Here is a 49,364-nt window from a genome sequence, read left to right as displayed (position 1 = left end):
TTGAGAAGCTTGCTGGAGGTATCAGAAGTGCGAATGCTGACATGAGTAACGACAATGGGTGTGAAAAACACCCACGCCGAAAGACCAAGGTTTCCTGCGCAACGTTAATCGACGCAGGGTTAGTCGGTCCCTAAGGCGAGGCTGAAAAGCGTAGTCGATGGAAAACAGGTTAATATTCCTGTACTTCTGGTTATTGCGATGGAGGGACGGAGAAGGCTAGGCCAGCTTGGCGTTGGTTGTCCAAGTTTAAGGTGGTAGGCTGAGATCTTAGGTAAATCCGGGATCTTAAGGCCGAGAGCTGATGACGAGTGTTCTTTTAGAACACGAAGTGGTTGATGCCATGCTTCCAAGAAAAGCTTCTAAGCTTCAGGTAACCAGGAACCGTACCCCAAACCGACACAGGTGGTTGGGTAGAGAATACCAAGGCGCTTGAGAGAACTCGGGTGAAGGAACTAGGCAAAATGGCACCGTAACTTCGGGAGAAGGTGCGCCGGTGAGGGTGAAGGACTTGCTCCGTAAGCTCATGCCGGTCGAAGATACCAGGCCGCTGCGACTGTTTATTAAAAACACAGCACTCTGCAAACACGAAAGTGGACGTATAGGGTGTGACGCCTGCCCGGTGCCGGAAGGTTAATTGATGGGGTTAGCTAACGCGAAGCTCTTGATCGAAGCCCCGGTAAACGGCGGCCGTAACTATAACGGTCCTAAGGTAGCGAAATTCCTTGTCGGGTAAGTTCCGACCTGCACGAATGGCGTAACGATGGCGGCGCTGTCTCCACCCGAGACTCAGTGAAATTGAAATCGCTGTGAAGATGCAGTGTATCCGCGGCTAGACGGAAAGACCCCGTGAACCTTTACTATAGCTTTGCACTGGACTTTGAATTTGCTTGTGTAGGATAGGTGGGAGGCTTTGAAGCGTGGACGCCAGTTCGCGTGGAGCCATCCTTGAAATACCACCCTGGCAACTTTGAGGTTCTAACTCAGGTCCGTTATCCGGATCGAGGACAGTGTATGGTGGGTAGTTTGACTGGGGCGGTCTCCTCCTAAAGAGTAACGGAGGAGTACGAAGGTGCGCTCAGACCGGTCGGAAATCGGTCGTAGAGTATAAAGGCAAAAGCGCGCTTGACTGCGAGACAGACACGTCGAGCAGGTACGAAAGTAGGTCTTAGTGATCCGGTGGTTCTGTATGGAAGGGCCATCGCTCAACGGATAAAAGGTACTCCGGGGATAACAGGCTGATACCGCCCAAGAGTTCATATCGACGGCGGTGTTTGGCACCTCGATGTCGGCTCATCACATCCTGGGGCTGAAGCCGGTCCCAAGGGTATGGCTGTTCGCCATTTAAAGTGGTACGCGAGCTGGGTTTAGAACGTCGTGAGACAGTTCGGTCCCTATCTGCCGTGGACGTTTGAGATTTGAGAGGGGCTGCTCCTAGTACGAGAGGACCGGAGTGGACGAACCTCTGGTGTTCCGGTTGTCACGCCAGTGGCATTGCCGGGTAGCTATGTTCGGGAAAGATAACCGCTGAAAGCATCTAAGCGGGAAACTTGCCTCAAGATGAGATCTCACTGGAACCTTGAGTTCCCTGAAGGGCCGTCGAAGACTACGACGTTGATAGGTTGGGTGTGTAAGCGCTGTGAGGCGTTGAGCTAACCAATACTAATTGCCCGTGAGGCTTGACCATATAACACCCAAGCAATTTGCGTCGAAAGACCAGATTGCGGTGTGTGAAGACGAAACGAACCGAAAGTTCGATGTTCACAAACACCGAAAGCTATCACATACCCAATTTGCTGAAGCGAGGCCATTTGGCCACGACTCAGTACCCGAATTTCTTGACGACCATAGAGCGTTGGAACCACCTGATCCCATCCCGAACTCAGCAGTGAAACGATGCATCGCCGATGGTAGTGTGGGGTTTCCCCATGTGAGAGTAGGTCATCGTCAAGATTAAATTCCGAAACCCCAATTGCGAAAGCAGTTGGGGTTTTGTTTTGCCCGCGGGAAAAGCATCTGCTTGATTTCTATGCAACAGCCCGGCTCATGGATATTATTCGGGCCTCATTGTGAGGGCGAGACCTGCATGTTGACGTTGTTGAACCTCCTGAAAGATGGCCGATTCCATTCTGGTCAGGATCTTGGCGCCGCCTTGGGAATAAGTCGAAGTGCGGTATGGAAACAGCTTCAGCATCTTGAGGCCGAGCTTGGCTTGTCCATTCATAAAGTGCGAGGACGAGGCTATCAATTGGCTGTTCCATTGACGCTGCTCGACTCTCGGGCAATATCGGCAATGGCGCCAGATTGGCCGGTGATGGTCTTGGATTCGGTCGACTCGACAAACGCTGAGGCCTTGCGGGCGATTGGCCAAGGTAGTTTGGCGCCCTTTTTGGTGCTCGCGGAACGCCAGGTCTCTGGTCGTGGGCGAAGAGGTCGCAAGTGGGTAAGTCCCTTTGCAGAGAATCTTTATTACAGCCTTGTCCTGCGTATTGATGGCGGAATGCGCCAGCTCGAGGGCTTGAGTCTTGTTGTTGGGTTGGCTGTCTTGCAGGCTCTGAGAAATTTTGGAGTGTCAGGTGCGGGATTGAAGTGGCCCAACGATGTCTTGGTGGGTAACAAGAAGATTGCCGGCATTCTCCTTGAGCTCGTTGGTGATCCGGCAGACGTTTGCCATGTGGTGCTGGGTATTGGTGTAAATGTGAACATGCAAGTGGCTGATGAAGTTGGCCAGCAATGGACTTCGATTCGGCTTGAGTCAGGTAGAAGTACTGACCGTAACTCCCTGGTGGCTGAGCTTAGTAAGCAGTTAAATGTTTATATCCGGCGCCATCAGGTGGATGGTTTTTCGGCTCTCCAGACGGAATGGGAGGCGAACCATTTGTGGCAGGATCGCTCTGTGTCATTGATTGCGGGTTCCAGTCAGATAGATGGTGTTGTGCTCGGAATCGATAGTCAGGGTGCGCTGCGCCTGAAGGTGGATGGTGTGGAAAAAGTCTTTAGTGGTGGTGAGCTCAGCCTGAGGTTGCGTGATGATTCTTGAGCTCGACTGTGGGAACAGCTTTATTAAGTGGCGAGTACTGAAGGCTGCGCTTGGCTCTCTCTTTTCTGAAGGGGTTGTCGACTCTGATCTCGCATTGCTAGACAGTTTGAAAGCTCTCAATGGGCTTGAGCTTCGTAAGTGCCGCGTGGTCAGTGTCAGGACTGCGGAGGAGACTGATGCCTTGATCGCTATTATCGAGCGTGAGTTTGGTATTTCGGTGGTGTGCGCGAAGCCCGCACGTGAAATGTCCGGTGTCAAAAATGGTTATGAAGAGTACGAGCGCCTAGGGCTGGATCGATGGCTGGCCATGCTTGGCGGGTTTCATCTCGCATCAGGCGGCGCTTGCCTGGTGCTTGATTTCGGTACGGCGGTGACTGCAGATTTTATTGCTGCGGGTGGTGAGCATCTTGGTGGTTTTATTTGCCCCGGAATGCCTTTGATGCGAAATCAGTTACGTACGCATACCCGTAAGATTCGCTATGGAGATCTGGCGGCTGAGCGCGCGCTGTCAAGCAATGCGCCTGGGCGGACCACTGTTGAGGCGGTGGAGCGCGGGTGTTCATTGATGTTGCGAGGTTTCGTATTGACACAGTTGGAACTGGCGCGCTCTTACTGGAGGGAAGACTTCGCAGTCTTTATAACTGGGGGGGATGCTGAATTGGTTGCAGCTGTCGCCCCTGAGGCTCGAGTCGTTCCTGACCTGGTGTTTGTGGGGTTGGCTATGGCGTGTCCTTTTTCCTGAGGTTTGTATGCGTTGGTTGTTCCTCCTGCTTCTTGTTCTTAATGTTTTCTATTATGTCTGGCATCAGCAGGAGGCGCCCTTGCGGGCGAAGGATGTAACGCCTCTCAGTTTGTATCGAGGTTCCCAGCAAGACATTCGTTTGCTCAGCGAAACGACGGGCAATGCTCGGGAGGGGCAGGGGGGGCGTCGGCAAGAGTGTCTGTTCCTTGGTGGTTTCTCTCGACAGGAGTCGATTACAGCGCTCCAGCAGCGTTTGGCTGAAATGGGAGTCGATGTAAAATCTTCGTCGAGGGATGCTTCTGGGGTTGGTTATTGGTTGTCTGTTTCGCCTCAGGGCCAGCGTTTGCTGGGGGACGCCCAGCTCCAAAACCTTTCCAACGAATTCAATGAGTTAAAACATAAAATAATGCTGTGTGAGGGGGTTGCACCTGCTGAATAGTTTGCATAGAATGGCGCCCGCTCCACAGCGAAGACCTAAGTAGGGATTCAAAGTGAAGTGATGTCAACGCAGCTAACCTCAGGTTTTTAAATGAGAAAATGCTTGACAGGGGTTTGGCATAGTATAGAATGCCGGCCTGATTAGGAGGGGTTCCCGAGCGGCCAAAGGGATCAGACTGTAAATCTGACGTCTACGACTTCGAAGGTTCGAATCCTTCTCCCTCCACCAGATTTAAGCGTGAGCTGCAGGCTCCGCGGGTATAGTTTAGTGGTAGAACCTCAGCCTTCCAAGCTGATGATGCGGGTTCGATTCCCGCTACCCGCTCCAAGTTTGCAGGTTGTGCAAAGTGTTTTGCTCTTGTAGCTCAGTTGGTAGAGCACACCCTTGGTAAGGGTGAGGTCAGCGGTTCAAATCCGCTCAAGAGCTCCATATAACAAGGCAGATATGAAAATATCTGCCTTTGTTTTAATGGTTGATATTGTTTGTCTAATTTCTTCTGTTGAGGGTGATATCGATGGCTAAGGAAAAATTTGATCGTTCCCTGCCCCACGTCAACGTTGGGACCATTGGTCACGTTGACCACGGTAAAACCACTCTGACTGCTGCTCTGACTCGCGTTTGCTCCGAAGTTTTCGGTTCCGCAATCGTTGACTTCGACAAGATCGACAGCGCACCAGAAGAAAAAGCTCGCGGTATCACCATCAACACCGCACACGTTGAGTACAACTCGAAGATCCGTCACTACGCTCACGTCGACTGCCCAGGTCACGCTGACTATGTGAAGAACATGATCACCGGTGCTGCTCAAATGGACGGCGCTATTCTGGTTTGCTCGGCCGCTGATGGTCCGATGCCACAAACCCGTGAGCACATCCTGCTGTCCCGTCAGGTAGGCGTTCCGTACATCGTGGTTTTCCTGAACAAGGCTGACCTGGTAGACGACGCTGAGCTGCTGGAACTGGTTGAGATGGAAGTTCGCGACCTGCTGTCCACCTACGACTTCCCGGGCGATGACACTCCAATCATCATCGGTTCGGCTCGTATGGCTCTGGAAGGCAAAGACGACAACGAGATGGGCACCACTGCCGTCAAGAAACTGGTTGAGACTCTGGATGCTTACATCCCAGAACCAGTTCGTATGATCGACAAGCCATTCCTGATGCCAATCGAAGACGTATTCTCGATCTCGGGTCGCGGTACTGTTGTGACTGGTCGTATCGAGCGCGGTATCGTTCGCGTTCAGGATCCGCTGGAAATCGTTGGTCTGCGTGACACCACCGTTACTACTTGCACCGGTGTTGAAATGTTCCGCAAGCTGCTCGACGAAGGTCGTGCTGGCGAGAACTGCGGCGTTCTGCTGCGTGGTACCAAGCGTGACGACGTTGAGCGTGGTCAGGTTCTGGTTAAGCCGGGTTCGGTTAAGCCGCACACCAAGTTCACTGCAGAAGTTTACGTTCTGAGCAAGGAAGAAGGCGGTCGTCACACTCCGTTCTTCAAAGGCTACCGTCCACAGTTCTACTTCCGTACTACTGACGTGACTGGTAACTGCGAGCTGCCAGAAGGCGTTGAAATGGTAATGCCAGGTGACAACATTCAGATGACTGTTACCCTGATCAAAACCATCGCGATGGAAGATGGTCTGCGTTTCGCTATCCGCGAAGGCGGTCGTACCGTCGGCGCTGGCGTCGTAGCTAAAATCATCGAGTAAGTGGTTGTAATGTATTTTTCGGGCCGGCATAATGGTCGGCCTGATTTTGTTTTAGGTCAGTAGCTCAATTGGCAGAGCGACGGTCTCCAAAACCGTAGGTTGGGGGTTCGATTCCCTCCTGACCTGCCAGATTCACTCGGTGTGTCTGGCTTTCTTTTCACAGGATCTTCATAGATGACTCCTAAAGCTGAAGCTCAAGGCTCTCGCTTCGATCTGCTCAAGTGGCTTGTAGTTGTCGCTTTGGTGGTTGTTGGCGTTGTTGGCAATCAGTATTACTCTGCTTCGCCGATCCTGTACCGTGTGCTCGCTTTACTTGCAATTGCTGCTGTAGCTGCCTTTGTAGGCCTGCAGACTGCTAAGGGCAAGTCTTTCTTTGTACTGGTTAAGGAAGCTCGCACCGAGATTCGTAAAGTCGTGTGGCCAACTCGCCAAGAAACCACGCAGACCACCCTTATTGTGGTGGCTGTTGTTCTGGTTATGGCGTTGCTGTTGTGGGGGCTTGATTCCCTGCTCGGCTGGCTTGTTTCCTTGATTGTCGGCTAAGGGTGTCCCGTGGCTAAGCGTTGGTATGTTGTGCATGCTTACTCGGGTTACGAGAAGCATGTGATGCGCTCGCTGATCGAGCGCGTAAAGCTGGCTGGCATGGAAGATGGCTTCGGCGAGATTCTGGTTCCCACTGAAGAAGTGGTTGAAATGCGTAATGGCCAGAAGCGCAAAAGCGAGCGCAAATTCTTTCCAGGCTATGTGCTGGTTCAGATGGATATGAACGAGGGTACTTGGCACTTGGTCAAGGATACTCCTCGGGTGATGGGTTTCATTGGCGGTACCGCTGATAAGCCTGCGCCGATCACCGATAAAGAGGCGGAAGCAATTCTGCGTCGCGTTGCTGATGGTAGCGACAAGCCTAAGCCGAAGACTCTCTTCGAGCCAGGTGAGACGGTGCGAGTCAACGACGGTCCATTCGCTGATTTCAATGGCGTTGTTGAAGAAGTTAACTACGAAAAGAGCCGGATCCAAGTGGCAGTGCTCATTTTCGGTCGCTCTACTCCGGTAGAGTTGGAGTTCAGTCAGGTCGAAAAGGTCTAACTGGACAAGCATCCCAACCCCGCAGCCCTAGGCTGTGGGGTTTTGTCGTCACTGGGATAAACGCGCAAGTAACCGGGGAGCCTTCCGAGGCGTTCGAACCCGTAATTGGAGTGCCTCATGGCCAAGAAAATTACCGCTTACATCAAGCTGCAAGTGAAGGCCGCTCAGGCTAACCCAAGCCCACCTGTTGGTCCTGCTCTGGGTCAGCACGGCGTGAACATCATGGAATTCTGCAAGGCTTTCAACGCCCGTACTCAGGGTCTTGAAGCAGGTCTGCCGACTCCAGTGATCATCACTGTCTACAGCGACCGTAGTTTCACTTTCGAAACCAAATCCACCCCTGCTTCGGTTCTGCTGAAGAAGGCGGCCGGTCTGACCAGCGGTTCCGCTCGTCCGAACACCGTTAAGGTTGGCACTGTTACCCGTGCTCAGCTGGAAGAAATCGCGAAAACCAAAAACGCGGATCTGACTGCAGCTGATATGGATGCAGCCGTGCGTACTATCGCCGGTTCTGCTCGTAGCATGGGCCTTAACGTGGAGGGTGTGTAATGGCTAAGCTGACCAAGCGTCAAAAGGCTATCGCCGGCAAAATCGAAGCAGGCAAGGCCTACAACATTGTAGACGCTGCTGCTCTGCTGGCTGAGCTGTCGACTGTCAAGTTCAGCGAGTCGTTCGACGTTGCTGTAAACCTGGGTGTTGACCCGCGTAAATCCGACCAGGTTGTCCGTAGCGCTACTGTGCTGCCACACGGCACTGGCAAGACCGTTCGCGTTGCTGTGTTCACCCAAGGTCCAGCTGCTGAAGCCGCTCTGGCTGCCGGCGCTGACCGTGTAGGTATGGACGACCTGGCTGCCGAAATGAAAGGCGGCGACCTGAACTATGACGTAGTGATTGCATCCCCGGATGCCATGCGCGTTGTAGGTCAACTGGGTCAGATCCTCGGTCCACGTGGTCTGATGCCTAACCCTAAGGTTGGTACTGTAACTCCAGACGTAGCTACCGCGGTTAAAAACGCTAAAGCTGGTCAGGTTCGTTATCGCACCGACAAAAACGGCATCATTCACACTTCCGTTGGCAAGATGGGCTTCGACGCCGTCAAGCTGAAGGAAAACGTTGAAGCCCTGATCGCTGATCTGAAGCGTATCAAGCCAGCTTCTTCGAAAGGTATCTACGTCAAGCGCGTTACCCTGAGCACCACTATGGGCCCAGGTCTGGTCATCGACCAGAGCTCGCTCGACGCGTAAGACAAAGGTTGGCGCGATGGTTCGTGCCAATTGAAAGATTGGGGTCCCTGCCTGGCGGGGGCTATCCAAGACCGTAGGCGACGCAAGTCTTAAACCATAAGCCTACGCAGATGGTGCTCCCGGTTCCTTACCGAATCAGACACCAAAACGACATTCGGTTCCGATCGAATGAAACGGTAACAAGCAGGAGTTAAACCCGTGGCAATTAATCTCGAAGACAAGAAGGCCATCGTCGCTGAAGTCAACGAGGCTGCCAAAGTCGCTCTGTCCGCTGTCGTGGTTGATGCACGTGGCGTAACAGTAGGCGCAATGACCGGACTCCGTAAAGAGGCTCGTGAAGCTGGCGTTTACGTACGTGTTGTACGTAACACCCTGCTCAAGCGCGCTGTTGCTGACACTCAATACAGTGTCCTCAACGACGTGTTCACCGGCCCGACCCTGATTGCATTCTCGAACGAACATCCGGGTGCTGCTGCCCGTATCTTCAAAGAGTTTGCCAAGGGTCAGGACAAGTTCGAGATCAAGGCAGCTGCGTTCGAGGGCAAGTTCCTCGCAGCTAATCAGATCGACGTACTGGCAACTCTGCCGACCCGTGACGAAGCAATTTCTCAGCTGATGAGCGTGATTCAAGGCGCTACCAGCAAATTGGCTCGTACTCTGGCGGCAATTCGCGACCAGAAAGAAGCTGCCGCAGCCTAAGGCTCGTCAACTTCTCGCGTTTTTTGTTTATTTCGATGGTCGCGTAGGCCGTCCCCCAATTCAGGAATTGAGTCATGTCTCTGACTAACGAACAAATCATCGAAGCAATCGGCCAGAAATCCGTAGTGGAAATCGTTGAGCTGATCAAAGCGATGGAAGAAACCTTCGGTGTTACCGCTGCTGCTGCTTCGGCTGGTCCAGTTGCTGCTGCCGCTGTTGTTGAAGAGCAAACCGAGTTCAACGTTGTTCTGCTGGAAGCTGGCGAGAAGAAGGTTAACGTGATCAAGGCAGTTCGTGAACTGACCGGTCTGGGCCTGAAAGAAGCCAAAGAGAAAGTAGACGGCGCTCCTCAGGTTGTAGCTGAAGGCGTTTCGAAAGAAGCTGCTGAAGACGCCAAGAAGAAGCTGGAAGAAGCAGGCGCTAAAGTCGAACTGAAATAAGTATCGACTTTGCTCCTCCAGCCCGAGCGTCAAGCGACAGGCTGATGGCTGGTGGCTCTTGCCACCGGCCTTTTTCCGTTATTGGCAGCCGACTGGGTCGGTGCTGATAAGGGCGCTGTAACCACCCGATGCGGTGGAGCAAACCATGGGGTTTGCACGATTTTCTGGCTGCTCCCGTCGGGAGGGGCCAAACAAGCAGGTGACCAAGCTGGGGAACGCTGATGGCTTACTCATATACTGAGAAAAAACGTATCCGCAAGGACTTTAGCAAGTTGCCGGACGTCATGGATGTGCCTTACCTCCTGGCCATCCAGCTGGATTCGTATCGTGAATTCTTGCAAGCGGGAGCGACTAAAGATCAGTTCCGCGACGTGGGCCTGCATGCGGCCTTCAAATCCGTTTTCCCGATCATCAGCTACTCCGGCAATGCTGCGCTGGAGTACGTCGGTTATCGCCTGGGCGAACCGGCATTTGATGTCAAAGAATGCGTATTGCGCGGTGTAACTTTCGCCGTACCTTTGCGGGTAAAAGTGCGCCTGATCATTTTCGACAAAGAATCGTCGAACAAAGCGATCAAGGACATCAAAGAGCAAGAAGTCTACATGGGTGAAATCCCCCTGATGACTGAGAACGGTACCTTCGTAATCAACGGTACCGAGCGTGTAATCGTTTCCCAGCTGCACCGTTCCCCGGGCGTGTTCTTCGACCACGACCGCGGCAAGACGCATAGCTCCGGCAAACTGCTGTACTCCGCGCGCATCATTCCTTACCGCGGTTCGTGGCTGGACTTCGAGTTCGACCCGAAAGACTGCGTGTTCGTGCGTATCGACCGTCGTCGCAAGCTGCCGGCATCGGTACTGCTGCGCGCGCTCGGTTACACCACTGAAGAAGTGCTGGACGCGTTCTACACCACCAACGTCTTCAAGCTGAGCGGCGAAACCCTCAGCCTGGAACTGATTGCTTCGCGTCTGCGTGGTGAAATTGCGGTTCTGGACATTCAGGACGAGAAGGGCAAGGTCATTGTTGAAGCGGGCCGCCGTATTACCGCGCGCCACATCAACCAGATCGAAAAAGCCGGCATCAAGACTCTGGAAGTACCTCTGGACTACGTCCTGGGCCGTACTACCGCCAAGGTCATCGTGCACCCGGCTACCGGCGAAATCCTGGCAGAGTGCAACACCGAGCTGAACACTGAAGTCCTGGCAAAAATTGCCAAGGCTGGTGTTGTTCGCATCGAAACGCTGTACACCAACGATATCGACTGCGGTCCGTTCGTCTCCGACACGCTGAAGATCGACTCCACCAGCAACCAATTGGAAGCGCTGGTCGAGATCTATCGCATGATGCGTCCAGGCGAGCCGCCAACCAAAGACGCTGCCGAAACCCTGTTCAACAACCTGTTCTTCAGCCCTGAGCGCTATGACCTGTCTGCGGTCGGCCGGATGAAGTTCAACCGTCGTATCGGTCGTACCGAGATCGAAGGTTCGGGCGTGCTGTGCAAGGAAGACATCGTCGCGGTACTGAAGACTCTGGTCGACATCCGTAACGGTAAAGGCATCGTCGATGACATCGACCACCTGGGTAACCGTCGTGTTCGCTGCGTAGGCGAAATGGCCGAGAACCAGTTCCGCGTTGGCCTGGTACGTGTTGAGCGTGCGGTCAAAGAGCGTCTGTCGATGGCTGAAAGCGAAGGCCTGATGCCGCAAGACCTGATCAACGCCAAGCCAGTGGCTGCGGCGGTGAAAGAGTTCTTCGGTTCCAGCCAGCTCTCGCAGTTCATGGACCAGAACAACCCGCTGTCCGAGATCACCCACAAGCGTCGTGTCTCCGCACTCGGCCCTGGCGGTCTGACTCGTGAGCGCGCAGGCTTTGAAGTCCGTGACGTGCACCCGACTCACTACGGTCGTGTATGCCCGATCGAAACGCCGGAAGGTCCGAACATTGGTCTGATCAACTCCTTGGCTGCTTACGCTCGCACCAACCAGTACGGCTTCCTGGAAAGCCCGTACCGCGTGGTGAAAGAGGGTGTGGTCACCGACGAGATCGTGTTCCTGTCCGCTATTGAAGAAGCCGATCACGTGATCGCGCAGGCTTCGGCGACCATGAACGACCAGAAAGTCCTGATCGACGAGCTGGTAGCCGTACGTCACCTGAACGAATTCACCGTCAAGGCGCCTGAAGAAGTCACCTTGATGGACGTTTCGCCGAAGCAGGTAGTTTCGGTTGCAGCGTCGCTGATCCCGTTCCTCGAGCACGACGACGCCAACCGTGCGTTGATGGGTTCGAACATGCAGCGTCAAGCTGTACCAACCCTGCGCGCTGACAAGCCGCTGGTAGGTACCGGCATGGAGCGTAACGTAGCCCGTGACTCCGGCGTTTGCGTCGTGGCTCGTCGTGGCGGCGTGATCGATTCCGTCGACGCCAGCCGTATCGTGGTTCGTGTTGCTGATGACGAAGTTGAAACCGGCGAAGCTGGTGTCGACATCTACAACCTGACCAAATACACCCGCTCGAACCAGAACACCTGCATCAACCAGCGTCCGCTGGTGAGCAAGGGTGATCGCGTTCAGCGTAGCGACATCATGGCCGACGGCCCGTCCACCGACATGGGTGAACTGGCGCTGGGTCAGAACATGCGCATCGCGTTCATGGCATGGAACGGCTTCAACTTCGAAGACTCCATCTGCCTGTCCGAGCGTGTGGTTCAGGAAGACCGTTTCACCACGATCCACATTCAGGAACTCACCTGTGTGGCCCGTGACACCAAGCTTGGCCCAGAGGAAATCACTGCGGACATCCCTAACGTGGGTGAAGCTGCGCTGAACAAGCTGGACGAAGCCGGTATCGTTTACGTAGGTGCTGAAGTTGGCGCAGGCGACATTCTGGTAGGTAAGGTCACTCCGAAAGGCGAGACCCAACTGACTCCGGAAGAAAAACTGCTGCGTGCAATCTTCGGTGAAAAAGCCAGCGACGTTAAAGACACCTCCCTGCGTGTACCTACCGGTACCAAAGGTACTGTCATCGACGTACAGGTCTTCACCCGCGACGGCGTTGAGCGTGATGCTCGTGCACTGTCGATCGAGAAGTCCCAGCTGGACGAGATCCGCAAGGATCTGAACGAAGAATTCCGTATCGTTGAAGGCGCGACGTTCGAACGTCTGCGTTCCGCTCTGGTAGGCCACAAGGCTGAAGGCGGCGCAGGTCTGAAGAAAGGTCAGGACATCACCGACGAAGTTCTCGACGGTCTTGAGCATGGTCAGTGGTTCAAACTGCGCATGGCTGAAGATGCTCTGAACGAGCAGCTCGAGAAGGCTCAGGCCTACATCGTTGATCGCCGCCGTCTGCTGGACGACAAGTTCGAAGACAAGAAGCGCAAACTGCAGCAGGGCGATGACCTGGCTCCAGGCGTGTTGAAAATCGTCAAGGTTTACCTGGCAATCCGTCGTCGCATCCAGCCGGGCGACAAGATGGCCGGTCGTCACGGTAACAAAGGTGTGGTCTCCGTGATCATGCCGGTTGAAGACATGCCGCACGATGCCAATGGCACCCCGGTCGACGTGGTCCTCAACCCACTGGGCGTACCTTCGCGTATGAACGTTGGTCAGATCCTTGAAACCCACTTGGGCCTCGCGGCCAAAGGTCTGGGTGAGAAGATCAACCGGATGGTCGAAGAGCAGCGTAAAGTCGCTGAACTGCGCACCTTCCTGGACGAGATCTACAACCAGATCGGCGGTCGTAACGAGGATCTGGACAGCTTCTCTGATCAGGAAATCCTAGATCTGGCGAAGAACCTGCGTGGCGGTGTTCCAATGGCCACTCCAGTGTTCGACGGCGCCAAGGAAAGCGAAATCAAGGCCATGCTGAAACTGGCAGACCTGCCGGAAAGCGGCCAGATGCAGCTGACTGACGGCCGTACCGGCAACAAGTTCGAGCGTCCAGTTACCGTTGGCTACATGTACATGCTGAAGCTGAACCACTTGGTAGACGACAAGATGCACGCGCGTTCTACCGGTTCGTACAGCCTGGTTACCCAGCAGCCGCTGGGTGGTAAGGCGCAGTTCGGTGGTCAGCGTTTCGGGGAGATGGAGGTCTGGGCACTGGAAGCATACGGTGCTGCTTACACTCTGCAAGAAATGCTCACAGTGAAGTCGGACGATGTGAACGGCCGTACCAAGATGTACAAAAACATCGTGGATGGCGATCACCGTATGGAGCCGGGCATGCCCGAGTCCTTCAACGTGTTGATCAAGGAAATTCGTTCCCTCGGCATCGATATCGATCTGGAAACCGAATAACACGTGACGCGAATCGAGAGCGGGGCAGGATTGCCCGCTCTCTGCTCCGCCAGGAGGAAAGGCCTTGAAAGACCTACTGAATTTGCTGAAAAACCAGGGTCAAGTCGAAGAGTTCGACGCCATCCGTATCGGATTGGCCTCGCCTGAGATGATCCGCTCATGGTCGTTCGGTGAAGTTAAAAAGCCGGAAACCATCAACTACCGTACGTTCAAACCTGAGCGTGACGGCCTGTTCTGCGCCAAGATCTTTGGCCCGGTAAAGGATTACGAGTGCCTGTGCGGTAAGTACAAGCGCTTGAAGCACCGTGGTGTGATCTGCGAGAAGTGCGGCGTTGAAGTTGCACTGGCCAAGGTTCGTCGTGAGCGCATGGCGCACATCGAACTGGCTTCGCCGGTTGCCCACATCTGGTTCCTGAAATCGCTGCCGTCCCGTATCGGCCTGCTGATGGACATGACCCTGCGTGATATCGAACGCGTTCTCTACTTCGAGAGCTATGTCGTTATCGATCCAGGCATGACCACTCTTGAAAAAGGTCAGCTGCTGAACGACGAGCAGTACTTCGAAGCGCTGGAAGAGTTCGGTGATGACTTCGACGCCCGCATGGGTGCTGAAGCTGTCCGTGAACTGTTGCACGCTATCGACCTGGAACACGAGATTGGCCGTCTGCGTGAAGAAATTCCGCAAACCAACTCCGAAACCAAGATCAAGAAGCTGTCCAAGCGTCTGAAGTTGATGGAAGCCTTCCAGGGTTCCGGCAACCTGCCAGAGTGGATGGTGCTGACCGTTCTGCCGGTTCTGCCGCCAGATCTGCGTCCACTGGTCCCGCTGGATGGCGGTCGCTTCGCGACTTCCGACCTCAACGATCTGTATCGTCGAGTGATCAACCGTAACAACCGTTTGAAGCGCCTGCTGGATCTGTCCGCTCCGGACATCATCGTGCGCAACGAAAAGCGCATGTTGCAGGAAGCTGTCGATGCTCTGCTCGACAACGGTCGTCGTGGCCGCGCTATCACCGGTTCGAACAAGCGTCCTCTGAAATCCCTGGCTGACATGATCAAGGGTAAGCAAGGTCGTTTCCGTCAGAACTTGCTCGGTAAGCGTGTTGACTACTCCGGTCGTTCGGTAATTACCGTAGGCCCGACCCTGCGTCTGCACCAGTGCGGTCTGCCGAAGAAGATGGCTCTCGAGCTGTTCAAGCCGTTCATTTTCGGCAAGCTGGAAATGCGTGGTCTCGCGACCACCATCAAAGCAGCCAAGAAAATGGTCGAGCGCGAGCTGCCAGAGGTTTGGGACGTTCTCGCTGAAGTGATTCGCGAACACCCGGTTCTTCTCAACCGTGCACCGACCCTTCACCGTCTGGGTATCCAGGCGTTTGAACCGGTACTGATCGAAGGTAAGGCTATCCAGCTGCACCCTCTGGTCTGCGCCGCGTACAACGCCGACTTCGACGGCGACCAAATGGCCGTGCACGTACCGCTGACGCTGGAAGCCCAGCTCGAAGCGCGTGCGTTGATGATGTCGACCAACAACATTCTGTCGCCAGCCAACGGTGAGCCAATCATCGTTCCGTCGCAGGACGTTGTATTGGGTCTGTACTACATGACTCGTGAAGCGATCAACGCCAAAGGTGAAGGTCGTGTATTTGCGGATCTGCAGGAAGTTGACCGTGTGTTCCGTGCCGGCGAAGCCGCACTGCACGCCAAGGTTAAGGTTCGTATCAACGAAACCGTCAACGACCGTGACGGCAACAGCGTAAGCGGCACCCGTATCGTCGACACCACTGTCGGCCGTGCGCTGCTGTTCCAGGTTGTGCCAAAAGGTCTGTCGTACGACGTCGTCAACCTGCCGATGAAGAAAAAGGCGATCTCCAAGCTGATCAACCAGTGCTACCGCGTGGTTGGTCTGAAAGAGACCGTGATCTTCGCTGACCAGTTGATGTACACCGGTTTCGCTTACTCGACCATCTCCGGCGTTTCCATCGGTGTTAACGACTTCGTTATCCCTGACGAGAAAGCCCGCATCATCGGTGCCGCCACCGACGAAGTGAAAGAGATCGAGAGCCAGTACGCCTCCGGCCTGGTAACCCAGGGCGAGAAGTACAACAAAGTGATCGACCTTTGGTCGAAAGCGAACGACGAAGTTTCCAAGGCAATGATGGCCAACCTCTCGAAAGAGAAGGTTATCGACCGTCACGGCGTTGAAGTCGATCAAGAGTCTTTCAACTCGATGTACATGATGGCCGACTCGGGTGCGCGGGGTTCCGCAGCACAGATTCGTCAGCTGGCCGGTATGCGTGGTCTGATGGCCAAGCCGGACGGTTCCATCATCGAAACGCCGATTACTGCGAACTTCCGTGAAGGTTTGAGCGTACTTCAGTACTTCATCTCTACTCACGGTGCTCGTAAAGGTCTGGCGGATACCGCGTTGAAAACTGCGAACTCCGGTTACCTGACTCGTCGTCTGGTAGACGTGGCGCAGGATCTGGTTGTAACCGAGATCGATTGCGGCACCGAACACGGTCTGCTGATGACTCCGCACATTGAAGGCGGTGACGTTGTAGAGCCGTTGGGTGAGCGCGTATTGGGTCGTGTTATTGCCCGTGACGTATTCAAGCCAGGTACCGAGGACGTTATCGTTCCTGCCGGCACTCTGGTAGACGAGAAGTGGGTTGAGTTCATCGAGCTGAACAGCATCGACGAAGTGATCGTGCGTTCGCCGATCAGCTGCGAAACCCGCTATGGCATTTGCGCCAAGTGCTACGGCCGTGATCTGGCTCGTGGTCACCAGGTAAACATCGGTGAAGCGGTCGGCGTTATCGCTGCCCAGTCCATCGGTGAGCCGGGTACCCAGCTGACGATGCGTACGTTCCACATCGGTGGTGCGGCTAGCCGTACTTCCGCAGCTGACAGCGTTCAGGTGAAGAATGGCGGTACCGTCCGTCTGCACAACCTGAAGCATGTTGAGCGAGTGGATGGTCACCTGGTTGCTGTGTCCCGTTCCGGTGAGCTGGCGATCGCTGATGACTTCGGTCGTGAGCGTGAGCGTTACAAGCTGCCGTACGGTGCTGTGATTTCGGTTAAAGAAGGTGACAAGGTCGACGCTGGCGCAATCGTGGCCAAGTGGGATCCGCACACTCACCCGATCGTTACCGAAATGAAAGGTACCGTGACCTACGTGGGCATGGAAGAAGGCATCACGATCAAGCGTCAGACTGACGAATTGACCGGTATGACCAACATTGAAGTACTCGACGCGAAAGATCGTCCAGCTGCGGGCAAAGAAATCCGTCCAGCAGTGAAGATGGTCGACGACAACGGCAAGGATCTGTTGCTGCCAGGCACTGACGTTATCGCTCAGTACTTCCTGCCAGCCAACGCCCTGGTCGGTGTGGCTGACGGTGCGAAGATTGCGATCGGTGATGTTATCGCTCGTATCCCGCAAGAAACTTCGAAGACCCGTGACATCACCGGTGGTCTGCCGCGTGTTGCCGACTTGTTCGAAGCTCGTCGTCCGAAAGAAGCGTCGATTCTGGCTGAGGTCAGCGGCACCATCGCGTTCGGTAAAGAAACCAAAGGCAAGCGCCGTCTGGTTATTACCCCGAACGACGGTAGCGATCCGTACGAGGAGCTGATTCCGAAGTGGCGTCACCTGAACGTGTTCGAAGGCGAACAGGTAAACCGCGGCGAAGTTATCTCCGACGGTCCAAGCGATCCGCACGACATCCTGCGTCTGCTGGGTGTGAGCGCGCTGGCCAAGTACATCGTTAACGAGATCCAGGACGTTTACCGTCTGCAAGGCGTGAAGATCAACGATAAGCACATCGAGACCATCCTGCGTCAGATGCTGCGTAAAGTTGAAATCGCTGAATCCGGCGATTCGAGTTTCATCAAGGGCGACCAGATGGAACTGACTCACGTACTGGTAGAAAACGAGCGTTTGGGCGGCGAAGACAAGTTCGTCTCCAAGTACACTCGCGTTCTGTTGGGTATCACCAAGGCGTCGTTGTCCACCGAATCGTTCATCTCGGCAGCTTCCTTCCAGGAAACTACCCGCGTACTGACCGAAGCGGCAGTCACCGGCAAGCGCGATTACCTGCGCGGCCTGAAAGAAAACGTAGTCGTGGGTCGTCTGATCCCGGCCGGTACCGGTCTGGCATATCACAGCGAGCGCAAGCGTCGCCGTGATGCTGACAAGCCGTTGCGCGTAAGCGCCAGTGAAGTGGAAGCTGCACTGACTGAAGCGCTGAACTCGAGCGGTAACTGAGTTCTGCGGTAAATGAGCGTAAGGCCCTGATCGCTCCGTTCATCGAATCGAGACATTTTGTCGAGGTTCGAAGGGCGGGGAGGTCGGGGCCTTGCCTTGACTGGGGACAAGATCCTCTTTAGACTCTTGATCCCCTAAATTTGGCGGGAATTCGTTCCTGCCATTTTGCTTTTCTTGCAAGACAATAGCGTCGCAAGACAACAGTGGAGCTAGTAGATGGCAACTATCAACCAGCTGGTACGTCAGCCGCGTAAGCGTATCGTCGAGAAATCCGACGTACCTGCGCTGCAGAACTGCCCGCAACGTCGTGGCGTGTGCACCCGTGTGTACACCACCACGCCGAAAAAACCTAACTCGGCACTCCGTAAAGTATGCCGTGTGCGCCTGACCAACGGTTTCGAGGTTTCCTCGTACATCGGTGGTGAAGGTCACAACCTGCAAGAGCACAGCGTGGTACTGATCCGCGGCGGTCGTGTAAAAGACTTGCCAGGTGTTCGTTACCACACCGTTCGCGGCTCCTTGGATACTTCCGGCGTTAAAGGCCGTAACCAGGGTCGTTCGAAGTACGGTACCAAGCGTCCGAAGTAATCGGCCGTTTTGCAGATTTTCATTTTATTGAGTCGATAAGAGTAAGGTCGGGCACGCATCCATTGGATCTGTCCCGAGCTAACCTGAAGACCGCTTGAGGGCTTATCATGCCAAGACGTCGCGTAGCAGCAAAGCGTGAGATTCTGGACGATCCGAAATACGGAAGCCAGATCCTCGCCAAATTCATGAACCACGTTATGGAAAGCGGCAAGAAAGCCGTTGCCGAGCGTATCGTTTATGGTGCCCTGGAAACCGTTGCGACCCGTAAGGCTGGCACCGATCCCCTGGAACTCTTCGAAAAAGCACTCGACGCCATCGCTCCGCTGGTCGAAGTGAAGTCGCGCCGCGTTGGTGGTGCTACTTACCAGGTTCCGGTCGAGGTTCGTCCTTCCCGTCGTAACGCTCTGGCAATGCGCTGGTTGGTAGACTTCGCCCGTAAGCGTGGCGAGAAGTCTATGGCTCTGCGTTTGGCTGGCGAACTGCTGGATGCTGCTGAAGGTAAAGGTGCTGCTGTTAAGAAGCGTGAAGACGTGCACCGTATGGCTGAAGCCAACAAAGCTTTCTCGCACTACCGCTTCTAATTTTAGCTTCACTAATTTTGCGAGGGCTTTATGGCTCGTACTACTCCGATTAGCCGCTACCGTAACATCGGTATCGTCGCTCACGTGGATGCTGGTAAAACCACCACCACCGAGCGCGTCCTTTTTTACACCGGCAAAAGTCACAAAATGGGCGAGGTGCATGATGGCGCCGCGACCACAGACTGGATGGTGCAGGAGCAGGAGCGTGGTATTACCATTACTTCTGCTGCCATCACCGCTTTCTGGAAAGGTTCCGAGAAGCAGTACAAGGACGAGCACCGCTTCAACGTGATCGATACCCCGGGCCACGTTGACTTCACTATTGAAGTTGAGCGTTCCCTGCGCGTACTCGACGGCGCTGTCGTTGTGTTCTGCGGTACTTCGGGTGTTGAGCCTCAGTCGGAAACCGTATGGCGTCAAGCCAACAAATACGGTGTTCCACGTCTTGTTTACGTAAACAAGATGGACCGTGCTGGTGCCAACTTCCTGCGCGTGATCGGTCAGATCAAGCAGCGTCTGGGTCACACTCCGGTGCCGATCCAGTTGGCCATCGGTTCCGAAGACAACTTCCAGGGTCAGATCGATCTGATCAACATGCAAGCTGTCTACTGGAATGACTCTGACAAAGGTATGGTCCCTGTTCGCAAGGACATTCCTGCTGAGCTCCAAGAGCTGGCTGAAGAGTGGCGCAACAACATGGTTGAAGCTGCTGCTGAAGCCAACGAAGAGCTGATGAACAAGTACCTGGAAGGCGAAGAGCTGTCGATCGAAGAGATCAAAGCTGCTTTGCGTCAGCGTACTATCGCCGGCGAAATCGTTCTGGCTGTTTGCGGTTCTTCGTTCAAGAACAAGGGTGTTCCCCTGGTTCTCGACGCCGTTATCGACTTCCTGCCTGCACCGACCGACATTCCTGCGATCAAGGGTACTGACCCTGATAACGAGGAAATCGAGCTGGAGCGTCATGCAGACGATGCGGAGCCGTTCTCGGCTCTGGCGTTCAAGATCGCTACCGACCCATTCGTGGGTACCTTGACCTTCGTCCGTGTTTACTCGGGCGTGTTGAACTCCGGTGACGGCGTGATCAACTCGGTTAAAGGTAAAAAAGAGCGCGTGGGTCGTATGGTGCAAATGCACGCAAACGCCCGTGAAGAGATCAAGGAAGTACGCGCTGGTGACATCGCGGCCCTGATCGGCATGAAGGATGTCACCACTGGTGAAACCCTCTGCAACGCTGACAAGCCAATCATCCTGGTTCGCATGGACTTCCCGGAGCCGGTTATTTCGGTTGCCGTAGAGCCTAAGACCAAGGATGACCAGGAAAAAATGGGTATCGCTCTGGGCAAGCTTGCTCAGGAAGACCCGTCTTTCCGCGTTAAAACTGATGAAGAGACTGGTCAGACGATCATCTCCGGCATGGGCGAGCTGCACCTGGACATCCTGGTTGACCGGATGCGCCGTGAGTTCAACGTCGAAGCCAACATCGGCAAGCCTCAGGTTTCGTATCGTGAGCGCATCACGAAGAACTGTGAAATCGAAGGCAAGTTCGTTCGTCAGTCCGGCGGTCGTGGTCAGTTCGGCCATTGCTGGATCCGTTTTGCTCCTGCTGACGAAGGTCAGGAAGGTCTGCAGTTCGTGAACGAAGTTGTAGGTGGTGTGGTTCCTAAGGAATACATCCCGGCTATCCAGAAGGGTATCGAAGAGCAGATGAAGAACGGCGTTGTTGCCGGCTATCCGCTGATCGGCCTGAAGGCTACCGTGTTCGATGGTTCTTACCACGACGTCGACTCCAACGAGATGGCGTTTAAAGTGGCTGCCTCCATGGCGACCAAGCAGCTGGCCCAGAAGGGCGGTGGTGAGTTGCTTGAGCCGATCATGGCTGTAGAGGTTGTTACGCCTGAAGACTATATGGGTGATGTGATGGGCGACCTTAACCGTCGTCGTGGCATGATCCAGGGTATGGAAGACACAGTGTCCGGCAAGGTTATCCGTGCCGAGGTTCCACTGGGTGAGATGTTCGGTTATGCGACCGACGTTCGTTCCATGTCCCAGGGTCGCGCAAGCTACTCTATGGAATTCAAAAAATACGATACGGCTCCGTCGCACATCGTCGAATCCGTAACCAAAAAACAAGGCTGATTCAGCCCCTTTAGGCTAGGAGTTAATTGTCGTGGCTAAAGAAAAATTTGATCGTTCCCTACCGCACGTCAACGTTGGCACCATCGGTCACGTTGACCACGGTAAAACCACTCTGACTGCTGCTCTGACTCGCGTTTGCTCCGAAGTTTTCGGTTCCGCAATCGTTGACTTCGACAAGATCGACAGCGCACCAGAAGAAAAAGCTCGCGGTATCACCATCAACACCGCACACGTTGAGTACAACTCGAAGATCCGTCACTACGCTCACGTCGACTGCCCAGGTCACGCTGACTATGTGAAGAACATGATCACCGGTGCTGCTCAAATGGACGGCGCTATTCTGGTTTGCTCGGCCGCTGATGGTCCGATGCCACAAACCCGTGAGCACATCCTGCTGTCCCGTCAGGTAGGCGTTCCGTACATCGTGGTTTTCCTGAATAAGGCTGACCTGGTAGACGACGCTGAGCTGCTGGAACTGGTTGAGATGGAAGTTCGCGACCTGCTGTCCACCTACGACTTCCCGGGCGATGACACTCCAATCATCATCGGTTCGGCTCGTATGGCTCTGGAAGGCAAAGACGACAACGAGATGGGCACCACTGCCGTCAAGAAACTGGTTGAGACTCTGGATGCTTACATCCCAGAACCAGTTCGTATGATCGACAAGCCATTCCTGATGCCAATCGAAGACGTATTCTCGATCTCGGGTCGCGGTACTGTTGTGACTGGTCGTATCGAGCGCGGTATCGTTCGCGTTCAGGATCCGCTGGAAATCGTTGGTCTGCGTGACACCACCGTTACTACTTGCACCGGTGTTGAAATGTTCCGCAAGCTGCTCGACGAAGGTCGTGCTGGCGAGAACTGCGGCGTTCTGCTGCGTGGTACCAAGCGTGACGACGTTGAGCGTGGTCAGGTTCTGGTTAAGCCGGGTTCGGTTAAGCCGCACACCAAGTTCACTGCAGAAGTTTACGTTCTGAGCAAGGAAGAAGGCGGTCGTCACACTCCGTTCTTCAAAGGCTACCGTCCACAGTTCTACTTCCGTACTACTGACGTGACTGGTAACTGCGAGCTGCCAGAAGGCGTTGAAATGGTAATGCCAGGTGACAACATTCAGATGACTGTTACCCTGATCAAAACCATCGCGATGGAAGATGGTCTGCGTTTCGCTATCCGTGAAGGCGGTCGTACCGTCGGCGCTGGCGTCGTAGCTAAAATCATCGAGTAATTCTCTTTTTAGAGTTTGCTTGATGCTTTGAAAAAGCCCCCGCTCAGCGGGGGCTTTTTTATTGGGTTGACACCTATCTGGGGCGTCTATAGAATTGCGCCTCCTTTTAACGGGCGTATTGCGCTCGGTGGGAATAGCAGCCGGAGTCTGAAATCCAATGCAAAATCAGCAAATCCGTATCAGGTTGAAGGCTTTCGACCATCGCCTGATCGACCAATCAACCCAGGAAATCGTGGAAACCGCGAAACGTACTGGTGCTCAAGTGCGTGGTCCAATTCCACTGCCTACCCGTAAAGAGCGGTTCACCGTTCTGGTTTCTCCGCACGTCAACAAAGACGCGCGCGACCAGTACGAAATCCGCACTCATAAGCGCGTTCTGGACATCGTCCAGCCAACGGATAAAACCGTTGATGCTCTTATGAAGCTTGATCTTGCGGCCGGTGTGGAAGTGCAGATCAGCCTCGGCTAAGACTCGGTCTTAGTCGTGTAACGCTCTGAAATGGGCGGCCATAGCGGGTGAAAGCCCCGTACACTCATGAGGTTTACAACATGACTATTGGTGTAGTCGGTCGTAAATGCGGTATGACCCGTATTTTCACCGAAGAAGGTGTCTCCATTCCGGTCACGGTCATTGAGATCGAGCCGAATCGCGTCACCCAGTTCAAAACTGAAGAGACCGATGGCTATCGTGCAGTGCAAGTCACTGTCGGCGAGCGTCGTGCTTCGCGTGTAACAGCAGCTCAGGCTGGCCACTTCGCTAAAGCGAACGTTGCCGCTGGTCGCACTACCATGGAATTCCGTCTTGAAGAAGGCGAGTACCAGGCTGGCGATCTGATCAACGCTGAAATCTTCGCCGCTGGTCAACTGGTTGATGTAACCGGTCAGTCCAAGGGTAAAGGCTTCCAGGGTACGATCAAGCGTTGGAATTTCCGCGGGCAAGATAACACCCACGGTAACTCCGTATCCCACCGCGTCCCAGGCTCTATCGGCCAGTGCCAGACTCCTGGTCGTGTATTCAAGGGCAAAAAAATGTCCGGTCATATGGGCGCTGAGCGCGTGACCGTGCAGTCCCTGGAAGTAGTGCGCGTGGACGCTGAACGCAATCTGTTGTTGGTCAAGGGTGCTGTTCCTGGCGCTACTGGCGGCAACCTGGTTGTACGTCCAGCAGCCAAGGCTCGCGGTTAAGGGGAAGCTGACATGCAATTAAATGTAAATGACGCTCAAGCGATCGAAGTTTCCGAACTGACATTTGGCGGCGAATTCAACGAGACGCTGGTTCACCAAGCAGTCGTGGCCTACATGGCCGGCGGCCGTCAAGGTACCAAGCAGCAAAAGACCCGTTCCGACGTTCGTGGTGGCGGTAAGCGCCCATGGCGTCAGAAAGGTACTGGCCGTGCTCGTGCCGGTACTATCCGTAGCCCAATCTGGCGTGGCGGCGGTACCACTTTTGCAGCACGTCCACAGGATCACTCCCAGAAGCTGAACAAGAAGATGTACCGCGCAGCAATGCGTTCCATCCTTGCTGAGCTGGTGCGTACTGATCGCCTGGTCGTGGTTCAGGATTTCGCTGTTGAAACTCCGAAAACCAAAGATCTGCTGGGCAAGCTGAACAACATGAGCCTGACCGACGTTTTGATCGTGTCGGACGCTGTTGATCAGAACCTGTACCTGGCTGCTCGCAACCTGCCGCACGTAGATGTACGTGATGTTCAAGGTTCCGATCCAGTTAGTCTGATCGCATACGACAAGGTGTTGATCACCGTGTCGGCCGTGAAGAAATTCGAGGAGCTGCTGGGATGAACCAGGAACGCGTATTTAAAGTTCTGCTTGGCCCGCACGTTTCCGAGAAGGCTACGGTTCTGGCAGACAAGAAAGGCCAGTTCGTTTTCAAGGTTGCTACTGACGCAACCAAGCTGGAAATCAAGAAGGCCGTCGAAAGCCTGTTCAGCGTGAAAGTAGAGCGCGTCACTACCCTGAATGTTCTGGGTAAGAGCAAGCGCACTGCTCGCGGTCTGGGCAAGCGTAATGACTGGAAGAAGGCAGTTATCTCCCTTCAGCCAGGCCAAGATCTCGATTTCAGCAGCAGTGCTGAGTAAGGAAGGGGTGCATCATGGCAATCGTTAAATGCAAACCGACTTCCCCTGGCCGCCGTTTTGTGGTCAAGGTGGTCAACCAGGAGCTGCATAAAGGCGCTCCTCACGCACCGCTGCTCGAGAAAAAATCGAAGACTGGTGGTCGTAACAACAATGGCCGTATTACCACGCGTCACATCGGTGGTGGTCATAAGCAGCATTATCGTATGGTCGATTTCCGTCGCAACGACAAAGATGGCATCGTCGCCACTGTCGAGCGTATCGAATACGATCCAAACCGTACTGCTCACATCGCACTGCTCTGCTACGCAGACGGCGAGCGCCGCTACATCATCGCCCCTAAAGGCGTGAGTGCTGGCGACCAGCTGATCGCAGGCGCTCTGGCTCCAATCAAGCCAGGCAACGCTCTGCAACTGCGCAACATTCCAGTGGGTTCTACCGTACACGGCATCGAACTGAAGCCAGGTAAAGGCGCACAGATCGCTCGTTCCGCTGGTGCTTCGGCTCAGCTGATCGCTCGTGAAGGCGTTTACGTTACCCTGCGTCTGCGTTCCGGTGAAATGCGTAAAGTACTGGCTGAATGCCGTGCGACCCTGGGCGAAGTCTCGAACTCCGAGCACAGCCTGCGTTCGCTGGGTAAAGCTGGTGCCAAGCGCTGGCGTGGCGTTCGCCCAACCGTTCGTGGTGTTGCCATGAACCCGGTTGACCACCCACATGGTGGTGGTGAAGGTCGTACCTCTGGTGGTCGTCATCCGGTATCGCCATGGGGCTTCCCGACTAAGGGCGCGAAGACTCGTGGTAATAAGCGTACCGACAAAATGATCGTCCGTCGTCGCAAGTAAATAGAGGGATACGACAGTGCCACGTTCTCTGAAAAAAGGTCCTTTTATTGATCTTCACCTACTGAAGAAGATCGAAGTGGCGGCGGAAAAGAACGATCGCAAACCAATTAAGACTTGGTCGCGTCGTTCGATGATCCTGCCACAAATGGTCGGTCTGACCATCGCAGTACACAACGGTCGTCAGCACGTCCCAGTTCTCGTTAACGAAGACATGGTCGGCCACAAACTGGGCGAGTTCGCCGGTACCCGCAACTATCGCGGGCACGTGGCTGACAAGAAAGCCAAGCGTTAAGGGGTTAGGAAATGGAAGTAGCCGCTAAGTTGTCGGGCGCTCGAATCTCCGCCCAGAAAGCCCGCTTGGTCGCCGACCAGATCCGCGGGAAGAAGGTGGGCGAAGCGCTCAACTTGTTGGCTTTCAGCAGTAAGAAAGCCGCCGAGATCATGAAGAAAGTGCTGGAGTCGGCCGTAGCCAACGCCGAGCATAACGAAGGCGCAGACGTTGATGACCTGAAGGTCAGCACCGTTTTCGTCAACGAAGGGCGTTCGCTGAAGCGCATCATGCCACGTGCCAAAGGCCGTGCTGATCGCATCGTCAAGCGGTCTTGCCATATCACTGTCAAGGTTGCTGACAAGTAACGGAGTCGAAGAGATGGGTCAGAAAGTACATCCCATTGGCATTCGCCTGGGAATCGTCAAGGAGCACACCTCCGTCTGGTACGCAGACGGTCGGACTTATGCGGACTACTTGTTCGCAGATCTGAAAGTGCGTGAGTATCTCCAAGACAAACTAAAAAGCGCGTCCGTAAGCCGTATCGATATCCATCGTCCGGCCCAAACTGCACGTATCACCATCCACACCGCTCGTCCAGGTATCGTTATCGGGAAGAAAGGTGAAGATGTTGAGAAACTGCGTCAGGACCTGACCAAGCAAATGGGTGTGCCTGTGCACATCAATATCGAAGAGATCCGCAAGCCGGAGCTCGACGGTATGCTGGTTGCGCAGAGCGTAGCTCAGCAGCTGGAGCGTCGTGTAATGTTCCGTCGCGCTATGAAGCGCGCAGTACAGAACGCCATGCGCATTGGTGCCAAGGGCATCAAAATCCAAGTGAGCGGTCGTCTCGGCGGTGCTGAAATCGCACGTACTGAATGGTATCGCGAAGGTCGTGTGCCATTGCACACCCTGCGTGCCGACATCGACTATGCCAACTACGAAGCTCACACCACTTACGGTGTGATCGGTGTAAAGGTTTGGATCTTCAAAGGCGAAGTTATTGGTGGTCGCCAAGAAGAGCTGAAACCACAAGCACCAGCGCCTCGTAAAAAAGCTGCTAAGTAAGGGGTACGCCAAATGTTGCAACCTAAGCGTACGAAGTTCCGCAAGCAGATGACAGGCCACAACCGTGGTCTGGCTCAGCGCGGTAGCAAAGTCAGCTTCGGCGAGTTCGCGCTGAAGTCTGTAGCTCGTGGTCGTCTCACCGCTCGTCAGATCGAGTCAGCGCGTCGTGCTCTGACCCGTCACGTTAAACGTGGCGGCAAGATCTGGATCCGTGTATTCCCGGACAAGCCTATTTCCAAAAAGCCCCTCGAAGTTCGTATGGGTAAAGGTAAGGGTAGTGTGGAGTACTGGGTTGCCCAGATTCAGCCAGGCAAAGTCCTGTATGAAATCGAGGGTGTTTCTGAAGAGCTGGCGCGTGAGGCTTTTGCCCTGGCTGCTGCAAAGCTGCCGCTCGCCACCGCCTTTGTTAAACGGACGGTGATGTGATGAAAGCGAATGAACTTCGTGAAAAATCCGCACAGCAGCTGAACGAGCAACTGCTCGGCTTGCTGCGCGACCAGTTCAATCTGCGTATGCAGAAAGCAACTGGCCAGTTGGGGCAGTCTCATCTGCTCTCGCAAGTTAAACGTGACATCGCTCGCGTGAAGACTGTGCTCAACCAGCAGGCAGGTAAGTGATCATGGCTGAAGCCGAAAAAACTGTCCGTACGCTGACTGGCCGTGTTGTCAGCGACAAGATGGACAAAACCATCACCGTACTGATCGAGCGTCGCGTAAAGCACCCGATCTACGGTAAATACGTTAAGCGTTCGACTAAGCTGCACGCGCACGACGAAACCAACCAGTGCCACATCGGCGACAAAGTCACTATTCGTGAAACTCGTCCTATGGCCAAGACCAAGTCTTGGGCGCTGGTTGATGTTCTCGAACGCGCTGTGGAAGTCTAAGGACTAGGGGTCGGAGAAATTATATGATTCAGACTCAATCCATGCTCGATGTGGCCGATAACAGCGGCGCTCGCCGTGTTATGTGCATCAAGGTGCTGGGTGGCTCCCATCGTCGTTACGCTGGTATCGGTGACATCATCAAAGTTACCGTGAAGGAAGCAATTCCTCGCGGTAAAGTGAAAAAAGGCCAAGTGATGACTGCTGTTGTAGTCCGCACTCGTCACGGCGTACGTCGTGCTGATGGCTCCATTATCCGCTTTGATGGCAACGCTGCTGTTCTTCTGAACAACAAGCAAGAGCCGATCGGCACCCGTATCTTTGGGCCAGTGACCCGTGAACTTCGTACTGAGAAGTTCATGAAGATCGTCTCGCTCGCCCCAGAAGTGCTGTAAGGAGATCCGACATGCAAAAGATTCGTCGTGACGACGAGATCATCGTGATCGCCGGCAAAGACAAAGGTAAGCGCGGTAAGGTGCTCAAGGTTCTTGCTAATAACCGTCTGGTTATCAGCGGTCTGAACCTGGTAAAGCGTCATACCAAGCCTAACCCGATGTCGGGCGTGCAAGGCGGTATCGTCGAAAAAGAAGCTCCACTGGACGCTTCTAACGTCGCCATTTTCAACGGCGAAACCAACAAGGCTGACCGCGTTGGTTTCAAAGTAGAAGACGGCAAGAAAATTCGTGTCTTCAAGTCGACCCAAAAAGCGGTTGATGCTTGAACACTGCTAGGTAGAAGACCATGGCACGACTAAAAGAGATTTACTGGAAGGAAATCGCACCGAAGCTTAAGGAAGAACTTAAGCTTTCGAACGTGATGGAAGTTCCACGCGTTACAAAAATCACCCTGAACATGGGTCTGGGCGAAGCTGTTGGTGACAAAAAAGTCATCGAGCATGCTGTTGCTGACCTGGAAAAGATCACCGGCCAAAAAGTCGTTGTGACCTACGCTCGTAAATCCATCGCTGGCTTTAAAGTCCGTGAAGGATGGCCGATCGGCGTCAAGGTGACTCTGCGCCGTGAGCGTATGTATGAGTTCCTGGATCGTCTGCTGTCGATCTCCCTGCCTCGGGTTCGCGACTTCCGCGGCCTGAATGCCAAGTCCTTCGATGGTCGTGGTAACTACAGCATGGGCGTGAAAGAGCAGATCATCTTCCCGGAAATCGACTACGACAAGATCGATGCTCTCCGCGGTCTGGACATTACCCTGACCACCACTGCCAAGAACGATGATGAAGGCCGCGCTCTGCTGCGTGCTTTCAAATTCCCGTTCCGCAACTGATTGGAGTAGGAAAATGGCCAAGAAGAGCATGAAAAACCGTGAGCTGAAGCGTCAGCTCACTGTTGCCAAGTACGCCACCAAGCGTGCAGCGCTGAAAGCTATCATCGTCGATCTGAACGCAAGTCCAGAAGCGCGTTGGGAAGCTACCGTAGCTCTGCAGAAGCAACCACGTGACGCAAGCGCTTCGCGCATGCGTAACCGTTGCCGCCTGACTGGTCGTCCGCACGGCGTTTACCGCAAGTTCGGCCTTGGCCGTAACAAGCTGCGTGAAGCTGCAATGCGTGGTGACGTACCAGGTCTGGTTAAAGCCAGCTGGTAATTGCTGTCAAAGTCTCGATGTTCGGGTTCGCAAGAACCTGACCATCGGTGGCCTTGAATCTGAATCAAGCCCCTTTTGGGGCTTGATTCATTTCTGGGGTGTGTCTAGAATGACCGGCTCGCCTGAGCCCGTGTTTTTCATGCCCGGAAGTTCTCGGCGACAAGTAGTAGCCGCAAGGCTAATTTTTCTGTATTAGGAGCGTCTAGCCCATGAGTATGCAGGACCCGTTAGCGGACATGCTAACTCGAATCCGTAATGCCCAGATGGCTGAAAAGTCTGTCGTAAGCATGCCGTCTTCCACGCTGAAGGTGGCTGTAGCAAAAGTCCTGAAGGACGAAGGTTACATCGCGGATTTTCAGATCACCACCGACGCTAAGCCGTCGTTGTCCATCGAGCTGAAGTACTTCGAAGGCCGTCCGGTTATCGAAGAAGTGAAGCGCGTTAGTCGTCCAGGCCTGCGTCAGTACAAGTCCGTTGAAGATCTGCCGAAAGTTCGTGGCGGTCTTGGCGTGTCTATCGTCTCCACCAACAAAGGTGTGATGACGGATCGTGCTGCGCGCGCTGCCGGTGTCGGCGGCGAAGTTCTTTGCACTGTGTTCTAAGGGGGGATAAGCATGTCTCGCGTCGCTAAGAACCCCGTTAAGCTGCCAGCCGGTGTCGAAGTAAAATTCGCAGGCCAACAGCTTTCGGTGAAGGGTGCCAAGGGTACTCTTGAACTGAACATCCATTCGTCCGTTGAGATCGTTGAAGAAGCTGGTGAGCTGCGTTTCGCTGCTCGCAATGGCGATCAACAAACTCGCGCAATGGCCGGTACCACGCGTGCGTTGGTAAACAACATGGTCCAAGGCGTAAGCCAAGGCTTCGAGCGCAAGCTCCAGCTGGTCGGTGTTGGTTACAAGGCGCAAGCAAAAGGCACGGTTTTGAACCTGGCCCTTGGCTTCTCGCACCCAGTGGATTACGAACTGCCGGAAGGCATCACCGCTGAGACTCCTAGCCAGACCGATATCCTGATCAAGGGCATCGACAAGCAGCTGGTAGGTCAAGTGGCCGCTGAGATCCGCGACTTCCGTCCACCAGAGCCGTACAAAGGCAAAGGTGTGCGCTACGCGGACGAAGTCGTCCGTCGTAAAGAAGCCAAGAAGAAGTAGGGCATAGCAAATGACCGACAAAAAAGTTACTCGACTGCGTCGCGCTCGCAAAGCACGCCTGAAAATGCACGAACTCGAAGTCGTGCGTCTCTGCGTGTTCCGCTCGTCGCAGCACATCTACGCCCAGGTCATCTCGGCCGACGGCAACAAAGTCCTGGCAAGTGCCTCGACTTTGGATAAAGAACTGCGTGATGGCGCCACTGGCAACATCGACGCGGCCACAAAGGTTGGCCAGCTGGTCGCTACGCGTGCTAAGGCCGCTGGCGTCTCGCAAGTGGCTTTCGACCGCTCTGGCTTCAAGTACCACGGCCGCGTTAAAGCGCTGGCTGATGCTGCTCGTGAAGCTGGGCTGGAGTTCTAAGTTATGTCAAATAACGACCAAAAGCGCGACGAAGGCTACATTGAGAAGCTGGTTCAAGTTAACCGCGTAGCCAAAACCGTTAAAGGCGGCCGTATCTTCACTTTCACCGCGTTGACCGTGGTTGGTGATGGTAAAGGGCGTGTTGGCTTCGGCCGTGGCAAGTCGCGTGAAGTGCCTGCTGCGATCCAGAAGGCAATGGAAGCTGCTCGCCGCAACATGATCCAAGTTGATCTGAACGGCACCACTCTGCAGTACGCAATGAAGTCCGCTCACGGCGCTTCGAAGGTGTACATGCAGCCTGCTTCTGAAGGTACCGGTATCATCGCTGGCGGCGCTATGCGTGCTGTCCTCGAAGTTGCTGGCGTTCAGAACGTTCTGGCCAAGTGCTACGGCTCGACTAACCCGGTAAACGTGGTTCACGCCACTTTCAAAGGTTTGAAAGCTATGCAGTCTCCTGAATCCATTGCCGCCAAGCGTGGCAAAAGCGTCAAGGAGATCTTCTGATCATGGCTACCGTTAAAGTAACGCTGATCAAAAGCATGACCGGCCGCATCCCTAACCACAAACTGTGCGTTAAGGGTCTGGGTCTGCGTCGCATCGGTCACACTGTAGAAGTCCAGGATACTCCCGAGAATCGCGGGATGATCAACAAGGCTTACTACATGCTGCGTGTCGAGGGTTAATCGATGAAACTCAATGATCTGAGTCCAGCGCCGGGTTCCCGTCGCGAAAAGCATCGTCCGGGCCGTGGTATCGGTAGCGGTTTGGGTAAGACTGGTGGCCGTGGTCACAAAGGTCAGACCTCCCGCTCCGGTGGCACCATTGCTCCAGGCTTTGAAGGCGGTCAACAGCCGCTGCATCGTCGCCTGCCGAAGTTCGGTTTCGTTTCCCTGAAAGCCATGGACCGCGCAGAAGTGCGTCTGTCCGAGCTGGCTAAAGTGGAAGGCGACATCGTCACCGTGCAGTCCCTGAAAGATGCCAACGTGATCAACGTCAACGTACAGCGTGTGAAAATCATGCTGTCCGGTGAAGTGACTCGCGCTGTCACTATCGGCAAGGGAATCGGCGCCACCAAAGGTGCGCGTGCGGCTATCGAAGCAGCTGGCGGCAAGTTCGAGGAATAAATGGCTAAGCAAGGTGCTCTCTCTGCGCTCGGCAAAGGCGGTATGTCTGAACTCTGGGCTCGTCTGCGTTTTCTGTTCCTGGCGATTATCGTCTACCGAATAGGCGCACACATCCCGGTTCCAGGTATCAACCCGGACCGACTCGCAGACCTGTTTCGACAGAATGAGGGGACCATTCTTAGCTTGTTCAACATGTTCTCCGGCGGCGCGCTGGAACGGATGAGCATCTTTGCATTGGGGATCATGCCGTACATTTCGGCATCGATCATCATGCAACTGATGACCGCCGTCAGTCCGCAGCTGGAGCAGTTGAAGAAGGAAGGTGAAGCTGGCCGTCGCAAGATCAGCCAGTACACCCGCTACGGCACCGTCGTCCTCGCTCTCGTTCAGGCTATTGGCATGTCCATTGGTCTGGCAGGGCAGGGCGTTGCGTTCACTGGTGACTTTGGCTTCCATTTCGTCGCGGTATCCACTTTTGTGGCTGGTGCGATGTTCATGATGTGGCTGGGTGAGCAGATTACTGAGCGTGGTGTAGGTAACGGTATCTCGATGTTGATTTTTTCGGGTATCGTCGCCGGTCTTCCGAGAGCAATCGGGCAGTCTTTCGAGTCTGCGCGTCAGGGCGATATCAACATCTTCGCCTTGGTTGCCATCGGTTTGCTGGCAGTAGCGATTATCGGTTTCGTGGTGTTCATTGAGCGTGGTCAGCGTCGTATCGCTGTTCACTACGCCAAGCGTCAGCAGGGCCGCAAGGTTTTTGCTGCGCAGACTAGCCACCTGCCGTTGAAGGTGAACATGGCCGGTGTTATTCCGGCTATTTTCGCGAGCAGCATTTTGCTGTTCCCGGCTTCGTTGGGTGCCTGGTTCGGTCAGTCTGAAGGTATGGGCTGGTTGCAGGACATCTCGCAGTCGATCGCTCCTGGTCAGCCGTTGAATATTCTGCTGTTTAGTGCAGGGATTATTTTCTTCTGCTTCTTCTATACGGCGTTGATGTTCAATCCGAAAGACGTAGCGGAAAACCTGAAGAAGTCCGGTGCCTTTATTCCGGGCATCCGTCCAGGTGAGCAGTCTGCGCGCTACATTGATGGCGTTCTGACCCGCTTGACCATGTTCGGTGCTCTTTACATGACGGCCGTGTGCCTGTTGCCCCAGTTCCTGGTGGTTGCAGCAAACGTTCCGTTCTACCTTGGCGGGACCTCGTTGCTGATCGTGGTCGTGGTTGTGATGGACTTCATGTCCCAAGTACAATCGCACCTCGTTTCGCACCAGTACGAATCCCTGATGAAGAAAGCCAACCTGAAGGGTTACGGCAGCGGCATGTTGCGCTGAGTACCCATAAGGTTCGAGGAGTTGGTGATGAAAGTTCGTGCATCGGTGAAAAAGCTGTGCCGTAACTGCAAGATTATTCGCCGCGAAGGTGTTGTTCGAGTAATTTGCAGCGCGGAACCGCGTCACAAACAGCGCCAAGGCTGAGTGTGATTGTGCTTCAAGCCCGGTAGCTAGTGCGCTACCGGGTTGATTATTTGTTATTACAGCGATATTATCTCGCGCCCTATTTCTTGGCTTCCGGGGCGTAGGTAGCTGTCAATTGGAGTCCCACTGAATGGCCCGTATTGCAGGCGTTAACATTCCAGATAACAAGCATACTGTTATCTCGCTGACCTACATCTATGGTGTTGGTCGCACTACTGCGCAGAAGATCTGTGCAGTGACTGGGGTAAACCCAGCAGCAAAGATCAAAGATCTGAGCGACGAGCAAATTGAACAGCTGCGTGGCGAAGTGGCGAAGTTCACCACTGAAGGTGACCTGCGTCGCGAAATCAACATGAAAATCAAGCGCTTGATGGACCTCGGTTGCTATCGCGGTCTGCGTCATCGTCGTGGTCTGCCAGTACGCGGTCAGCGTACCAAGACCAACGCGCGTACCCGTAAAGGTCCGCGTAAGCCGATCCGCAAGTAATCGCCCCAGCGAATCGACAGGAATTTAATCATGGCAAAACCTGCTGCTCGTCCTCGTAAAAAAGTTAAAAAGACAGTGGTTGATGGCATCGCCCACATCCATGCATCTTTTAACAACACCATCGTGACCATTACCGACCGTCAAGGTAACGCTCTTTCCTGGGCTACCTCCGGTGGTTCGGGTTTCCGCGGTTCCCGCAAGTCCACCCCGTTTGCTGCTCAAGTAGCTGCTGAACGTGCTGGTCAAGCTGCGCTGGAATACGGCCTGAAAAACCTCGACGTTAACGTCAAGGGCCCAGGTCCAGGTCGTGAATCCGCAGTCCGCGCTTTGAACGGCTGTGGCTACAAGATCGCCAGCATCACCGACGTGACGCCAATCCCGCACAACGGGTGCCGTCCGCCGAAGAAGCGCCGCGTGTAATCCAGGAGATTGTAAAGAATGGCTCGTTACATTGGTCCAAAATGCAAACTCGCTCGTCGCGAAGGCACCGATCTCTTCCTGAAGAGCGGCGTGCGCGCGATCGAATCGAAGTGCAACATTGAAGCAGCACCTGGTATCCACGGCCAACGCCGCGGTCGCCAGTCCGATTACGGCACCCAACTGCGTGAAAAGCAGAAGGTCCGTCGTATCTACGGCGTTCTCGAGCGTCAGTTCAGCGGCTACTACAAAGAAGCTGCTGGCAAGAAAGGTGCAACCGGTGAAAACCTGCTGCAACTGCTCGAATGCCGTCTGGACAACGTTGTATACCGTATGGGCTTTGGTTCGACTCGTGCCGAATCCCGTCAGCTGGTATCGCACAAGTCGATCAGCGTTAACGGTCAGACCGTAAACGTTCCGTCGTATCAGGTTCGTGCTGGTGACGTTGTTGCAGTTCGCGAGAAAGCAAAAAACCAACTTCGCATTGTCCAAGCTCTCGATCTGTGTGCCCAACGTGGCCGCGTAGAATGGGTAGAAGTAGACACTGAGAAGAAGTCGGGCGTTTTCAAGAACGTTCCTGCTCGCAGTGATCTGTCCGCCGACATCAACGAAAGCCTGATTGTCGAGCTCTACTCCAAGTAAGGGCTAGAAAATAGGTGCATCCATGCAGATTTCGGTAAATGAGTTCCTGACACCCCGCCACATTGATGTGCAGGTTGTCAGTCCAACCCGCGCCAAGATCACTCTCGAGCCTCTCGAGCGTGGTTTTGGCCACACCCTGGGCAACGCGCTGCGACGCATCCTGTTGTCCTCAATGCCCGGCTGCGCAGTAGTCGAGGCCGAGATTGACGGTGTGCTCCACGAGTACAGCGCCATCGAAGGTGTACAGGAAGACGTAATTGAAATCCTGTTGAACCTTAAAGGTCTGGCCATCAAGCTGCACGGTCGTGACGAAGTTACGCTGACCTTGTCGAAGAAGGGTTCGGGGGTGGTTACCGCTGCCGATATTCAGCTGGATCATGATGTCGAGATCGTTAATCCCGATCACGTAATCGCTAACCTGGCGTCTAACGGCGCCCTGAACATGAAGCTCACCGTAGCTCGTGGTCGTGGTTATGAACCAGCCGACTCGCGTCAGAGCGATGAAGATGAAAGCCGCAGCATCGGTCGCTTGCAGCTTGACTCTTCGTTCAGCCCGGTTCGCCGTATCGCATACGTGGTGGAAAACGCCCGTGTCGAGCAGCGTACCAACCTGGACAAGCTGGTTATTGATCTGGAAACCAACGGTACTCTGGATCCTGAAGAGGCTATTCGCCGCGCTGCAACCATCCTGCAACAGCAGTTGGCTGCGTTCGTCGACCTCAAAGGTGACAGTGAGCCAGTGGTTGTCGAGCAGGAAGACGAGATCGATCCGATCCTGCTTCGCCCGGTTGACGATCTGGAACTGACTGTACGTTCGGCTAACTGCCTTAAGGCGGAAAACATCTACTACATCGGTGACCTGATTCAGCGTACCGAAGTAGAGCTGTTGAAGACTCCGAACCTGGGCAAGAAATCCTTGACTGAAATCAAGGACGTTCTGGCCTCCCGCGGTCTGTCCCTCGGCATGCGCCTCGACAACTGGCCGCCTGCAAGTCTTAAGAAGGACGACAAGGCGACTGCCTGATCGTCGTAATCACCGAACGTAGTGTTTGGTAAGGAATGAACCATGCGTCATCGTAAAAGTGGTCGTCACCTGAGCCGCACCAGCTCGCACCGCAAGGCCATGTTCCAAAACATGGCGGTGTCGCTGTTCGAGCACGAGCTGATCAAAACTACTCTGCCAAAAGCCAAAGAACTGCGTCGCGTTGCTGAGCCGCTGATCACTCTGGCTAAGACAGACAGCCTGGCTAACCGTCGTCTGGCTTTCGACCGTACTCGTTCGAAAGCTATCGTTGGTAAGCTCTTCAACGACCTGGGCAAGCGTTACGCTACCCGTGAGGGTGGCTACCTGCGCATCCTCAAGTGCGGTTTCCGCGCTGGCGACAACGCGCCTATGGCGTACGTCGAGTTGGTTGATCGTGCTACTGCTGGCGAAGCTGTATCCGCCGAGTAAGACGTCAGTCTGAAACAAAGAACCGGGCCTAGTGCCCGGTTTTTTGTGTCCGCAAGAAAATGCGCTGTTCATACAAGCTTCTGACATGTCTCTGTTGTCACTATGTGCCGGGAAACATAATTAGTAATTATCTATCGATGCTTGCAAGTTAATGAATTTGTAGGTGTCACATGGATAATCGATACTTCCCAGCAAGCCGATTAGCCGGCAGTTTGAAGACTGACAGAGGAAGAAGACCGTATGAGCCAGATCAAAACGCTTACGACCGCCAGTGGCGCACCTGTCGCTGACAACCAGAATTCTCGCTCCGCCGGCCCACGTGGCCCGTTGCTGCTCGACGACTTTCACCTGATCGAGAAGCTCGCCCACTTCAACCGTGAAAACATTCCTGAGCGTCGCGTTCATGCCAAAGGCTCGGGAGCTTACGGCACATTCACCGTTACCCGCGATATCACGGAATACACCAGCGCCAAGCTGTTTGAATCTGTTGGCAAGCAAACCCCGACGTTCCTGCGTTTCTCGACTGTAGGCGGTGAGCGCGGTTCTGCCGACACCGAGCGCGATCCACGGGGTTTCGCGTTGAAGTTCTACACCGAAGAAGGTAACTGGGACATCGTGGGTAACAACACGCCGGTGTTCTTCATTCGTGATCCGCTGAAATTTCCAGACTTTATCCACACCCAGAAACGCCTGCCGCAAAGCAACCTGAAAAGCGCGCAGATGATGTGGGACTTCTGGTCGCATTCGCCTGAAGCGCTGCACCAGGTCACCATTCTGTTCTCTGATCGCGGTATTCCTGACGGCTACCGTCACATGCACGGCTTCGGCAGCCACACTTACAGTCTGATTAGCGCCCAAGGCGAGCGTCACTGGGTGAAATGGCACTACAAAACCAAACAGGGCATCAAGAATCTCGCCCCCGCAGATGCAGCACGTCTGGCCGGAACTGATCCGGATTACGCCCAGCGCGACCTGTTCGAAGCCATTGAGCGCGGCGACTTCCCAAAATGGCGCGTATGCATCCAGATCATGACTGAGGCCCAGGCCGCAGCGCATTACGAAAACCCGTTCGACGTCACCAAGACCTGGTCGCAAAAAGAATTCCCGCTGATCGAAGTCGGTGAACTGGAACTGAACCGCAACCCGCTGAACTACTTCGCTGAAGTCGAGCAAGCTGCTTTCGGCCCAAGCAACATGGTGCCGGGAGTTGGTCTGTCGCCAGATCGGATGCTGCAGGGGCGCGTATTTGCGTACGCTGATGCTCACCGCTACCGCGTGGGTACCAATCACCAGCAACTGCCGGTAAACGCGCCACGCGGCCCGGTGAACACTTACCAGCGCGATGGCTCGATGGCGTTCGGCAGCAACGGTGGTGCAGCACCTAACTACGAACCGAACAGCTACACCGAAGCGCCGAAACAAGCTCCGCATTACGCTGAACCAGCGCTGGCCTTGAGTGGTTCTGCCGATCGCTACGATCACCGCGAAGATACCGATTACTACAGCCACGCAGGTGCGCTGTTCCGCCTGATGAGCGACGATCAGAGAGCATTGCTGGTCAGCAATATCGCCGGTGCCATGGCGGGCGTTTCCACTGATATCGTCGACCGCCAGTTGCAGCACTTCTACAAGGCCGATCCGGCGTATGGAGAAGCAATCGCAAAGCTGCTCAACGTACAGCTTAACGAAGTCTAAACGAGAAGCAGAACCGCCCTCATTCGGGCGGTTTTTGCGTTATTTAGGCTGCTTTTCTAAGAATATCTTCGCTTTTATTGCGCGAATCGGGTGACCTTCCGGTCAGCTTGGTTCAAACTACAGACTTTCAAGTAGGGAGATGTAGGGCGATGCAAGGCCACCCAGACGTAATCGATTACCTCAACACGTTGCTGACCGGCGAACTGGCCGCGCGTGATCAATATTTCGTTCATTCGCGGATGTATGAGGACTGGGGGTTCACCAAGCTCTACGAGCGAATCAACCATGAGATGGAAGAAGAAGCCGGTCACGCTGATGCGTTGATGCGCCGGATTCTGATGCTCGAAGGCACGCCGCGTATGCGTCCGGATGATCTGGATGTCGGCACCACTGTGCCGGAGATGCTCGAAGCCGATCTGCGTCTTGAGTACAAAGTCCGCGCTGCGCTGTGCAAAGGCATTGAGCTGTGCGAGCAGCACAAAGACTATGTCAGCCGCGAGATCCTGCGCGTGCAGTTGAACGACACCGAAGAAGATCACACCTACTGGCTGGAAAAGCAGTTGGGCCTGATCAAGCTGATCGGTCTCGAGAATTACCTGCAATCTCACACTTCCTGATTGCAAAACGATACAAAAAAGCCCCTGTCACTGATGAAGTGACAGGGGCTTTTTCATGCCCTGCGTTTAAGCCCGATCACGGATCAGCAATGGCTTGAGGTAATGGCCGGTGTGAGATTGCTTCATTTCGGCCACATCCTCAGGCGTGCCGGTGGCAATGATCTGCCCACCTTTGGAGCCGCCCTCCGGCCCGAGATCGACCAGCCAGTCGGCCGTCTTGATCACGTCGAGGTTGTGTTCGATTACTACCACCGTGTTGCCGTGGTCGCGCAGGCGATGCAGCACGTCGAGCAATTGCTGGATATCCGCGAAGTGCAAACCGGTGGTCGGCTCATCGAGGATGTACAGTGTTTTGCCGGTGTCACGCTTGGACAGCTCGCGAGACAGTTTCACTCGCTGCGCCTCACCACCCGACAACGTGGTCGCCGACTGCCCGAGCTTGATGTACGACAGGCCGACATCCATCAATGTCTGTAGCTTGCGCGCCAGTGCCGGCACCGCGTCAAAGAACTCCCGGGCCTCTTCGATGGTCATCTCGAGGGTTTCGTGGATGCTCTTGCCCTTGTATTTGATCTCAAGGGTTTCGCGGTTGTAGCGCTTGCTCTTGCACACATCGCATGGCACGTAGATGTCTGGCAGGAAGTGCATTTCCACTTTGATCAGGCCGTCGCCCTGGCACGCTTCGCAGCGGCCACCTTTGACGTTGAACGAGAAACGCCCCGGGCCGTAACCACGGGAGCGTGACTCGGGTACCCCGGCGAACAGCTCGCGGATCGGAGTGAACAGGCCGGTATACGTCGCCGGGTTGGAGCGCGGAGTACGGCCAATCGGGCTCTGGTCGATATCGACGACTTTGTCGAGATGCTCCAGGCCTTTGATACTGTCGTGCGCTGCCGCTTCCAGGGTGGTTGCACCGTTGAGGGCCGTGGCGCTCAGCGGGAACAGCGTATTGTTGATCAGCGTCGATTTGCCCGAGCCGGACACGCCGGTCACGCACGTCAGCAGACCAATCGGGATGTCCAGATCGACATTGCGCAGGTTGTTGCCGCGCGCCCCTTTGAGAGACAGATTGAGCTTTTTATTGCGTGGCGTGCGTTTGGCCGGCACTTCAATCTTCACTCGGCCCGAGAGGTATTTACCGGTCAGGGAATCCGGGTGCGCCATGACTTCCGCCGGCGTGCCCTCAGCCACGATCTGCCCACCATGCACACCAGCCCCCGGGCCGATATCCACAACGTAATCGGCCAGACGAATCGCGTCTTCGTCGTGTTCGACCACGATCACAGTGTTGCCAATATCACGCAGGTGCTTGAGCGTGCCGAGCAAGCGGTCGTTATCACGCTGGTGCAAACCAATGGACGGTTCGTCAAGGATGTACAGAACACCGACGAGACCGGCGCCGATCTGGCTGGCCAGACGAATACGTTGTGCTTCGCCACCGGACAGCGTGTCGGCACTGCGGTCCAGCGACAGGTAGTCGAGACCGACGTTGACGAGGAACTGCAGACGCTCGCGAATCTCCTTGAGGATCTTGTCGGCGATTTCGCCGCGACGGCCAGTCATCTTCAGCTCGCCGAAGTACTCGCAAGCTTCGCCGATCGGCAGGTTGGTCACCGCTGGCAGCGTTTTCTCGCCAACCCACACATGCCGCGCTTCGCGACGCAGACGGGTACCACGGCAATCCGGGCACGATTGGGTGCTGAGAAACTTGGCCAGCTCTTCGCGCACGCTTGCCGACTCGGTCTCGCGGTAGCGACGCTCCAGGTTCGGCACGATGCCTTCGAACGGGTGCGAACGTTTGACGATATCGCCACGGTCGTTCAGGTATTTGAAGTCGACGTTCTGCGAGCCGCTGCCATGCAGGATGAATTTCTGCTGATCGGCCGGCAGTTCGTTGAACGGTACTTCGAGGCTGAAACCATAGTGTGAAGCGAGTGAGCCGAGCATCTGGAAGTAATAGACGTTACGCCGGTCCCAGCCGCGAATCGCACCTTCGGCCAAGGTCAGATCGCCATTGACCAGCCGCTTGATATCGAAGAACTGCTTCACCCCCAGGCCATCACAGGTCGGGCAAGCGCCGGCCGGGTTGTTGAAGGAGAACAGCTTCGGTTCCAGTTCGCTGATCGCGTGGCCGCAGATCGGGCAGGCGAAGCGCGCGGAGAAAATCATCTCTTCGCCCGGCTCGTCGTCCATCGGTGCGACCAGGGCAATGCCATCCGCCAGTTTCAACGCGGTCTCGAAAGATTCGGCCAGACGTTGCTGCAGATCGGCGCGAACCTTGAAGCGGTCGACGATCACATCGATCGAGTGCTTTTTCTGTTTATCCAGTTTTGGCAGTTCATCGAGTTCGCAGATGCGGCCGTTGACCCGGGCGCGAACAAAACCTTGGGCGCGCAGCTCTTCGAAGACCGAAAGGTGTTCACCTTTGCGTTCGCGGATCACCGGCGCCAGCAGCATGAGTTTGCTGCCTTCCGGCTGCGCCAACACCAGATCGACCATCTGGCTGACGGTCTGCGCCTCCAGTGGAATATCGTGATCCGGGCAGCGTGGTGTACCGACGCGTGCATAAAGCAGACGCAGGTAGTCGTAGATTTCGGTGATGGTGCCGACCGTAGAGCGCGGGTTGTGCGAGGTCGACTTCTGTTCGATGGAGATCGCCGGCGACAGGCCTTCGATGGTGTCGACGTCGGGTTTTTCCATCATCGATAGAAACTGTCGGGCGTAGGCCGACAGCGATTCGACATAGCGGCGCTGGCCTTCGGCGTAAAGCGTATCGAAGGCCAGGGACGACTTGCCGGATCCGGACAGGCCGGTGATGACGATCAGCTTGTCCCGTGGCAGGGTCAGGTCGATGTTCTTCAGGTTGTGGGTACGGGCCCCACGTATCAGGATCTTGTCCAAAGTGGCCTCGCTCGGCGGGCGTCGAAAACGTAGGAGTATACGGGCAAATACTGGATGGATGCACACTATCAAGCGAAGGGTTTTTACCTTACATGAAGAGAGTTTCATCTATACGCGTCATAGCGTCGCGATATACCCCGTCTTTCGATGGGACTGGTAGAATCGCCGCCGGTTCACACGAGGTTTTTCCATGCACGATCCCCACAGCGAACGCATGAGTGGCAGCGAGACTCGCGCAGCGAGCGGTCTGGCCCTGGTGTTCGCCTTCCGTATGCTTGGCATGTTCATGGTGTTGCCGGTACTGGCGACCTACGGCATGGACCTGGCAGGCGCGACCCCGGCCCTGATCGGGCTGGCTATTGGCGCTTACGGTCTGACCCAGGCGATTTTCCAGATTCCGTTCGGGATCATTTCCGACCGCATTGGCCGCCGTCCGGTGATTTACCTCGGGCTGATCGTTTTTGCCCTCGGCAGCGTGCTGGCGTCTCAGGCCGACTCCATCTGGGGCGTGATAGCCGGGCGGATCCTGCAGGGCGCCGGGGCGATTTCAGCGGCAGTGATGGCGCTACTCTCCGACCTGACCCGCGAACAGCACCGCACCAAGGCAATGGCGATGATCGGCATGACCATCGGTTTGTCATTTGCCGTGGCCATGGTCGTCGGGCCTTTGCTGACCCGCGCTTTCGGTCTGTCCGGACTGTTCCTCGCCACCGGTGCCATGGCACTGGTCGGTATCGCCATCATCATGTTCATGGTGCCGCGCTCCACCGGGCCATTGCAGCATCGGGAGTCCGGGGTGGCGCGTCAGGCCTTGATGCCGACGCTCAAGCATCCGGATCTGCTGCGCCTTGATCTGGGCATCTTTGTGTTACATGCCATGTTGATGTCGAGCTTCGTTGCGTTGCCGTTGGCGCTGGTGGAAAAAGCCGGTTTGCCCAAGGAGCAGCACTGGTGGGTCTACCTCACCGCGCTGCTGATTTCGTTCTTCGCCATGATCCCGTTCATCATCTACGGCGAGAAGAAACGCAAAATGAAACGAGTTTTGCTCGGCGCCGTCCTGACGCTGATGCTGACTGAGCTATTCTTCTGGCAGTTCGGCGATAGCCTGCGGGCTCTGGTGATAGGTACGGTGGTGTTCTTCACCGCGTTCAATCTGCTGGAGGCTTCATTGCCGTCGCTGATCAGCAAGGTTTCACCGGCGGGCGGGAAGGGCACGGCCATGGGCGTGTATTCCACCAGCCAGTTCCTCGGTTCAGCACTCGGCGGGATACTCGGCGGCTGGCTGTTTCAGCATGGCGGTCTGTCGGTTGTGTTCCTTGGATGCGCGGGGCTGGCTGCACTTTGGTTGGCCTTTGCTGTTACCATGCGTGAACCTCCCTACGTGACGAGCCTGCGCTTGCCGTTGTCGCCCGAGGCGATCCGCGAAGCGGGTCTGGTCGAGCGCCTCAAGGCCCTCGTAGGGGTAACCGATGCAGTGATAGTTGCTGATGAAGCGGCTGTTTACATCAAACTGGACAAAGAATTAGTGGATCGCGACACCCTCGAACGCCTGGTGAACAACCCGGCCGGGGCTGCTTGCGAAGCCTAGGAGAACGTTATGGCCCGTGGGGTTAACAAAGTCATATTGGTCGGCACTTGCGGCCAGGATCCCGAAGTTCGCTACCTGCCTAACGGTAACGCCGTGACCAACCTGAGTCTGGCCACCAGCGAACAATGGACCGACAAGCAAACCGGTCAGAAGGTCGAGAAGACCGAGTGGCACCGTGTTTCGATGTTCGGCAAGGTTGCGGAAATCGCCGGCGAATACCTGCGCAAGGGTTCGCAGGTTTACATCGAAGGCAAGCTGCAGACCCGTGAGTGGGAAAAAGACGGTATCAAGCGTTACACCACTGAAATCGTGGTCGACATGCAAGGCACCATGCAACTGCTCGGCGGCCGTCCACAACAGGGCGACCAACAAGGCGGTGGCAACAACTACCAGCAGTCGGCTCCGGCTCCTCGCCAGCAGGCTCCGCGCCCGCAGCAGTCGGCTCCACAGCAGCGTTCGGCCCCGGCTCCACAGCAGGCCGCACCGCAACCGGCTCCGGATTTCGACAGCTTTGATGACGATATTCCGTTCTGATTCGCTGCTGTAACCGCTGCAAATAAAAAGGCCCGTCGCTTAAACGACGGGCCTTTTTTGTGGGATTTGTTTCGTCTGCGGTTACCCCAAATCCCTGTGGGAGCTGGCTTGCCAGCGATCGCGGTGGATCAGTCAACAAATGAGTCGACTCACAATCCGTCATCGCTGGCAGGCCAGCTCCCACATGGGGATTTGTGGTTTAGTCGAGAATCAGATGCGGCAAGAACCGGCTCGAATCCTTGGTGATCAAACTGTTGTCTTCCCGCACACCAATCCCCGCAGCCTGATCGCCAATCACCCAGGAACCGATCAGCGTGTAGCTGTCGCCAAACTTCGGCAGCGGCGCAAACTCCTGCAGGATAAATGGCGCATCGGTGTAGGGCCCGTCCTCTTTGACGATCAGACCGTCAGCCGTTTGCAACTCAATGTTCGCGCCTTCGCGGGAAAAGTACGGCTTGCGTACCCAGCCCTTGGGCACGGTGCTGGCCGGATTCGGGTCGAGATGCGCCGCCAGCAGATTTGGATGACCCTTGTGCATCTCCCACAGCAACGGCAATGCACCCTTGTTCGACAGGATCGCCTTCCACGCCGGTTCGAAAAACTGCGTATCGCTCGCGGCAATCGCCGCACCGAACGGCTCATGGAAGATGAACTCCCAGGCATGCAGTTTGAACAGGTGCGGGATCCAGCGATCTTCCAGGTCGACGAAGCGCCCTTCAGCCGTCAAACCGATGTCTTCGATATCGATGTGCCGCGACTCGATGCCGACTTTCTCGGCGATCAGCCGCAGATAATCCGTTGTGCCCTTGTCCTCGACCGAGTCTTTCATCGAGGCAAAGTAGAACGGCCGCTTCAGTTGTAATTCGGCGAAGGCCTGATGCAGATGGGTGTCGATGCTGTTGAACTGGTCGGCATGACGCGGCAGCGTGCCGCGCTCGATGCATTGTTCCAGCCAGCCCCACTGGAACGCCGCCGCTTCATAAAGACTGGTCGGCGTGTCGTAGTTGAGCTCCAGCAGTTTCGCCGGGCCGTTGCCGCTGTAGGAAAAGTCCATGCGTCCGTACAGATGCGGATGACCTTCCAGCCAGGAAGTGCGGATCATGTCGTAGTACGGCGCCGGGATGCTCAGGCGATCCAGCAATTCTTCGCTGTGTACCACGCGATCGACCAGGTCCATGCACATCTCATGCAGTTCGGTGGTCGGGTCCTCAAGATCGTTTTCGATTTGCGCGAGTGTGAACTGGTAGTACGCGCTTTCGTCCCAGTACGGCTCGTCATCGATGGTGTGGAACATGAAGCCGAGGCTTTCGGCTGTCTGCTTCCAGTCGGGGCGCTCGGCGCAGAGGATCTTCTTCATCGTCAGCTGCTCGAACGACCAGAACCAGAACTGCTGCCCCAACCACCCCAGCCGCTACGGGCACTGGACTGGCTGCCGAAGCCGCCGCGTGAGGTCGAAGAAGCCACGTTGACCGGTTTGCTTTTGCTGCTTTCGTAATCCGTTTGGCTGCGCGTCGTGGTTTCGGCTCTGCGGTACTGCGTCGAGGTGTTGTACGGCTGGCGCGTTTCGCGATCGCGGTAAACCGTGCGCTCGGCGTTGTTGCTCATCGCGTTGCCGATCAGCCAACCGGTCAGCCAGCCGTTGCCGCCACCGCCACCGCTGGAGACGTGCGAAGTGCTTTGCACATTCTGCGCCGTTGCATTACCGGCGGGCATTTGGGCATTGGCGATGGCGTCGAGGTTCTGCGCCGGCTCGCCTTCCTGCGGCACTTTGAAGCCGCCGAGTCTCGGCACGAAGCGGCCGTCAGAATTCTTCTGGCACCAGTCAGCGGCAAAGTCCGCGTCGCACTTGGCCTTGTTGTCGTACGCCGGTGCAATGCGCCGGTGTTCGGTCAGGGCGGCGACGTAAGCGTTGGAGCAGACATCGGCGGCCACTTCGGCGTCGACACACTGTTCCACATTCTGGAAATTGCGTGGTTGATCTGCGGCTGTCGCCTGGCCGGAAATGGCCATGGCCACCGAAGCGGCGAGGGACAACTGAACGTATTTGCTGCGTTTCATCTAAGGCTTCCTGCCGATCAGTTGGACGGTGTCATGCACGCGGCGTTGAGCATGCCGACGCTGATCGCGACCGCAGCGACATAGATACCGGAAGCCACTTCGCCGTTGGCGATGCGCTGGGATGTGCCTTTGAGCACCAGGCCCGTGGCGAGGAATGCCAGCAGTTGCACCACTGCGGCAATCACTGCCCAGAGCACGAAGTCGAGGACGTTGACCGAAAACGCAATCACGTTACTGGCTGGAATCGCGAAACCGATGATCGCGCCGGACAGGGCGATCGCGGCGGCAACGTTGCCGGAGCGGATCAGCTCGAACTCCTTGTGCGGCGTGATGCGCGTGTAGACAAATTGAAACAGCATGAACAGCAGCACGGCGCCGATGAGGTAGACGACGAAACCGACCAGTGCGGTTTTGTTCAGGGAAACGGCCAGCACTTCCAGCATGAAAAACTTCCTTTTTTAAATGGTGCTCAGATCTGTCGTATACAGCGAGATGCCGAGCGAGGTGCTCAGGCTGACGGTGCCTTCTTCGTCCTGTTCGACGGAGAACAGCAGCAATTCGCGGCGATCGGTCAGGCCGGTCTCGCGCGCATAAAGCATGGAGTGGTGTTCGATGGTGTAGCTCTCATCCGGATTGACCACTTGTTCGGTCATCGGTACGAGTTCGGTCTGGCCTTGTTCGGTGCCCCACTCGCGGGTGTATTCGACGCCGTCGTGGCTGTAGGCGGGCAGGCCGATCTGGCTGTTGGGGCCGGCCAGACGCTGCAGTTCGGCGTCACTGTTGACCGTCACGTAACTGAGGTAATTGAACAGGGTGACCGATTCGATCTGATCGTCACCGGTGACGTGGATCTGTAGCCAGAAATCCTCGTCGTTCATGTAATAGCGGTGCAGTTTGTTGGACTGGCCGAGGTCGACCCAGCCATGGCTCCAGATCGCCTGATCGAAGGGCACGCGCACCGTGGTCGAGCCATCGAGCAACAGCGCCAGGGTTGTATCGAACCTGACGGCCTTGCCTTGCGCCATGCCGAGTGGGCCACTGGCAACGGTCGGTGTTGGCGCAGCGGTCTGCCAGTTGCTGGTGCCCAGCAAGTCTTTAAACCATCCCATGGGTACGTTCCTTGAAGCGGGTGGAGGTGTTCGTCGGCGAAAAAACGTGGCTAGTGTACCGGGCGAACCGGTGAACGAGCAGAAGGATTTTTACGCCGCAAACCATGTGGGAGCGAGCTTGCTCGCGAAGAGGGCATACCAGTCAATATTGATGTCGACTGATACGACGCTTTCGCGAGCAGGCTCGCTCCCACAGGTTTTTTGCCCTGCGTTACTGCGAGGACTTTTGCTTCAGACGCTCAAGAATCGCATTGGCGCTGCCTTCGTTCGGCGTGATGCCGGCGTCGCGCAGTTTGCGTTCCAGATCGTTGCCGGTTGAAGCGTCGGCCAGTTCGTCCGCAGCGCTGAGTTCAGCCGCGCGTTGCTGCTGCTTGGCCTGCAGACGGTTCAACGTACCGACGGCGGTTTCCAGTTTGCCATTGGCACCGCCGCTGGCGATGGAGGCGCTGACCTGAGCTTTCTGCACGCTTTCACGGGCCTTGGCCATGTCCACTTGCTGGCGCAGGCTCTTGATCCGCGACTCGGCTTTGCTGATGTCTTTGCGCATGTTTTCGGCGTAGGTGCCGAATTCGTCGCTCTGCTTTTTCTCAACATCCAGCTCGTTGGTCAGGGTCGAAATCGCTTCGGCCACTTCCAGTGCCAGGTCTTCACGGCCGGCGTTCAGCGCCGAGACGGCTTTGGCTTCCAGATCCTTGATCTTGGCGTCGTACTCGCTTACGCGGTCGGCGGCCAGTTTGTGTTTGGCCATGATGGTGACCAGTTCGCGACGGGCGTTCGACAGCGCGCTGTCGGCATCGCGGATTTCCTGGTCGAGGATGCGCAGAGCCTGTTGGTCCGCGATCGCTTCGCCGACTTCATTGGCGCCGCCGCGCAGTGCGGTGAACAACTTGCTCCAGATGGACTGAGTCATTGGATATTCCCTGTTGATTACTTGAAGAAGTGTTCGAAGGCTTCGCTCGCGCGCTGCACGTTGTCGACCAGGGTTTTCACCTCAGTGACGACGTTGGTCAGGCTCGAGTCGGCGCTGAGGGCGCCAAACATGTTGTAAACGGTCTGCCCGTTCGGCATCGACTCGATCCCGATCGACGACAGCGGGAACATTTCCCGGCTGCGCAATACGGCGTCGTTGAAGGCCGCTACGTTCGAGATCGAATCGATGTCCACCAGCACGGTGTCGACGATGATCTGCTGGCCGGCCAGGGCGATGTGAATCGGCAGACCGCCGAATTCGTTCATTTCCAGCTTGATGCTGGGTTCGGAGCTCTGGATCAGCGACAGCGTGATCTCTTGCGAAGCCACCTCGTCCAGGGCCTTGAGGGCGTTGAAGAGGCTATCGATGGTCCAGTTGTTGCCTGCGCTCATGTAATTCTCCGACATGAAAGAGCCAGCCAGAATCGGTTGGCGTAGCTGTTGCTCCATTTGCTTGAGCAAGCTTCGGTTTTCGGGAAGCACCCAAGTTTCGTGTTTCACATAACCGGCAGCGGCCAGGCCCGCGCGCATCTGCTTCATGTAGAAGCTCGACGGTTTTTTCGCCGACGGTTTCGCGCGCTCCCCCTTGGGGCTCTCTGACTTCGCTAAAGGGGTACGGCTTTTCATGGCAATGGCTCGGTTATGAAAATCTCACGCGTGAGCCACACTACAACCAATTCAAAGTGCCATCAATGGCTCACGCGTGAGATTTTTATGACGGGTGTGAAAAGGCCCGCTGCAAGGCGGGCCTGGTGTTTTTGCAGAATATTGCTTAGGACTGGGCGGTGAGGAATTGGTCAGTGGACACCACACTGGCGTAGGCGAAACCCAGTGCCGACATGAAAGCGGCGTGGACGTGGGCCGCCGGCACTGTCAGACCATTGAACTCAAGATCGCGGCTGGCGCAGGCATCGTGAATCACGGTCACGCCATAACCCAGATCTGCCGCCGCACGGGTAATGCCGTCAATACACATGTGGCTCATGCTGCCGACCACCACCAGTTCCTTGATACCTTGTTCGTCGAGGATCGCTTGCAGTTCGGTTTCGCGGAACGAGTTGACGAAGTGCTTGAGTACCACCGGTTCATCGGCGCGGTTGAGCACCTTCGGGTGTAGCTTGGCGCCGTCCGATCCCGGGGTGAAAAACGGCGCGTCCGCTGAGGTGAACTCGTGGCGGATGTGGATGACCGGATTACCGGCCTCGCGGAAGGCGGCGATCAGCCGAGCGGCGTTGTCGGCGGCGGCATCAGCACCGGCCAGCGGCCACTTGCCTTGGGGGAAGTAGTCGTTCTGGATATCGACTACGATGAGCGCTTGCTTGGCCATGGGTGTGTCCTCGATGGATTGGCTGGAAGTGGCTGCAGTATTGGCGCTGGCCAGCGATTCGAGGATTGGCCACACCGACAATAGACAGGGGAAAACTGACAATGGGCGCAGAAAGTGCCGCCATCGCTGAATTGGGTGTGCTGATCTATCCAGGCGCGCAAATGGCGGCGGTGCATGGTCTGACCGATCTGTTTGCGGTGGCCAACCGGATTGCCGCCGAACA

Annotated in this window: 57 protein-coding genes, 4 tRNA genes and 2 rRNA genes (2 of these 63 running past the window's edge); 55 read left to right on the top strand and 8 right to left on the bottom strand. The window is 55.6% G+C overall.

The features are described from left to right. The 52 genes from J0G10_RS27825 to bfr all read left to right on the top strand — a co-directional run. Positions 1 to 1,684: ribosomal RNA gene (locus J0G10_RS27825) — 23S ribosomal RNA — on the top strand (it extends 1,210 nt beyond the left edge of the window). A 150-nt stretch (positions 1,685 to 1,834) separates the two neighbouring features. Next, positions 1,835 to 1,950: ribosomal RNA gene (gene rrf, locus J0G10_RS27820) — 5S ribosomal RNA — on the top strand. A 133-nt stretch (positions 1,951 to 2,083) separates the two neighbouring features. Next, a complete protein-coding gene (gene birA, locus J0G10_RS27815) occupies positions 2,084 to 3,037 on the top strand; it encodes a bifunctional biotin--[acetyl-CoA-carboxylase] ligase/biotin operon repressor BirA (RefSeq protein ID WP_095048842.1) in 954 nt (317 codons plus the stop codon). Then, positions 3,027 to 3,779: a pantothenate kinase gene (locus tag J0G10_RS27810; protein WP_095048841.1), complete on the top strand. Its 753-nt coding sequence runs from the start codon at positions 3,027 to 3,029 to the stop codon at positions 3,777 to 3,779. The genes birA and J0G10_RS27810 overlap by 11 nt, the downstream gene beginning before the upstream one ends. A gap of 7 nt (positions 3,780 to 3,786) precedes the next feature. Further along, the gene (locus J0G10_RS27805) at positions 3,787 to 4,218 is read left to right on the top strand and encodes a hypothetical protein (RefSeq protein ID WP_095125529.1); all 432 of its coding nucleotides are present in this window, start codon (positions 3,787 to 3,789) and stop codon (positions 4,216 to 4,218) included. Positions 4,219 to 4,361: 143 nt separating this feature from the next. After that, positions 4,362 to 4,446, top strand: a tRNA-Tyr gene (locus J0G10_RS27800). A 25-nt stretch (positions 4,447 to 4,471) separates the two neighbouring features. Beyond that, a tRNA-Gly gene (locus J0G10_RS27795) sits at positions 4,472 to 4,545 on the top strand. Between the two features lie 26 nt (positions 4,546 to 4,571). Beyond that, positions 4,572 to 4,647 (top strand) — tRNA-Thr (locus J0G10_RS27790). An 85-nt stretch (positions 4,648 to 4,732) separates the two neighbouring features. Then, positions 4,733 to 5,926: an elongation factor Tu gene (tuf, locus tag J0G10_RS27785; RefSeq protein WP_064361246.1), complete on the top strand. Its 1,194-nt coding sequence runs from the start codon at positions 4,733 to 4,735 to the stop codon at positions 5,924 to 5,926. A 53-nt stretch (positions 5,927 to 5,979) separates the two neighbouring features. Further along, positions 5,980 to 6,055: transfer RNA gene (locus J0G10_RS27780), tRNA-Trp, on the top strand. Between the two features lie 45 nt (positions 6,056 to 6,100). Beyond that, positions 6,101 to 6,469: a preprotein translocase subunit SecE gene (secE, locus tag J0G10_RS27775; RefSeq protein ID WP_009045851.1), complete on the top strand. Its 369-nt coding sequence runs from the start codon at positions 6,101 to 6,103 to the stop codon at positions 6,467 to 6,469. Positions 6,470 to 6,478: 9 nt separating this feature from the next. After that, a complete protein-coding gene (gene nusG / locus J0G10_RS27770; protein ID WP_007957598.1) occupies positions 6,479 to 7,012 on the top strand; it encodes a transcription termination/antitermination protein NusG in 534 nt (177 codons plus the stop codon). A 117-nt stretch (positions 7,013 to 7,129) separates the two neighbouring features. After that, positions 7,130 to 7,561, top strand: a complete 432-nt coding sequence (gene rplK / locus J0G10_RS27765) for a 50S ribosomal protein L11 (protein WP_003228756.1) — start codon at positions 7,130 to 7,132, stop codon at positions 7,559 to 7,561. After that, the gene (gene rplA, locus J0G10_RS27760; protein ID WP_007916481.1) at positions 7,561 to 8,256 is read left to right on the top strand and encodes a 50S ribosomal protein L1; all 696 of its coding nucleotides are present in this window, start codon (positions 7,561 to 7,563) and stop codon (positions 8,254 to 8,256) included. The genes rplK and rplA overlap by 1 nt, the downstream gene beginning before the upstream one ends. A 198-nt stretch (positions 8,257 to 8,454) precedes the next feature. Further along, positions 8,455 to 8,955: a 50S ribosomal protein L10 gene (gene rplJ / locus J0G10_RS27755; protein WP_008081912.1), complete on the top strand. Its 501-nt coding sequence runs from the start codon at positions 8,455 to 8,457 to the stop codon at positions 8,953 to 8,955. Between the two features lie 74 nt (positions 8,956 to 9,029). Continuing rightward, a complete protein-coding gene (rplL, locus tag J0G10_RS27750) occupies positions 9,030 to 9,395 on the top strand; it encodes a 50S ribosomal protein L7/L12 (protein WP_220557070.1) in 366 nt (121 codons plus the stop codon). 221 nt (positions 9,396 to 9,616) lie between these two features. Next, a complete protein-coding gene (gene rpoB / locus J0G10_RS27745) occupies positions 9,617 to 13,690 on the top strand; it encodes a DNA-directed RNA polymerase subunit beta (RefSeq protein ID WP_064121019.1) in 4,074 nt (1,357 codons plus the stop codon). A 64-nt stretch (positions 13,691 to 13,754) separates the two neighbouring features. After that, positions 13,755 to 17,954: a DNA-directed RNA polymerase subunit beta' gene (rpoC, locus tag J0G10_RS27740; protein ID WP_034156498.1), complete on the top strand. Its 4,200-nt coding sequence runs from the start codon at positions 13,755 to 13,757 to the stop codon at positions 17,952 to 17,954. A 216-nt stretch (positions 17,955 to 18,170) separates the two neighbouring features. Continuing rightward, entirely contained in the window at positions 18,171 to 18,542 is a 372-nt protein-coding gene (gene rpsL, locus J0G10_RS27735) for a 30S ribosomal protein S12 (protein ID WP_003186084.1), read from the top strand. 107 nt (positions 18,543 to 18,649) lie between these two features. Further along, positions 18,650 to 19,123, top strand: a complete 474-nt coding sequence (gene rpsG / locus J0G10_RS27730; RefSeq protein WP_007916467.1) for a 30S ribosomal protein S7 — start codon at positions 18,650 to 18,652, stop codon at positions 19,121 to 19,123. A 30-nt stretch (positions 19,124 to 19,153) separates the two neighbouring features. After that, positions 19,154 to 21,259: an elongation factor G gene (gene fusA, locus J0G10_RS27725; RefSeq protein WP_016984188.1), complete on the top strand. Its 2,106-nt coding sequence runs from the start codon at positions 19,154 to 19,156 to the stop codon at positions 21,257 to 21,259. A gap of 31 nt (positions 21,260 to 21,290) precedes the next feature. Next, entirely contained in the window at positions 21,291 to 22,484 is a 1,194-nt protein-coding gene (tuf, locus tag J0G10_RS27720; protein ID WP_064361246.1) for an elongation factor Tu, read from the top strand. A gap of 157 nt (positions 22,485 to 22,641) precedes the next feature. Next, on the top strand, positions 22,642 to 22,953 hold the full coding sequence (rpsJ, locus tag J0G10_RS27715; protein ID WP_003186070.1) for a 30S ribosomal protein S10: 312 nt from the start codon (positions 22,642 to 22,644) through the stop codon (positions 22,951 to 22,953). Positions 22,954 to 23,033: 80 nt separating this feature from the next. Continuing rightward, entirely contained in the window at positions 23,034 to 23,669 is a 636-nt protein-coding gene (rplC, locus tag J0G10_RS27710; RefSeq protein ID WP_003228738.1) for a 50S ribosomal protein L3, read from the top strand. A gap of 12 nt (positions 23,670 to 23,681) precedes the next feature. Beyond that, positions 23,682 to 24,284, top strand: a complete 603-nt coding sequence (gene rplD / locus J0G10_RS27705) for a 50S ribosomal protein L4 (RefSeq protein WP_007918468.1) — start codon at positions 23,682 to 23,684, stop codon at positions 24,282 to 24,284. Beyond that, positions 24,281 to 24,580 carry a 50S ribosomal protein L23 gene (gene rplW / locus J0G10_RS27700; protein ID WP_002555488.1) on the top strand — a complete coding sequence of 100 codons (300 nt, stop codon included), beginning with the start codon at positions 24,281 to 24,283 and terminating at the stop codon, positions 24,578 to 24,580. The genes rplD and rplW overlap by 4 nt, the downstream gene beginning before the upstream one ends. Positions 24,581 to 24,594: 14 nt before the next feature. Continuing rightward, positions 24,595 to 25,419: a 50S ribosomal protein L2 gene (rplB, locus tag J0G10_RS27695; RefSeq protein WP_003228734.1), complete on the top strand. Its 825-nt coding sequence runs from the start codon at positions 24,595 to 24,597 to the stop codon at positions 25,417 to 25,419. A 16-nt stretch (positions 25,420 to 25,435) separates the two neighbouring features. After that, on the top strand, positions 25,436 to 25,711 hold the full coding sequence (gene rpsS / locus J0G10_RS27690; RefSeq protein WP_011336172.1) for a 30S ribosomal protein S19: 276 nt from the start codon (positions 25,436 to 25,438) through the stop codon (positions 25,709 to 25,711). A gap of 11 nt (positions 25,712 to 25,722) precedes the next feature. Beyond that, the gene (gene rplV / locus J0G10_RS27685) at positions 25,723 to 26,055 is read left to right on the top strand and encodes a 50S ribosomal protein L22 (protein WP_003103908.1); all 333 of its coding nucleotides are present in this window, start codon (positions 25,723 to 25,725) and stop codon (positions 26,053 to 26,055) included. A 13-nt stretch (positions 26,056 to 26,068) separates the two neighbouring features. Continuing rightward, positions 26,069 to 26,755, top strand: coding sequence for a 30S ribosomal protein S3 (gene rpsC, locus J0G10_RS27680; RefSeq protein ID WP_003176422.1), 687 nt, complete (start codon positions 26,069 to 26,071; stop codon positions 26,753 to 26,755). Between the two features lie 12 nt (positions 26,756 to 26,767). Further along, positions 26,768 to 27,181, top strand: coding sequence for a 50S ribosomal protein L16 (gene rplP / locus J0G10_RS27675; protein ID WP_007896757.1), 414 nt, complete (start codon positions 26,768 to 26,770; stop codon positions 27,179 to 27,181). Continuing rightward, positions 27,181 to 27,372: a 50S ribosomal protein L29 gene (rpmC, locus tag J0G10_RS27670; RefSeq protein WP_002555481.1), complete on the top strand. Its 192-nt coding sequence runs from the start codon at positions 27,181 to 27,183 to the stop codon at positions 27,370 to 27,372. Before rplP ends, rpmC begins: the two co-directional genes overlap by 1 nt. A gap of 2 nt (positions 27,373 to 27,374) precedes the next feature. Then, entirely contained in the window at positions 27,375 to 27,641 is a 267-nt protein-coding gene (gene rpsQ, locus J0G10_RS27665; protein ID WP_003194644.1) for a 30S ribosomal protein S17, read from the top strand. Between the two features lie 23 nt (positions 27,642 to 27,664). Further along, positions 27,665 to 28,033, top strand: coding sequence for a 50S ribosomal protein L14 (gene rplN, locus J0G10_RS27660; RefSeq protein ID WP_002555479.1), 369 nt, complete (start codon positions 27,665 to 27,667; stop codon positions 28,031 to 28,033). An 11-nt stretch (positions 28,034 to 28,044) separates the two neighbouring features. Next, a complete protein-coding gene (gene rplX / locus J0G10_RS27655) occupies positions 28,045 to 28,359 on the top strand; it encodes a 50S ribosomal protein L24 (RefSeq protein WP_008081905.1) in 315 nt (104 codons plus the stop codon). A gap of 20 nt (positions 28,360 to 28,379) precedes the next feature. After that, a complete protein-coding gene (rplE, locus tag J0G10_RS27650) occupies positions 28,380 to 28,919 on the top strand; it encodes a 50S ribosomal protein L5 (RefSeq protein ID WP_003176415.1) in 540 nt (179 codons plus the stop codon). Positions 28,920 to 28,932: 13 nt separating this feature from the next. Further along, complete coding sequence (gene rpsN, locus J0G10_RS27645; protein ID WP_003228726.1) at positions 28,933 to 29,238, top strand: 30S ribosomal protein S14; 306 nt, start codon at positions 28,933 to 28,935, stop codon at positions 29,236 to 29,238. 209 nt (positions 29,239 to 29,447) lie between these two features. After that, on the top strand, positions 29,448 to 29,840 hold the full coding sequence (gene rpsH / locus J0G10_RS27640) for a 30S ribosomal protein S8 (protein WP_007918458.1): 393 nt from the start codon (positions 29,448 to 29,450) through the stop codon (positions 29,838 to 29,840). Positions 29,841 to 29,852: 12 nt separating this feature from the next. After that, entirely contained in the window at positions 29,853 to 30,386 is a 534-nt protein-coding gene (rplF, locus tag J0G10_RS27635) for a 50S ribosomal protein L6 (protein WP_003176412.1), read from the top strand. 10 nt (positions 30,387 to 30,396) lie between these two features. Continuing rightward, a complete protein-coding gene (gene rplR / locus J0G10_RS27630) occupies positions 30,397 to 30,747 on the top strand; it encodes a 50S ribosomal protein L18 (RefSeq protein ID WP_003186037.1) in 351 nt (116 codons plus the stop codon). A gap of 3 nt (positions 30,748 to 30,750) precedes the next feature. Then, positions 30,751 to 31,251 (top strand): 30S ribosomal protein S5, encoded by a 501-nt coding sequence (rpsE, locus tag J0G10_RS27625; RefSeq protein WP_003186035.1) that lies wholly within the window; start codon positions 30,751 to 30,753, stop codon positions 31,249 to 31,251. Between the two features lie 2 nt (positions 31,252 to 31,253). Continuing rightward, positions 31,254 to 31,430 (top strand): 50S ribosomal protein L30, encoded by a 177-nt coding sequence (rpmD, locus tag J0G10_RS27620; RefSeq protein WP_003176408.1) that lies wholly within the window; start codon positions 31,254 to 31,256, stop codon positions 31,428 to 31,430. A gap of 3 nt (positions 31,431 to 31,433) precedes the next feature. Further along, positions 31,434 to 31,871, top strand: coding sequence for a 50S ribosomal protein L15 (gene rplO / locus J0G10_RS27615; RefSeq protein WP_003228720.1), 438 nt, complete (start codon positions 31,434 to 31,436; stop codon positions 31,869 to 31,871). Then, the gene (secY, locus tag J0G10_RS27610) at positions 31,872 to 33,200 is read left to right on the top strand and encodes a preprotein translocase subunit SecY (RefSeq protein ID WP_003228718.1); all 1,329 of its coding nucleotides are present in this window, start codon (positions 31,872 to 31,874) and stop codon (positions 33,198 to 33,200) included. Between the two features lie 27 nt (positions 33,201 to 33,227). Beyond that, positions 33,228 to 33,344, top strand: a complete 117-nt coding sequence (rpmJ, locus tag J0G10_RS27605) for a 50S ribosomal protein L36 (protein WP_002555468.1) — start codon at positions 33,228 to 33,230, stop codon at positions 33,342 to 33,344. Between the two features lie 130 nt (positions 33,345 to 33,474). Further along, positions 33,475 to 33,831 (top strand): 30S ribosomal protein S13, encoded by a 357-nt coding sequence (gene rpsM / locus J0G10_RS27600; protein ID WP_003186020.1) that lies wholly within the window; start codon positions 33,475 to 33,477, stop codon positions 33,829 to 33,831. 30 nt (positions 33,832 to 33,861) lie between these two features. Then, positions 33,862 to 34,251 carry a 30S ribosomal protein S11 gene (rpsK, locus tag J0G10_RS27595; RefSeq protein ID WP_002555466.1) on the top strand — a complete coding sequence of 130 codons (390 nt, stop codon included), beginning with the start codon at positions 33,862 to 33,864 and terminating at the stop codon, positions 34,249 to 34,251. An 18-nt stretch (positions 34,252 to 34,269) separates the two neighbouring features. After that, positions 34,270 to 34,890, top strand: coding sequence for a 30S ribosomal protein S4 (gene rpsD / locus J0G10_RS27590; protein WP_003176404.1), 621 nt, complete (start codon positions 34,270 to 34,272; stop codon positions 34,888 to 34,890). 22 nt (positions 34,891 to 34,912) lie between these two features. Further along, positions 34,913 to 35,914 (top strand): DNA-directed RNA polymerase subunit alpha, encoded by a 1,002-nt coding sequence (locus tag J0G10_RS27585; protein WP_003186012.1) that lies wholly within the window; start codon positions 34,913 to 34,915, stop codon positions 35,912 to 35,914. Positions 35,915 to 35,956: 42 nt separating this feature from the next. Further along, positions 35,957 to 36,343: a 50S ribosomal protein L17 gene (rplQ, locus tag J0G10_RS27580; RefSeq protein ID WP_003176402.1), complete on the top strand. Its 387-nt coding sequence runs from the start codon at positions 35,957 to 35,959 to the stop codon at positions 36,341 to 36,343. Positions 36,344 to 36,583: 240 nt separating this feature from the next. Next, entirely contained in the window at positions 36,584 to 38,038 is a 1,455-nt protein-coding gene (locus J0G10_RS27575; RefSeq protein WP_095048837.1) for a catalase, read from the top strand. A 149-nt stretch (positions 38,039 to 38,187) separates the two neighbouring features. Then, positions 38,188 to 38,655: a bacterioferritin gene (gene bfr, locus J0G10_RS27570; RefSeq protein WP_007918444.1), complete on the top strand. Its 468-nt coding sequence runs from the start codon at positions 38,188 to 38,190 to the stop codon at positions 38,653 to 38,655. A gap of 66 nt (positions 38,656 to 38,721) precedes the next feature. Here the strand turns inward: bfr and uvrA are convergent, their stop codons facing one another. Further along, complete coding sequence (gene uvrA / locus J0G10_RS27565) at positions 38,722 to 41,556, bottom strand: excinuclease ABC subunit UvrA (RefSeq protein ID WP_095048836.1); 2,835 nt, start codon at positions 41,554 to 41,556, stop codon at positions 38,722 to 38,724. A 190-nt stretch (positions 41,557 to 41,746) separates the two neighbouring features. Between uvrA and J0G10_RS27560 the strand changes: the two genes are divergently transcribed. Both J0G10_RS27560 and J0G10_RS27555 read left to right on the top strand, forming a co-directional pair. Continuing rightward, a complete protein-coding gene (locus tag J0G10_RS27560) occupies positions 41,747 to 43,144 on the top strand; it encodes an MFS transporter (protein ID WP_007950096.1) in 1,398 nt (465 codons plus the stop codon). Positions 43,145 to 43,153: 9 nt separating this feature from the next. After that, positions 43,154 to 43,678: a single-stranded DNA-binding protein gene (locus J0G10_RS27555; protein ID WP_008081898.1), complete on the top strand. Its 525-nt coding sequence runs from the start codon at positions 43,154 to 43,156 to the stop codon at positions 43,676 to 43,678. 199 nt (positions 43,679 to 43,877) lie between these two features. Here J0G10_RS27555 and J0G10_RS27550 read toward each other — a convergent pair whose 3' ends face one another. The 7 genes from J0G10_RS27550 to J0G10_RS27520 all read right to left on the bottom strand — a co-directional run bounded on the left by J0G10_RS27550 (position 43,878) and on the right by J0G10_RS27520 (position 49,141). After that, a complete protein-coding gene (locus tag J0G10_RS27550) occupies positions 43,878 to 45,035 on the bottom strand; it encodes a glutathionylspermidine synthase family protein (RefSeq protein ID WP_095048835.1) in 1,158 nt (385 codons plus the stop codon). Between the two features lie 2 nt (positions 45,036 to 45,037). Continuing rightward, positions 45,038 to 45,736, bottom strand: a complete 699-nt coding sequence (locus J0G10_RS27545) for a DUF1190 domain-containing protein (RefSeq protein WP_220557069.1) — start codon at positions 45,734 to 45,736, stop codon at positions 45,038 to 45,040. Between the two features lie 17 nt (positions 45,737 to 45,753). Then, positions 45,754 to 46,179 carry a DUF350 domain-containing protein gene (locus J0G10_RS27540; protein ID WP_007917221.1) on the bottom strand — a complete coding sequence of 142 codons (426 nt, stop codon included), beginning with the start codon at positions 46,177 to 46,179 and terminating at the stop codon, positions 45,754 to 45,756. Between the two features lie 15 nt (positions 46,180 to 46,194). Next, the gene (locus tag J0G10_RS27535; protein ID WP_095048833.1) at positions 46,195 to 46,845 is read right to left on the bottom strand and encodes a DUF2491 family protein; all 651 of its coding nucleotides are present in this window, start codon (positions 46,843 to 46,845) and stop codon (positions 46,195 to 46,197) included. A 211-nt stretch (positions 46,846 to 47,056) separates the two neighbouring features. Beyond that, a complete protein-coding gene (locus tag J0G10_RS27530; protein ID WP_016983574.1) occupies positions 47,057 to 47,755 on the bottom strand; it encodes a PspA/IM30 family protein in 699 nt (232 codons plus the stop codon). A gap of 17 nt (positions 47,756 to 47,772) precedes the next feature. Next, entirely contained in the window at positions 47,773 to 48,441 is a 669-nt protein-coding gene (locus J0G10_RS27525; protein ID WP_095048832.1) for a YjfI family protein, read from the bottom strand. Positions 48,442 to 48,586: 145 nt separating this feature from the next. Next, a complete protein-coding gene (locus J0G10_RS27520) occupies positions 48,587 to 49,141 on the bottom strand; it encodes a cysteine hydrolase family protein (protein WP_095048831.1) in 555 nt (184 codons plus the stop codon). A gap of 101 nt (positions 49,142 to 49,242) precedes the next feature. Between J0G10_RS27520 and J0G10_RS27515 the strand changes: the two genes are divergently transcribed. Further along, on the top strand, positions 49,243 to 49,364 hold the beginning of the coding sequence (locus J0G10_RS27515) for a GlxA family transcriptional regulator (protein ID WP_220557068.1). 880 nt of this gene lie beyond the right edge of the window; the window shows 122 of its 1,002 coding nt (coding positions 1-122); it begins with the start codon at positions 49,243 to 49,245; the stop codon falls past the right edge of the window.

The organism is Pseudomonas germanica, assembly GCF_019614655.1.
GTDB classification, from domain to species: Bacteria; Pseudomonadota; Gammaproteobacteria; order Pseudomonadales; family Pseudomonadaceae; genus Aquipseudomonas; species Aquipseudomonas neuropathica.
Note: the sequence above shows the minus strand (reverse complement) of the source record. Positions and strands in the feature narration are given on the sequence as shown.

Bases quoted from the DNA above. Each gene is read 5' to 3' on its own strand.
- rpsC (WP_003176422.1), top strand. From the start codon at position 26,069: ATGGGTCAGAAAGTACATCCCATTGGCATTCGCCTGGGAATCGTCAAG.
- rpmC (WP_002555481.1), top strand. From the start codon at position 27,181: ATGAAAGCGAATGAACTTCGTGAAAAATCCGCACAGCAGCTGAACGAG.
- fusA (WP_016984188.1), top strand. From the start codon at position 19,154: ATGGCTCGTACTACTCCGATTAGCCGCTACCGTAACATCGGTATCGTC.
- rplQ (WP_003176402.1), top strand. From the start codon at position 35,957: ATGCGTCATCGTAAAAGTGGTCGTCACCTGAGCCGCACCAGCTCGCAC.
- rpmJ (WP_002555468.1), top strand. From the start codon at position 33,228: ATGAAAGTTCGTGCATCGGTGAAAAAGCTGTGCCGTAACTGCAAGATT.
- rplC (WP_003228738.1), top strand. From the start codon at position 23,034: ATGACTATTGGTGTAGTCGGTCGTAAATGCGGTATGACCCGTATTTTC.
- J0G10_RS27560 (WP_007950096.1), top strand. From the start codon at position 41,747: ATGCACGATCCCCACAGCGAACGCATGAGTGGCAGCGAGACTCGCGCA.
- rpsN (WP_003228726.1), top strand. From the start codon at position 28,933: ATGGCCAAGAAGAGCATGAAAAACCGTGAGCTGAAGCGTCAGCTCACT.
- secE (WP_009045851.1), top strand. From the start codon at position 6,101: ATGACTCCTAAAGCTGAAGCTCAAGGCTCTCGCTTCGATCTGCTCAAG.
- rplO (WP_003228720.1), top strand. From the start codon at position 31,434: ATGAAACTCAATGATCTGAGTCCAGCGCCGGGTTCCCGTCGCGAAAAG.
- tuf (WP_064361246.1), top strand. From the start codon at position 4,733: ATGGCTAAGGAAAAATTTGATCGTTCCCTGCCCCACGTCAACGTTGGG.
- secY (WP_003228718.1), top strand. From the start codon at position 31,872: ATGGCTAAGCAAGGTGCTCTCTCTGCGCTCGGCAAAGGCGGTATGTCT.
- rplV (WP_003103908.1), top strand. From the start codon at position 25,723: ATGGAAGTAGCCGCTAAGTTGTCGGGCGCTCGAATCTCCGCCCAGAAA.
- rplE (WP_003176415.1), top strand. From the start codon at position 28,380: ATGGCACGACTAAAAGAGATTTACTGGAAGGAAATCGCACCGAAGCTT.
- bfr (WP_007918444.1), top strand. From the start codon at position 38,188: ATGCAAGGCCACCCAGACGTAATCGATTACCTCAACACGTTGCTGACC.
- J0G10_RS27520 (WP_095048831.1), bottom strand. From the start codon at position 49,141: ATGGCCAAGCAAGCGCTCATCGTAGTCGATATCCAGAACGACTACTTC.
- rplF (WP_003176412.1), top strand. From the start codon at position 29,853: ATGTCTCGCGTCGCTAAGAACCCCGTTAAGCTGCCAGCCGGTGTCGAA.
- rpsJ (WP_003186070.1), top strand. From the start codon at position 22,642: ATGCAAAATCAGCAAATCCGTATCAGGTTGAAGGCTTTCGACCATCGC.
- J0G10_RS27545 (WP_220557069.1), bottom strand. From the start codon at position 45,736: ATGAAACGCAGCAAATACGTTCAGTTGTCCCTCGCCGCTTCGGTGGCC.
- J0G10_RS27550 (WP_095048835.1), bottom strand. From the start codon at position 45,035: ATGAAGAAGATCCTCTGCGCCGAGCGCCCCGACTGGAAGCAGACAGCC.
- rpsL (WP_003186084.1), top strand. From the start codon at position 18,171: ATGGCAACTATCAACCAGCTGGTACGTCAGCCGCGTAAGCGTATCGTC.
- rplK (WP_003228756.1), top strand. From the start codon at position 7,130: ATGGCCAAGAAAATTACCGCTTACATCAAGCTGCAAGTGAAGGCCGCT.
- rplR (WP_003186037.1), top strand. From the start codon at position 30,397: ATGACCGACAAAAAAGTTACTCGACTGCGTCGCGCTCGCAAAGCACGC.
- birA (WP_095048842.1), top strand. From the start codon at position 2,084: ATGTTGACGTTGTTGAACCTCCTGAAAGATGGCCGATTCCATTCTGGT.
- rpsD (WP_003176404.1), top strand. From the start codon at position 34,270: ATGGCTCGTTACATTGGTCCAAAATGCAAACTCGCTCGTCGCGAAGGC.
- J0G10_RS27810 (WP_095048841.1), top strand. From the start codon at position 3,027: ATGATTCTTGAGCTCGACTGTGGGAACAGCTTTATTAAGTGGCGAGTA.
- J0G10_RS27555 (WP_008081898.1), top strand. From the start codon at position 43,154: ATGGCCCGTGGGGTTAACAAAGTCATATTGGTCGGCACTTGCGGCCAG.
- rplA (WP_007916481.1), top strand. From the start codon at position 7,561: ATGGCTAAGCTGACCAAGCGTCAAAAGGCTATCGCCGGCAAAATCGAA.
- rplB (WP_003228734.1), top strand. From the start codon at position 24,595: ATGGCAATCGTTAAATGCAAACCGACTTCCCCTGGCCGCCGTTTTGTG.
- rpsK (WP_002555466.1), top strand. From the start codon at position 33,862: ATGGCAAAACCTGCTGCTCGTCCTCGTAAAAAAGTTAAAAAGACAGTG.
- rplD (WP_007918468.1), top strand. From the start codon at position 23,682: ATGCAATTAAATGTAAATGACGCTCAAGCGATCGAAGTTTCCGAACTG.
- rpoB (WP_064121019.1), top strand. From the start codon at position 9,617: ATGGCTTACTCATATACTGAGAAAAAACGTATCCGCAAGGACTTTAGC.
- J0G10_RS27585 (WP_003186012.1), top strand. From the start codon at position 34,913: ATGCAGATTTCGGTAAATGAGTTCCTGACACCCCGCCACATTGATGTG.
- rpsQ (WP_003194644.1), top strand. From the start codon at position 27,375: ATGGCTGAAGCCGAAAAAACTGTCCGTACGCTGACTGGCCGTGTTGTC.
- rplL (WP_220557070.1), top strand. From the start codon at position 9,030: ATGTCTCTGACTAACGAACAAATCATCGAAGCAATCGGCCAGAAATCC.
- rplX (WP_008081905.1), top strand. From the start codon at position 28,045: ATGCAAAAGATTCGTCGTGACGACGAGATCATCGTGATCGCCGGCAAA.
- rplN (WP_002555479.1), top strand. From the start codon at position 27,665: ATGATTCAGACTCAATCCATGCTCGATGTGGCCGATAACAGCGGCGCT.
- rpsG (WP_007916467.1), top strand. From the start codon at position 18,650: ATGCCAAGACGTCGCGTAGCAGCAAAGCGTGAGATTCTGGACGATCCG.
- J0G10_RS27525 (WP_095048832.1), bottom strand. From the start codon at position 48,441: ATGAAAAGCCGTACCCCTTTAGCGAAGTCAGAGAGCCCCAAGGGGGAG.
- rpsH (WP_007918458.1), top strand. From the start codon at position 29,448: ATGAGTATGCAGGACCCGTTAGCGGACATGCTAACTCGAATCCGTAAT.
- J0G10_RS27540 (WP_007917221.1), bottom strand. From the start codon at position 46,179: ATGCTGGAAGTGCTGGCCGTTTCCCTGAACAAAACCGCACTGGTCGGT.
- rpsE (WP_003186035.1), top strand. From the start codon at position 30,751: ATGTCAAATAACGACCAAAAGCGCGACGAAGGCTACATTGAGAAGCTG.
- rpmD (WP_003176408.1), top strand. From the start codon at position 31,254: ATGGCTACCGTTAAAGTAACGCTGATCAAAAGCATGACCGGCCGCATC.
- J0G10_RS27530 (WP_016983574.1), bottom strand. From the start codon at position 47,755: ATGACTCAGTCCATCTGGAGCAAGTTGTTCACCGCACTGCGCGGCGGC.
- rpsM (WP_003186020.1), top strand. From the start codon at position 33,475: ATGGCCCGTATTGCAGGCGTTAACATTCCAGATAACAAGCATACTGTT.
- rplP (WP_007896757.1), top strand. From the start codon at position 26,768: ATGTTGCAACCTAAGCGTACGAAGTTCCGCAAGCAGATGACAGGCCAC.
- J0G10_RS27535 (WP_095048833.1), bottom strand. From the start codon at position 46,845: ATGGGATGGTTTAAAGACTTGCTGGGCACCAGCAACTGGCAGACCGCT.
- rplW (WP_002555488.1), top strand. From the start codon at position 24,281: ATGAACCAGGAACGCGTATTTAAAGTTCTGCTTGGCCCGCACGTTTCC.
- J0G10_RS27575 (WP_095048837.1), top strand. From the start codon at position 36,584: ATGAGCCAGATCAAAACGCTTACGACCGCCAGTGGCGCACCTGTCGCT.
- J0G10_RS27805 (WP_095125529.1), top strand. From the start codon at position 3,787: ATGCGTTGGTTGTTCCTCCTGCTTCTTGTTCTTAATGTTTTCTATTAT.